Origin of the sequence: Ralstonia edaphi (assembly GCF_958350185.1) — a bacterium.
Lineage (GTDB): Bacteria > Pseudomonadota > Gammaproteobacteria > Burkholderiales > Burkholderiaceae > Ralstonia > Ralstonia edaphi.
This window is the reverse complement of sequence record NZ_CATWHI010000005.1, coordinates 57,672-113,489: the sequence shown is the minus strand read 5'-3', so window position 1 is coordinate 113,489 and position 55,818 is coordinate 57,672. Positions and strand designations below refer to the sequence as shown.

At 63.6% G+C, this 55,818-nt stretch carries 59 protein-coding genes (1 of these 59 cut by a window edge); 17 read left to right on the top strand and 42 right to left on the bottom strand.

The genetic code is table 11. The features are described 5' to 3' along the window. Positions 1-28: 28 nt before the first annotated feature. Positions 29-598, top strand: a complete 570-nt coding sequence (efp, locus tag R2669_RS18050) for an elongation factor P (RefSeq protein ID WP_027677743.1) — start codon at positions 29-31, stop codon at positions 596-598. 75 nt (positions 599-673) lie between these two features. Here efp and nagZ read toward each other — a convergent pair whose 3' ends face one another. From nagZ to R2669_RS17935, 23 genes are all read right to left on the bottom strand, one after another. Further along, the gene (gene nagZ, locus R2669_RS18045; RefSeq protein ID WP_316901590.1) at positions 674-1,723 is read right to left on the bottom strand and encodes a beta-N-acetylhexosaminidase; all 1,050 of its coding nucleotides are present in this window, start codon (positions 1,721-1,723) and stop codon (positions 674-676) included. Further along, complete coding sequence (gene acpS / locus R2669_RS18040) at positions 1,720-2,163, bottom strand: holo-ACP synthase (protein WP_147214234.1); 444 nt, start codon at positions 2,161-2,163, stop codon at positions 1,720-1,722. The genes nagZ and acpS overlap by 4 nt, the downstream gene beginning before the upstream one ends. Next, positions 2,160-2,951: a pyridoxine 5'-phosphate synthase gene (pdxJ, locus tag R2669_RS18035; RefSeq protein WP_012435233.1), complete on the bottom strand. Its 792-nt coding sequence runs from the start codon at positions 2,949-2,951 to the stop codon at positions 2,160-2,162. The genes acpS and pdxJ overlap by 4 nt, the downstream gene beginning before the upstream one ends. Continuing rightward, positions 2,948-3,769 (bottom strand): DNA repair protein RecO, encoded by an 822-nt coding sequence (gene recO, locus R2669_RS18030; protein ID WP_316901588.1) that lies wholly within the window; start codon positions 3,767-3,769, stop codon positions 2,948-2,950. Before recO ends, pdxJ begins: the two co-directional genes overlap by 4 nt. Positions 3,770-3,798: 29 nt before the next feature. Beyond that, complete coding sequence (era, locus tag R2669_RS18025; protein ID WP_004635627.1) at positions 3,799-4,737, bottom strand: GTPase Era; 939 nt, start codon at positions 4,735-4,737, stop codon at positions 3,799-3,801. 8 nt (positions 4,738-4,745) lie between these two features. Continuing rightward, the gene (gene rnc, locus R2669_RS18020) at positions 4,746-5,516 is read right to left on the bottom strand and encodes a ribonuclease III (RefSeq protein ID WP_316901586.1); all 771 of its coding nucleotides are present in this window, start codon (positions 5,514-5,516) and stop codon (positions 4,746-4,748) included. Between the two features lies 1 nt (position 5,517). Next, positions 5,518-5,886 carry a DUF4845 domain-containing protein gene (locus tag R2669_RS18015; RefSeq protein WP_147214232.1) on the bottom strand — a complete coding sequence of 123 codons (369 nt, stop codon included), beginning with the start codon at positions 5,884-5,886 and terminating at the stop codon, positions 5,518-5,520. A gap of 62 nt (positions 5,887-5,948) precedes the next feature. Beyond that, positions 5,949-6,842, bottom strand: a complete 894-nt coding sequence (lepB, locus tag R2669_RS18010; protein WP_316901584.1) for a signal peptidase I — start codon at positions 6,840-6,842, stop codon at positions 5,949-5,951. Positions 6,843-6,872: 30 nt separating this feature from the next. Further along, the gene (gene lepA, locus R2669_RS18005) at positions 6,873-8,672 is read right to left on the bottom strand and encodes a translation elongation factor 4 (RefSeq protein WP_316901582.1); all 1,800 of its coding nucleotides are present in this window, start codon (positions 8,670-8,672) and stop codon (positions 6,873-6,875) included. A gap of 215 nt (positions 8,673-8,887) precedes the next feature. Next, positions 8,888-9,163: a glutaredoxin family protein gene (locus tag R2669_RS18000; protein WP_316888058.1), complete on the bottom strand. Its 276-nt coding sequence runs from the start codon at positions 9,161-9,163 to the stop codon at positions 8,888-8,890. Next, positions 9,160-10,671: a DegQ family serine endoprotease gene (locus tag R2669_RS17995; RefSeq protein WP_316888060.1), complete on the bottom strand. Its 1,512-nt coding sequence runs from the start codon at positions 10,669-10,671 to the stop codon at positions 9,160-9,162. Before R2669_RS17995 ends, R2669_RS18000 begins: the two co-directional genes overlap by 4 nt. A gap of 85 nt (positions 10,672-10,756) precedes the next feature. Continuing rightward, entirely contained in the window at positions 10,757-11,854 is a 1,098-nt protein-coding gene (locus tag R2669_RS17990; protein ID WP_316901580.1) for a MucB/RseB C-terminal domain-containing protein, read from the bottom strand. 11 nt (positions 11,855-11,865) lie between these two features. Beyond that, on the bottom strand, positions 11,866-12,498 hold the full coding sequence (locus tag R2669_RS17985; RefSeq protein ID WP_316888061.1) for a sigma-E factor negative regulatory protein: 633 nt from the start codon (positions 12,496-12,498) through the stop codon (positions 11,866-11,868). A 107-nt stretch (positions 12,499-12,605) separates the two neighbouring features. Beyond that, the gene (rpoE, locus tag R2669_RS17980; protein WP_147214226.1) at positions 12,606-13,205 is read right to left on the bottom strand and encodes an RNA polymerase sigma factor RpoE; all 600 of its coding nucleotides are present in this window, start codon (positions 13,203-13,205) and stop codon (positions 12,606-12,608) included. Between the two features lie 61 nt (positions 13,206-13,266). Beyond that, positions 13,267-13,758, bottom strand: coding sequence for a hypothetical protein (locus tag R2669_RS17975; protein ID WP_261797041.1), 492 nt, complete (start codon positions 13,756-13,758; stop codon positions 13,267-13,269). Between the two features lie 48 nt (positions 13,759-13,806). Next, positions 13,807-15,039 carry a beta-ketoacyl-ACP synthase II gene (fabF, locus tag R2669_RS17970; RefSeq protein WP_147214225.1) on the bottom strand — a complete coding sequence of 411 codons (1,233 nt, stop codon included), beginning with the start codon at positions 15,037-15,039 and terminating at the stop codon, positions 13,807-13,809. A 113-nt stretch (positions 15,040-15,152) separates the two neighbouring features. Further along, positions 15,153-15,392, bottom strand: a complete 240-nt coding sequence (acpP, locus tag R2669_RS17965; protein ID WP_004635650.1) for an acyl carrier protein — start codon at positions 15,390-15,392, stop codon at positions 15,153-15,155. Positions 15,393-15,578: 186 nt separating this feature from the next. After that, positions 15,579-16,328, bottom strand: a complete 750-nt coding sequence (fabG, locus tag R2669_RS17960) for a 3-oxoacyl-ACP reductase FabG (protein ID WP_316874264.1) — start codon at positions 16,326-16,328, stop codon at positions 15,579-15,581. Positions 16,329-16,342: 14 nt separating this feature from the next. Then, positions 16,343-17,272: an ACP S-malonyltransferase gene (fabD, locus tag R2669_RS17955; RefSeq protein WP_316888063.1), complete on the bottom strand. Its 930-nt coding sequence runs from the start codon at positions 17,270-17,272 to the stop codon at positions 16,343-16,345. A gap of 32 nt (positions 17,273-17,304) precedes the next feature. Beyond that, positions 17,305-18,285, bottom strand: a complete 981-nt coding sequence (locus tag R2669_RS17950) for a beta-ketoacyl-ACP synthase III (protein WP_316901578.1) — start codon at positions 18,283-18,285, stop codon at positions 17,305-17,307. A gap of 37 nt (positions 18,286-18,322) precedes the next feature. Beyond that, on the bottom strand, positions 18,323-19,384 hold the full coding sequence (plsX, locus tag R2669_RS17945) for a phosphate acyltransferase PlsX (RefSeq protein WP_316888065.1): 1,062 nt from the start codon (positions 19,382-19,384) through the stop codon (positions 18,323-18,325). 190 nt (positions 19,385-19,574) lie between these two features. Then, a complete protein-coding gene (gene rpmF / locus R2669_RS17940) occupies positions 19,575-19,754 on the bottom strand; it encodes a 50S ribosomal protein L32 (protein WP_003268823.1) in 180 nt (59 codons plus the stop codon). Between the two features lie 115 nt (positions 19,755-19,869). Continuing rightward, positions 19,870-20,406: a YceD family protein gene (locus tag R2669_RS17935; protein ID WP_316901848.1), complete on the bottom strand. Its 537-nt coding sequence runs from the start codon at positions 20,404-20,406 to the stop codon at positions 19,870-19,872. A 194-nt stretch (positions 20,407-20,600) separates the two neighbouring features. Between R2669_RS17935 and R2669_RS17930 the strand changes: the two genes are divergently transcribed. Both R2669_RS17930 and R2669_RS17925 read left to right on the top strand, forming a co-directional pair. Continuing rightward, positions 20,601-21,197, top strand: coding sequence for a Maf-like protein (locus R2669_RS17930; protein WP_316901576.1), 597 nt, complete (start codon positions 20,601-20,603; stop codon positions 21,195-21,197). A gap of 3 nt (positions 21,198-21,200) precedes the next feature. Further along, a complete protein-coding gene (locus R2669_RS17925) occupies positions 21,201-21,932 on the top strand; it encodes an SAM-dependent methyltransferase (protein ID WP_147214218.1) in 732 nt (243 codons plus the stop codon). Between the two features lie 5 nt (positions 21,933-21,937). Here R2669_RS17925 and R2669_RS17920 read toward each other — a convergent pair whose 3' ends face one another. The 4 genes from R2669_RS17920 to R2669_RS17905 are packed head-to-tail and all read right to left on the bottom strand — an operon-like array spanning position 21,938 to position 25,156. After that, on the bottom strand, positions 21,938-23,050 hold the full coding sequence (locus tag R2669_RS17920; protein WP_316901847.1) for a S49 family peptidase: 1,113 nt from the start codon (positions 23,048-23,050) through the stop codon (positions 21,938-21,940). A gap of 37 nt (positions 23,051-23,087) precedes the next feature. Continuing rightward, positions 23,088-23,489 (bottom strand): Rieske (2Fe-2S) protein, encoded by a 402-nt coding sequence (locus R2669_RS17915; RefSeq protein ID WP_316901574.1) that lies wholly within the window; start codon positions 23,487-23,489, stop codon positions 23,088-23,090. Then, entirely contained in the window at positions 23,482-24,141 is a 660-nt protein-coding gene (locus tag R2669_RS17910) for an HAD-IA family hydrolase (protein ID WP_316901572.1), read from the bottom strand. The genes R2669_RS17915 and R2669_RS17910 overlap by 8 nt, the downstream gene beginning before the upstream one ends. Further along, the gene (locus R2669_RS17905; RefSeq protein WP_316901846.1) at positions 24,122-25,156 is read right to left on the bottom strand and encodes an RluA family pseudouridine synthase; all 1,035 of its coding nucleotides are present in this window, start codon (positions 25,154-25,156) and stop codon (positions 24,122-24,124) included. The genes R2669_RS17910 and R2669_RS17905 overlap by 20 nt, the downstream gene beginning before the upstream one ends. Positions 25,157-25,891: 735 nt before the next feature. Here R2669_RS17905 and R2669_RS17900 point away from each other — a divergent pair. The 5 genes from R2669_RS17900 to R2669_RS17880 all read left to right on the top strand — a co-directional run bounded on the left by R2669_RS17900 (position 25,892) and on the right by R2669_RS17880 (position 32,623). Further along, positions 25,892-28,939, top strand: coding sequence for an Rne/Rng family ribonuclease (locus tag R2669_RS17900; RefSeq protein ID WP_147214214.1), 3,048 nt, complete (start codon positions 25,892-25,894; stop codon positions 28,937-28,939). 184 nt (positions 28,940-29,123) lie between these two features. Further along, positions 29,124-30,245: a GTP 3',8-cyclase MoaA gene (gene moaA / locus R2669_RS17895; RefSeq protein ID WP_147214213.1), complete on the top strand. Its 1,122-nt coding sequence runs from the start codon at positions 29,124-29,126 to the stop codon at positions 30,243-30,245. A gap of 20 nt (positions 30,246-30,265) precedes the next feature. Beyond that, positions 30,266-30,880 carry a molybdenum cofactor guanylyltransferase MobA gene (gene mobA, locus R2669_RS17890; protein ID WP_147214212.1) on the top strand — a complete coding sequence of 205 codons (615 nt, stop codon included), beginning with the start codon at positions 30,266-30,268 and terminating at the stop codon, positions 30,878-30,880. Positions 30,881-30,912: 32 nt separating this feature from the next. Further along, positions 30,913-32,193, top strand: coding sequence for a molybdopterin molybdotransferase MoeA (moeA, locus tag R2669_RS17885; protein WP_147214211.1), 1,281 nt, complete (start codon positions 30,913-30,915; stop codon positions 32,191-32,193). Between the two features lie 151 nt (positions 32,194-32,344). Further along, positions 32,345-32,623, top strand: a complete 279-nt coding sequence (locus tag R2669_RS17880; protein WP_004635681.1) for a hypothetical protein — start codon at positions 32,345-32,347, stop codon at positions 32,621-32,623. A gap of 75 nt (positions 32,624-32,698) precedes the next feature. On the opposite strand, the gene R2669_RS17875 is transcribed toward R2669_RS17880, so the two are convergent. The 5 genes from R2669_RS17875 to pncB all read right to left on the bottom strand — a co-directional run bounded on the left by R2669_RS17875 (position 32,699) and on the right by pncB (position 38,744). After that, positions 32,699-34,183: a DNA recombination protein RmuC gene (locus tag R2669_RS17875; RefSeq protein ID WP_316888072.1), complete on the bottom strand. Its 1,485-nt coding sequence runs from the start codon at positions 34,181-34,183 to the stop codon at positions 32,699-32,701. 12 nt (positions 34,184-34,195) lie between these two features. Further along, positions 34,196-35,197: a 2-hydroxyacid dehydrogenase gene (locus R2669_RS17870; protein WP_316888075.1), complete on the bottom strand. Its 1,002-nt coding sequence runs from the start codon at positions 35,195-35,197 to the stop codon at positions 34,196-34,198. Positions 35,198-35,216: 19 nt separating this feature from the next. After that, positions 35,217-36,626 carry a sodium:proton antiporter gene (locus R2669_RS17865; protein ID WP_147214209.1) on the bottom strand — a complete coding sequence of 470 codons (1,410 nt, stop codon included), beginning with the start codon at positions 36,624-36,626 and terminating at the stop codon, positions 35,217-35,219. Positions 36,627-36,765: 139 nt separating this feature from the next. Then, positions 36,766-37,485, bottom strand: coding sequence for a LutC/YkgG family protein (locus R2669_RS17860; protein WP_316901570.1), 720 nt, complete (start codon positions 37,483-37,485; stop codon positions 36,766-36,768). 89 nt (positions 37,486-37,574) lie between these two features. Then, positions 37,575-38,744 carry a nicotinate phosphoribosyltransferase gene (gene pncB, locus R2669_RS17855; protein ID WP_316888078.1) on the bottom strand — a complete coding sequence of 390 codons (1,170 nt, stop codon included), beginning with the start codon at positions 38,742-38,744 and terminating at the stop codon, positions 37,575-37,577. A gap of 181 nt (positions 38,745-38,925) precedes the next feature. On the opposite strand from pncB, the gene prfB reads away from it, so the two are divergent. The 4 genes from prfB to R2669_RS17835 all read left to right on the top strand — a co-directional run bounded on the left by prfB (position 38,926) and on the right by R2669_RS17835 (position 43,377). Continuing rightward, a protein-coding gene (prfB, locus tag R2669_RS17850) for a peptide chain release factor 2 (protein ID WP_102064856.1) occupies positions 38,926-40,030 on the top strand; the annotation gives its coding sequence in 2 pieces (ribosomal slippage) (positions 38,926-39,006 and positions 39,008-40,030; 1,104 coding nt in all). 25 nt (positions 40,031-40,055) lie between these two features. Further along, complete coding sequence (locus R2669_RS17845) at positions 40,056-40,796, top strand: SDR family oxidoreductase (RefSeq protein ID WP_316901568.1); 741 nt, start codon at positions 40,056-40,058, stop codon at positions 40,794-40,796. Between the two features lie 24 nt (positions 40,797-40,820). Beyond that, complete coding sequence (gene lysS / locus R2669_RS17840) at positions 40,821-42,365, top strand: lysine--tRNA ligase (RefSeq protein WP_316901566.1); 1,545 nt, start codon at positions 40,821-40,823, stop codon at positions 42,363-42,365. A 268-nt stretch (positions 42,366-42,633) separates the two neighbouring features. Then, positions 42,634-43,377, top strand: coding sequence for a glycine zipper 2TM domain-containing protein (locus R2669_RS17835; protein ID WP_316888082.1), 744 nt, complete (start codon positions 42,634-42,636; stop codon positions 43,375-43,377). Positions 43,378-43,455: 78 nt separating this feature from the next. Here the strand turns inward: R2669_RS17835 and iscX are convergent, their stop codons facing one another. The 9 genes from iscX to iscR all read right to left on the bottom strand — a co-directional run bounded on the left by iscX (position 43,456) and on the right by iscR (position 49,492). Continuing rightward, positions 43,456-43,650 (bottom strand): Fe-S cluster assembly protein IscX, encoded by a 195-nt coding sequence (gene iscX / locus R2669_RS17830; protein WP_316888083.1) that lies wholly within the window; start codon positions 43,648-43,650, stop codon positions 43,456-43,458. A gap of 31 nt (positions 43,651-43,681) precedes the next feature. Beyond that, positions 43,682-44,020: an ISC system 2Fe-2S type ferredoxin gene (gene fdx, locus R2669_RS17825; protein ID WP_147214203.1), complete on the bottom strand. Its 339-nt coding sequence runs from the start codon at positions 44,018-44,020 to the stop codon at positions 43,682-43,684. A gap of 46 nt (positions 44,021-44,066) precedes the next feature. Further along, complete coding sequence (gene hscA / locus R2669_RS17820; RefSeq protein WP_316901565.1) at positions 44,067-45,932, bottom strand: Fe-S protein assembly chaperone HscA; 1,866 nt, start codon at positions 45,930-45,932, stop codon at positions 44,067-44,069. Between the two features lie 69 nt (positions 45,933-46,001). After that, positions 46,002-46,541: a Fe-S protein assembly co-chaperone HscB gene (hscB, locus tag R2669_RS17815; RefSeq protein ID WP_316901563.1), complete on the bottom strand. Its 540-nt coding sequence runs from the start codon at positions 46,539-46,541 to the stop codon at positions 46,002-46,004. A 44-nt stretch (positions 46,542-46,585) separates the two neighbouring features. After that, a complete protein-coding gene (locus R2669_RS17810) occupies positions 46,586-46,786 on the bottom strand; it encodes a DUF3565 domain-containing protein (protein WP_147214200.1) in 201 nt (66 codons plus the stop codon). 10 nt (positions 46,787-46,796) lie between these two features. Continuing rightward, entirely contained in the window at positions 46,797-47,117 is a 321-nt protein-coding gene (gene iscA / locus R2669_RS17805; RefSeq protein ID WP_027677785.1) for an iron-sulfur cluster assembly protein IscA, read from the bottom strand. Positions 47,118-47,143: 26 nt separating this feature from the next. Next, positions 47,144-47,545 carry a Fe-S cluster assembly scaffold IscU gene (gene iscU / locus R2669_RS17800; protein WP_004635709.1) on the bottom strand — a complete coding sequence of 134 codons (402 nt, stop codon included), beginning with the start codon at positions 47,543-47,545 and terminating at the stop codon, positions 47,144-47,146. A 61-nt stretch (positions 47,546-47,606) separates the two neighbouring features. Beyond that, positions 47,607-48,824 (bottom strand): IscS subfamily cysteine desulfurase, encoded by a 1,218-nt coding sequence (locus R2669_RS17795; RefSeq protein WP_316901561.1) that lies wholly within the window; start codon positions 48,822-48,824, stop codon positions 47,607-47,609. A 74-nt stretch (positions 48,825-48,898) separates the two neighbouring features. Further along, positions 48,899-49,492, bottom strand: a complete 594-nt coding sequence (iscR, locus tag R2669_RS17790; protein ID WP_027677787.1) for a Fe-S cluster assembly transcriptional regulator IscR — start codon at positions 49,490-49,492, stop codon at positions 48,899-48,901. A gap of 423 nt (positions 49,493-49,915) precedes the next feature. On the opposite strand from iscR, the gene R2669_RS17785 reads away from it, so the two are divergent. The 5 genes from R2669_RS17785 to rbsK are packed head-to-tail and all read left to right on the top strand — an operon-like array spanning position 49,916 to position 55,544. Beyond that, positions 49,916-50,875 carry a sugar ABC transporter substrate-binding protein gene (locus R2669_RS17785; protein ID WP_147214198.1) on the top strand — a complete coding sequence of 320 codons (960 nt, stop codon included), beginning with the start codon at positions 49,916-49,918 and terminating at the stop codon, positions 50,873-50,875. Between the two features lie 29 nt (positions 50,876-50,904). Beyond that, complete coding sequence (locus R2669_RS17780; RefSeq protein WP_316901559.1) at positions 50,905-52,485, top strand: sugar ABC transporter ATP-binding protein; 1,581 nt, start codon at positions 50,905-50,907, stop codon at positions 52,483-52,485. Then, positions 52,475-53,482 (top strand): ABC transporter permease, encoded by a 1,008-nt coding sequence (locus R2669_RS17775; protein ID WP_316888092.1) that lies wholly within the window; start codon positions 52,475-52,477, stop codon positions 53,480-53,482. The genes R2669_RS17780 and R2669_RS17775 overlap by 11 nt, the downstream gene beginning before the upstream one ends. Positions 53,483-53,500: 18 nt before the next feature. Beyond that, complete coding sequence (locus tag R2669_RS17770; RefSeq protein WP_147214196.1) at positions 53,501-54,541, top strand: LacI family DNA-binding transcriptional regulator; 1,041 nt, start codon at positions 53,501-53,503, stop codon at positions 54,539-54,541. A 37-nt stretch (positions 54,542-54,578) separates the two neighbouring features. After that, on the top strand, positions 54,579-55,544 hold the full coding sequence (gene rbsK, locus R2669_RS17765) for a ribokinase (protein ID WP_316901557.1): 966 nt from the start codon (positions 54,579-54,581) through the stop codon (positions 55,542-55,544). Here rbsK and R2669_RS17760 read toward each other — a convergent pair. Next, positions 55,541-55,818, bottom strand: the final stretch of a protein-coding gene (locus tag R2669_RS17760) for a site-specific recombinase (protein WP_316901555.1). 1,807 nt of this gene lie beyond the right edge of the window; only the last 278 of its 2,085 coding nucleotides appear in the window; its start codon lies off the right edge, out of view; the stop codon is at positions 55,541-55,543. The genes rbsK and R2669_RS17760 overlap by 4 nt on opposite strands.

Here is a 55,818-nt window from a genome sequence, read left to right as displayed (position 1 = left end):
TCTTACTCTCAGGAACTGTGAAATGGCTTTGAAAATCGCGCAAGAACTCCGCGCTGGCAACGTGTTCATGATCGGCAACGACGCAATGGTCGTGCTCAAGACCGAGTACAGCCGTTCGGGCCGTTCGGGCGCCGTCGTCAAGATGAAGTACAAGAACCTGCTGACGGGCGCAGGCGGCGAGTCGGTGTTCAACGCCGACGACAAGATGGACCAGGTCATCCTGGAGAAGAAGGAAGCCGAGTACTCCTACTTCGACGGCTCGATGTACGTGTTCATGGATCCGGTCACGTACGAACAGTACAACGTTGAGCCCGCCGCCATGGGCAGCGCGCTGAACTACCTGCAAGACGGCATGAAGGTCGAAGTGACGTTCTACAACGAGAACGCCATCTCGGTGGAACTGCCGACCACGGTTGTCCGCGAAATCGTCTACACCGAGCCGGCAGTCAAGGGCGACACGTCGTCGGGTAAGGTGCTGAAGGCAGCTCGCATCAACGACAACGAAGAATTCGTGATCATGGTGCCGCTGTTCTGCAACATCGGCGAGAAGATCGAAATCGACACGCGTACCGACGAGTACCGCAGCCGCGCCAAGTAAGCTGGCGCCGCAGCAAGAAGAAAGGCTCCCTCGGGAGCCTTTTCTTTTACCACCACGCTTTGTGCGTTTCTGGGGCTAAGCGATGAGCTTCGCCTCGCGCAACGTGCGCAGCGCCTGCCTGTAGGCCGATTGCTGCTGCAGCTTCGCCCAGTCCTTCACAGCCCGGCCGCCAAACAGCCGGCGCACGCGCCGCTGCGATGCCTTGCCCATGGGCACGTCCAGCTCGCCGAGCAGTTGATCGGCCTTCTCCGGCGCATTGCAGATCAGCACCATGTCGCAGCCGGCCGTGAGCGCCGCACGCGCCCCGTCGACCACCGTGCCGGCAACGCTCGCGCCTTCCATGCTCAGGTCATCGCTGAAGATCACGCCGTCGAAGTTGAAATGCGCGCGCAGCATGTCCTGCAGCCAGAAGCGAGAGAAGCCCGCCGGGTTCGGATCGACAGCCGAGTAAATCACGTGCGCCGGCATGACGGTTTGCAGGCCGATTCCCATCCAGCCGTAGGGCTGCGCATCGTCTGCAAGAATGGCCTCAAGCGGGCGCTCGTCCACAGGCACAGCAATGTGCGAATCGGCTTGGACGTAGCCGTGACCCGGGAAATGTTTGCCGCAATTGGACATGCCGGCCAGGCGTAGGCCCAGCGTCAGGTGGTTGGCGAGCATCGTGACCACGCGCGGGTCGCGATGGAACGCGCGATCGCCGATCACGCTGCTGCTGCCGTAGTCCAGATCGAGCACGGGCGTGAAGCTGAGGTCGATGTCGCAGGCGCGCAGTTCTGCGGCCAGGACATAGCCGCAAGCCGTGGCGGCGCGCGTCGCGGCCAGCACATCGGTGTCCCACAACTTGCCCAGCGCGCCCATGGCGGGCAGGTGCGTAAAACCGTCGGTCTTGGCACGCTGCACGCGACCGCCTTCGTGGTCGATGCAAATCAGCACGTCGTTGCGAATCGCGCGAATGGCTTGCGTGAGCGCCGTCAACTGCGCGCGCGATTCAAAGTTGCGCGCAAACAGGATCACGCCCCCCGTCAACGGATGGGCAATGCGGCGAACGTCGTCGGGGCCGAGTTTCAGGCCGGCCACATCCAGAACGATCGGGCCGGGGTGCTTCTGTTTTTTGGTTTGGGTCATGCGGAGGATTTCGTTTGCAACTCGGCGACTGCGAAGGCGACTGCGTAGTCGCGCTCGTCCGTCACGCTGATCTGGATATGAAGGCCGTGCTGCGCGATCCAGTCGGCCAGTTCGCCGCTGTAGCGCACCACCGGTTGGCCGGAGGGCAAGTTGAGCGTCTGGACCGCACGCCACGTCATGGGCCAGCGCATTCCCAGGCCGATGGCCTTGGACACAGCTTCCTTGGCGGCAAAGCGCGTGGCAAGAAACGCGAGGCCACGGCGCTCTGAACGCGCCTTGCGGGCATGGTAGACGCGCAGCTCCTCGGGGCCGAGCACCTTTTCGGCGAAGCGGCCATTGGTCCGCTGCATCACGCCTTCGACGCGCTCGATCTGGATGATGTCCGTGCCGATGCCATAAATGGCGCCGGACACCGAGGCGGCTGCGGCCCGTTCGTTCATACAGGCACGCCCGGGTGTGCAGCCGCTGGCGTCGTGGACGACAACCGCGCCGCAACCATGATCGCCTTCATCTCACGCACCGCGTTCTGCCAGCCGGCAAACACCGCATGCGCAACGACGGCGTGGCCGATGTTGAGCTCATGAATGCCGGCGATGGCGGCAATCGGCTGCACGTTCGTGTAGTGAAGGCCGTGGCCTGCGTTCACCCGCACGCCCCAGCGGATGCCCTCTTCCACGGCGGTTTCGATGCGGACGAGTTCTGCCCGCAGCTCGGCATCGTCGGTCGCTTCAGCATAGCGGCCCGTGTGCAGTTCGATGACGGGCGCGCCGGCAGCGGCAGCGGCCTCGATCTGTGCCGCATCCGGATCAATGAACAGCGACACGCGGATGCCCGCATCGGCCAGTTGCTTGCAAGCGGCCTGCACCTTGGCAAAACCACCAACCACGTCCAGCCCGCCTTCGGTCGTCACTTCCTGACGGCGCTCGGGCACGAGGCAAACGTCCTGCGGGCCGATGTCGCATGCGATGTCGAGCATCTCCTGCGTGACGGCGCACTCGAGGTTCATGCGCGTGCGCAGTTGCGGCCGCAGGGCGCGCACATCGGCATCCTTGATGTGGCGGCGATCTTCGCGCAGGTGGAGGGTGATGAGGTCGGCGCCGGCTTCTTCTGCCAGCAGCGCCGCGGCGATCGGGTCCGGGTACGTGGTGCCGCGCGCGTTGCGCAGCGTAGCGACGTGGTCGATGTTGATACCCAGGTCGATGATTCCCGGCGAGGCGTGAAAGATCATAGTTTCTGCAAGTCGATCAGGATCTGGCGCGTCGAAAGCGGCGTGCCATGCAAATGATAATGCAGCAGGAATCGCATCAGGCTGCGGCTTTGCTGCGCGGTCGTGGGGCGTGAGGCGTAATCATCGCGCTCCATGTCGATCAGCGTCTGGCCGCGCAAGACGGGCCACGACGATGGATCGCTGGGCAGCGTGCGCCGGATGCCGCGCTCGGGGTGATAGACGTATTCGGCATCAGCCTGCACGGGTTCGCCGTCGATGCAGCGGTCGAGCTGCGCGGCAAAGCCGGTCTCACGCAGCAGCACACGTTCGAACGCCCGCAGCGTGAAGGCCGCGGGTTCGCCATGGGCAAGCTTGTTGAGCGTTTCGACGTAATGCGCGAACAGGACCGGGTGGCCGTCTTCGCGGGCGACGAACTTGACGAGCAATTCGTTCAGATAGAAGCCGGACAGCAGTCCCTCTCCGGCCAGCGGCAGCATGCCTCCAACCCACTCTGCGCGCGTGAGCGTGCGCACATCACCGCGCCCGCTCCAGGACAGCGACAGCGGCTGGAACGTCTGCAACACCGCGCGCAGCGCCGAATGCGGCCGCTTGGCCCCCTTCGCGACCAGCGCCATGCGCCCGTAGTCCGGCGTGAAGACGTCGATGATGAGGCTGGTTTCCCGATACGGATAACTGTGCAGCACGAAGGCCGGCTGCGCAGCAACACGCGTTTCGGAACGCCCGGCAGGAAAGCTCTTGCGCGGCGCGGCGCCGGCAACGCCTTCCTCGGCAAGCCATTCCGCGGCTTCGTCCGGAATCGGATCGGATCGTCCCGCCATCGAGCGTGTGTAGTGGCGCGGCTAGGTGGTTATTCGTAGCCGTAGGCGCGCAGGCCGGCTTCGTTGTCGGCCCAACCGCTCTTGACCTTGATCCAGACCTCCAGATACACCTTGCCGTCGAACAGTTTTTCCATGTCCATGCGGGCTTCGGTGGAGATCTGCTTGAGCTTGGCGCCCTTCGCACCGATGATCATCGCCTTGTGCGCGTCGCGGTCGACCAGAATGGTCACGAACACGCGGCGCAGGCGGCCTTCGGTCTCGAACTTGTCGACGATGACGGTGCTGGAATACGGCAACTCGTCGCCCGTCCAGCGGAAAACCTTCTCGCGAACGATTTCGGCGGCCAGGAAGCGCTCGCTGCGATCGGTCAGCGCCTCCGGGTCGTACATCGGCTCACCTTCCGGCAGATACGGGCGCACGATGCCGAGCAGCCGATCGATGTCGTCGCGGTTCTTGGCCGACATCGGCACGATTTCGGCAAACGGAAACACCTGCGCCATGTCCTGCAGGAACACCGCGACCATCTCGGCGCGCGTGTACGCATCGAGCCGATCGACCTTGTTGACGATCAGGATCACGGGCGTCTCGCGCGGCAGCAGCGAGAGCACCTTTTCGTCGTCCGGGCCGTAGCGACCGGCTTCGACCACGAACAACACCGCATCCACCGACGTGAGGGTGGACGTAACCGCGCGGTTCAGCGAACGGTTCAGCGCGGTGGCGTGACGGGTCTGAAAGCCTGGCGTATCGACGAAAACGAACTGTGCGTCATCCGTCGTCTGAATGCCCGTGATGCGGTGGCGCGTGGTCTGCGCCTTGCGCGATGTGATGCTGACTTTCTGGCCCACGAGGGCGTTCATCAGCGTGGATTTGCCGACGTTCGGCCGCCCGACAATGGCGACCATGCCGCAGCGGAACCCCTCCGGCACGCCAGATTCTGGCTGCGGAGGCTGCAATGGGGTGTCGCTCATTTACCTGATTATTCCTTCAACCGGAGAGACAACTGCGGATCGGGCGGCGTGGCCTGCTTGCGCGTCTTGCCGGTGCGCTCGGCGCGGCTGCGCTTGACGAGCTGCGGCACCAGGCGATGCGCTTCTTCCAAGGCCAGCTTGGCCGCCGATTGTTCGGCCGCGCGCCGCGATGCCCCGCTGCCGGAGACGCGAATCTCCAGCTTCGGGATCGAGCACTCGACCTCGAATTGCTGATTATGCGCCGCGCCGTGGGTAGCCACCACCGTGTACAGCGGCAACGCAATCTTGTGACCTTGGAGGTACTCCTGCAACAGCGTCTTGGCGTCCTTGCCAAGCGTGCGCGGATCGACCTGTTCAAGGATCGGGATATAGAGCTTGCGGATCAGCGTGCGGGCGGCATCGAAGCCGCCGTCGAGGAACACTGCCCCGAAAATCGCTTCCAGCGCATCGGCCAGGATAGATGGACGGCGGAAACCGCCGCTCTTCAACTCACCTTCGCCCAAACGCAGGGCATCGGGCAACTGCAACATTTGCGCGATCTCGTACAACGTCTGTTGCTTGACCAGATTGGCCCGCACCCGCGAAAGATCGCCCTCATCCAGCTTGCCGAACATGCCGTAGAGCATGTCGGCGACGGCGCAGTTCAGGATCGAATCACCAAGAAATTCCAGGCGCTCGTTGTGCATCGCGCTGTGACTGCGATGGGTGAGCGCCTGCTGCAGCAACTCCGGTTTGCTGAAGCGGTAGCCAAGACGTTGCTGTAGCGCATCCAGACTCATGTCAACGCTGGGTCCCCGAATAGGTGATCACCAGACCGATGGGGCCATACAGCGGCACTTCGCGCTTGTACGAGAAACGCACCGCCTGAATGGAGCCCCCGCCGTCCAGCACTTCCAGATCTTCGCCCTTGATCGACGTGATGTCGTCGATCGCGGCCTGCTTGTCAAAGGCGGAGGCCACCTCTTCGCGCGTGCTTGCACGCTCGCGCGCCTGTTTCACAGCGCGCGTAATGGCCTGGTATTCCATCAGGCTCGGCACAGACCGAATGGCCGGCAGCACAAACGTAATCAGCACGATGATGCCGATCAGGATGCCAAACATCGTAATCCCGCGCGACGGGCGTTTGAGACCGGTCTGACGAATCCGCATTGCATTTCCCCCGTTTTGCAATTGCCGAGTTTTATTAAGATATCTTTGCGTCACTTATTGGATCAGTGAAAAGCACCGATCCGCTTCAGGTCACCCAGATTCATCCAGATGAAGAAGGCCTTCCCGACGATGTTCTTGTCCGGCACGAAGCCCCAGTAACGAGAATCGGCGCTGTTGTCGCGATTATCGCCCATCATGAAATAGTGACCTGCGGGTACCTTGCAAGTGAAGCCGGTCTGATTGTATGTGCAGTTCTCGCGAAACGGAAAATCGTCCGGGCCGGAGACATAGGCGGGGCGGTCTGCGTCGTTCAGGATGTTGTGCGTCACGTTGCCCAACGTCTCCTGGTACTGCTTCGAGTAGGTCAGACGCTCGCCATCGAGGTAGTCGGACTGCGGCGCGTAGGTCGCCGGCTGGCCGTTCACCGTCAGACGCTTGTTGTCGTACTTCACCACGTCACCCGGCACACCGATCACGCGCTTGATGTAGTCCATCGACTCGTCTTTCGGGTAGCGGAAGACCATCACGTCGCCGCGCTGCGGCTGGTTCAGCTCCACGATCTTCTTGTTCACGATCGGCAAGCGAATGCCATACGTGTACTTGTTGACGAGGATGAAATCGCCGATCTGCAGCGTCGGAATCATCGAGCCCGACGGAATCTTGAACGGCTCGATCACGAACGAGCGCAGCAGGAACACCGCCGCAATGACCGGGAAGAAGCTGGCGGTGTATTCCAGCCACCAGGGCTGGCGCAACTTATCTTCGGCCAATTGCAAACGGGCGGCACCGATGTCGCCAGCGCCACCGTACTGCGCCTGCACCTGCGCGCGCGCATCAAATTCAGCGAGTGCCGCGGCTGCGGCCGCCTGACGCTGGCGCTGAAACACCAGCTTGTCGGCCACCCACGCAATACCGGTGAGGACGACGAGAACAAACAGAATCAGGGCGAAGTTCATGGATGAGAGATCGTCCGAGCGATGTCTGGATTATTTTTCTTCGACGCGCAGGATGGCCAGGAAAGCCTCTTGCGGAATTTCAACGGTGCCAACCTGCTTCATGCGCTTCTTGCCCTCTTTCTGCTTTTCGAGGAGCTTCTTCTTGCGCGAAATATCACCGCCGTAGCACTTGGCCAGCACGTTCTTGCGCAGCGCCTTGACGTTCTCACGCGCGATCACGTTCGCGCCAATGGCAGCTTGGATCGCCACGTCGTACATCTGGCGCGGAATGATCTCGCGCATCTTGGCGGCCACTTCGCGACCACGGTACGTGCTGTTCGAACGGTGGACGATGATGGACAGCGCATCGACCTTGTCGCCGTTGATCAGGATGTCGACCTTGACCACGTCCGACACGCGGTATTCCTTGAACTCGTAATCCATCGACGCATAACCGCGCGAAACGGATTTCAGCCGATCGAAGAAGTCCAGCACGATCTCGCCCATCGGGATTTCGTACGTCAGCTGGACTTGGCGGCCGTGGTAGCTCATGTTGATCTGCGAGCCACGCTTCTGCTCGCACAGCGTGATCACCGCGCCCACATAGTCCTGCGGCATGTACAGATTGACCGTAACGATCGGCTCGAGAATCGCCTCGATCTTGCTCGGGTCGGCCGGCATCTTGGCCGGGTTTTCCACCTGCACCATCGTGCCGTCGCGCAGCTGCACCTGATAGACCACCGTCGGCGCGGTGGTGATCAGATCCATGTCGAACTCGCGTTCCAGGCGCTCCTGCACGATCTCCATGTGCAGCAAGCCGAGGAAGCCGCAGCGAAAGCCGAAGCCGAGCGCCTGCGACACTTCCGGCTCGTACTGCAACGATGCGTCGTTGAGCTTGAGCTTTTCGAGCGATTCACGCAGCGCTTCGTATTGATTGGCTTCCACCGGATACAGGCCGGCAAACACCTGCGGCTTGACTTCCTTGAAACCCGGCAGCGGGGCTTCGGCCTTGCGCGGCGCCACGTGCGTGATGGTGTCACCCACCTTGGCGGCCTTCAGTTCCTTGATACCGGCGATGACGAAACCGACCTGGCCCGCCGACAACGATTCACGCGGTACCGACTTCGGCGAAAACACGCCCACCTGCTCCACCAAATGCTGGGCACCGGTTGCCATCAGCAGGACCTTGTCCTTGGCCCGCAGCGTGCCGTTCACCACGCGCACCAGCATCACCACGCCGACGTAGTTGTCGAACCACGAGTCGATGATCAGCGCTTGCAGCGGCGCAGCCGGGTCGCCCTTGGGCGCCGGCACTTTGGCGATCAGCGCTTCGAGCACGTCCCCCACGCCCACGCCGGTCTTGGCGGAGCAACGCGTCGCGTCGGTGGCGTCGATGCCGATGACGTCTTCGATTTCCTGGATCGCGTTGTCCGGATCGGCCGCAGGCAAGTCGATTTTGTTGAGCACCGGCACGACTTCCACGCCCAGCTCGATGGCGGTGTAACAGTTGGCGACGGTCTGCGCTTCCACACCTTGGGAAGCATCGACCACCAGCAGAGCCCCTTCGCATGCGGACAATGAGCGGCTGACTTCGTAGCTGAAGTCGACGTGTCCGGGGGTGTCGATCAGATTGAGGTTATAGACCTTGCCGTCGCGCGCCTTGTAAGACAGCGCGGCTGTCTGCGCCTTGATGGTGATGCCGCGCTCCTTCTCGATGTCCATCGAGTCCAGCACCTGGGCTTCCATCTCGCGGTCGGAGAGCCCGCCACACAACTGGATGATGCGATCTGCCAGCGTCGATTTGCCGTGGTCGATGTGGGCGATGATCGAGAAATTGCGGATATTGTCCATCGAATGCGTCAAAAAGCGCCCATCCCGGGCGCGTCTGCCGGAGCGCGAGGCGGTCCCGGCATGGCCGGCGCGCATGTGCTGCGTCGGCGGGAGGTATTGGGTTCAAAGCCAAAATTGCGGCACAACAATCGTGCAGTGCAAAAATCGGCGCTAACAGGCGATTTTACCGGATTTCAGAGGGCTTCCCGCGCCTCTTTTGCGGCAGCGGCGTTGCCTCAGTTGTGCGCGCTTTGTGCAGTGAGCCACGCCTGCACAGCTTGCACATCCAGAAAGTAGTGGCACAGCTCACGCGCATCTTCAGGTGGAGTTGCCGGTGCCCCTGTCATGAGCACGGGCACCAACTCGTCAAACCGCGCCTCCAGCGCCGGATCGCTATCGACGTCCACTTCGTGGAGCACAAAAGAAAAACCGCGCCGGAGTGGCTCCAGCGCGTTCTTCATGTCATCGCACAAATGGCAGTACGTGCGGCCGTAGAGCGTAAGCTCGATCACTGGCCGCTACCCGACCGGGCTGCGCTCGGGCGCAACGTCACTACCTGGGTGGCATCACCTCGACGCACAAACACGGCCACCATGCGGTTCTTGTCAAGCTTGGCGACCACCTCGTTGAACTGCTTGGCGTTGGTGACATCGGTATCGCCCACACGCAGAATCAGGTCGCCCGGTCGAATGCCGACGCGCGCCGCTGGCCCTTCAGACACCTGCACTTCAACGCCGCTCTTGGTCTTGAACTCGCGACGAGCGCCGTCGGACAGGTCTGCCACCACCAGCCCCAGCGCGTTCGGCTTGCCCGGGCCCTGCTGGCTGTTGTCAGGCTGTGCACCCTTCGTGCGCTGCGCCACCTTCGTGTCGGCCTGCAACTCAGCGACCGTCACAGTCAGATCGCGCGTTGCACCCTTACGCCAGACCTGCACGGTGGCGCGCGTCCCCGGCTTCGTCTCGCCGACTTGGCGCTGCAGGTCGCCCGCCTTCTCGACATCGCGGCCGTTGTACTTAAGAACAATGTCACCGGCCTCGATGCCTGCCTTGTCGGCCGGACCGCCCGACTCGACGTTGCCGACATAGGCGCCGCGCGCGCGGCCCAGACCCAGCGACTCCGCTGCGTCTTTCGGCACGTTATCGATCGCCACGCCGATGCGGCCGCGTGTCACGCGCCCCGTCGCCTTCAACTGCTCAGCCACACGCATCGCCTCGTCGATCGGGATCGAGAACGAGATGCCCATGTAGCCGCCGCTTTGGCTATAGATCTGGTTGTTGATGCCGATCACCTCGCCGCGCAGGTTGATCAGCGGGCCGCCGGAGTTGCCTGGGTTGACGGCCACGTCGGACTGGATGAATGGCAGGTAGTCGCCCGTATCGCGACCCTTGGCCGACACGATGCCTGCAGTCACCGTATTGTCCAGGCCAAACGGAGAACCGATTGCGAGCACCCACTCGCCCACGCGCACCTTGTCGGAATCGCCTAGCTTCAAGCTCGGCAGGGCACTGGCCTCGACCTTGACGAGCGCCACGTCGGTACGCTTGTCCAGGCCGATCAGCTTGGCCTTGTATTCGCGCTTGTCGATCAGCGTGACATAGATGGTTTCTGCGCCTTCCACCACATGCGCGTTGGTCAGGATGTAACCATCACCGGAGATGATGAAGCCGGAACCGACACCGCGGCTCTGCTCTTCTTCCTGCTGCGGCGGCGCGTTGCGGCGCTTCTGACCCTGCCCCGGCATGCCCGGCATCGGCACTCCGAAGAAGCGGCGGAAAAACTCCGCCATGTCGTCATCATTCGGACCACCCTGCTGCATACGGACCTTCTCGGTCGTGCGGATGTTCACGACGGCAGGACTTACCTTCTCGACCAAGTCGGCAAAATCGGGCAGGCCATACGTGCCCGTAGCCACACTACCCGTGGCGTTCTGTGCGTGGGCCGGCGCCAATGCGCTCCCGACCGCCACGACAGCGGCAACGCACAGCAGACGCAAGGCATGAACGGATCGAGCGGTACGCATGAAAGCTCCCCGGAACAAAGACAGATAGAGAAATGGTACTGAGCGCATCCACGCCGCGCACCCCAGGCAGGTGCAGGCTTTGTGGCTACTGCGGCGCGCTGGCCGGCTTATTGCTCAGGTTGGCGGACACCGGCTTGTAGTCGACTGCGGCGCCAAACTGCTTGATGGTAGCAAACGGGACTTCGCCCACAACCGTCAGCCAGAAATCGGCAACGCGTCGCACCATCACATGCGTGGCGCCTTGCGAGATAAAGCCTTCACGGCGCGTACGCTTTTCCGATACCGGCTCGATAAAGAGCGACAGCCCTGCCAAGCCATCACTGAAGACGACCTGCTGGACCTCGAAACCGGAAGTGTTCTTGCCCGCCGGCGCAATATCGCCCAGCGGACGACGCACCTCGCGGATCTTCTGGAAACCCTTGACGGGATTGCCGATCGTCCAACCTTGTTCTGCCAGATTGGTCGGCTGCGTCACGATCTCGTACTGATTCCAGCCGTTCAGGTTCTTGAACGCAGCGACGATCTTCTGCTTTTCCGACGGCACACCCAGCTCGACTTGCGAAAAGGCGACCTGCTCCAGCACCTTGCCGTCTTCACCAATGGTCTGGGCGCGCATGAGCAAGCCACTGTTTCGCTCGGCCCAGATACGGTAGGCATAGCGGTAGCCGTCCTTCGGATCAAGCTGAAAGACCTCGCAGTCCATGCCCGCGACGCGCTCGGCCGGGAGGTGGCGCATGTCGTACTGATCGAGCACATCGCCATTGGTGGTGGCAAGCAGCGCGGGGAAGCTGTCCTTGTGCTCCTGCTTCTCCGTCACAACGAGTTTGACGTCGTAAATCAGGTTCCGCACGACATCATTCTGGCGCAGCATTTCGCGCTGCTTGCCGTCCAGCGCTTCGACGCGCTCGTACTCGTTGTTGAAGAGATCAGCGTAGTGCTGGATACGGGTGGAGTGCATGCCGGTGCCACGCTGGTATGTGAGCGTGCCGACATAGTTCTGCTTGAGTGCCGCGCGATGGATCTTGGCCAACCAAGAGGCGGCCTCCTTGCGCGGCATGGGATCGGGCTGCGGCTGAGCAGCCGTCGCCAGCGCCGAAACACACAGAAGAAGAAAAACCGACCGACGAACGGCCTGCAGCTTGCGGGCGCCTGCCCCGGCAACGGGGTGCCACACCTTCGACATGGATGCCCGCATTATTCCTGATTGGAGTCCTGGGTGTTCGCCACCCCGTTGGCCACTGCACGCAGATACGGAACTACCATACCGTTGGTCGCCGATTGACGATGGGCGCTCAGGTATTCGTCCAGACGGGCGTCGCGGATCATCGGCGTATTGTCAGTTGCCGCCACGGTCAGCGCCTGCGCACCAGCAGCTTGGGTCGCCTTGGCGACCAGTGCGGGAGAACCGTCCGCGCCATCAGTAGGACCGCGCAGTTGCGGCACGACGACCCAGCTAACGGCCGCCACCGCCGCCGCCACGGCAGTCGTGGGCATGATCCGTCGGACCCAAGCGGGACTGACCAGGAATCGGTGCCTTTCCTGGGTTTTCGCACGCTGCGCTACAGCCGGCACCAACAGATGGGGCTCAGCGTCGAGCTTCGCCGAGAACCGGCTGACGAAATCTTCGGAAGAACGCGTGTTTAGCAGATCCTCCGAGCGGAGCACGTCGCCGATCAGCTGATATTCGCGCCAATGCGCCGCGCCCTCGCCATCCTTGGCGAGCTCCACCGCAGACAACACCTCGTGCGCCGCGATTTCACCGTCCATCAAGGCAGAGATGCGTTGTGCGAACTCCACTTCTGCCGTTTGCAATTGAGCCTGACCCATTTCCCGACCCCAAAAACTCCAACGTCCAATCAACGATCCGAGAGAAGACTTCCCGAGGTTTCACCGTTTGCAGCCGCATGCGGCCGCCGGCTTGTCATATCGGCTGGCTACCACCGTTTGCCCTCCACTGTTCCCAGCAGGGGGCGCAATTTCTCGGCAATCGCCTCGCGCGCCCGGAAAATGCGGGACCGGACCGTGCCGATCGGGCATTCCATCGCTTCAGCGATTTCCTCATAACTCAGACCCTCGATCTCCCGAAGTGTGATTGCGGTACGCAACTCTTCGGGCAGTGCTTCCATTGCACGGTTGACCGTTTCGGCCACCTGCTTGGTATGCAGCATGGAGTCCGGCGTATTGATATCCCTTAGTAGCTCACCGTCGGCAAAAGTTTCAGCCTCTTCGGTATCGATGTCGGTGGACGATTCCGGGCGCCGGCCCTGAGTCGCCAGGTAATTCTTGGCCGTGTTGACGGCGATGCGATACAGCCACGTATAGAACGCGGATTCTCCCCGGAACTGGGGCAACGCACGGTAGGCCTTGATAAAGGCATCCTGTGCCACATCCTCGACTTCGGCTGGGTCACGGATCAGGCGCGAGACGAGCCGAATGATCTTCCGGTGGTACTTGACCACCAGCAGCTCAAACGCTCGCTTATCGCCTTGCTGGACGCGCTCGACGAGGATCTGGTCGGCTTCGCGTTCGCTCACGGATTCTTCACCTGCAGTGTATCGCCTTGAATTTTTGTGACTTGGAAACGTTGTATTTTACCTACGACACACCAGGCGCCTGGGACACCACCCGCGGCGGCCCCAAGCGCAACAGACTTCGCATACGACGTAGCGTCCCGGCAGAAAACCACGGCGGCATCAGCACGAAAATCTGCGGACACCACCCATGACGCGCGACTCCAAGGACCAAGACGCGCTCACCGAGCGGCCATGACCATAACAAAGGCGCATTTTGGACCGCTTGTGGCGCCTTCAATCGGATCTGCCACACAGCGCGACCCGGCTCCCCGTCTTGTTTGAGACGAACGCGCCACATCAGTTCCATTGCGAGCGGCGAACGGTTCACCATCAAAGGAACGGTGGCAGCAAATGTCAGCGCGCTGATGACTGCCCAACTGATCGGCGGCAAGGCAGCGCCCCACGTTTCGATTGCCCAGAACACCACCGAGCAGACAAGCGCCGCCATCCCGAAACGGCCGATCGCGCACAACCGCCGATACGACGCTGGAAAAACAATGTGCTGGAAAATCAAGGCAAAAAACGAAGCGGCACGCGCTGCGAGGCTGCGTACCGCTTTGCCTTATGGACGCTTGAACACCAGCGTGCCGTTGGTCCCACCGAAGCCAAAGTTGTTCTTCACGGCCACGTCGATCTTCATGTCCCGCGCGGTGTTGGCGCAGTAATCGAGATCGCACTCGGGATCCTGATTGAAGATGTTGATGGTCGGTGGCGACACCTGATTGTGCAGCGCCAGCACCGTGAACACCGACTCCAACCCGCCCGCGCCGCCCAGCAAGTGGCCGGTCATGGACTTGGTCGAGTTCACAACAACCTTGCTCGCATGGTCGCCAAAAGCGGCCTTGATGGCTTCCGATTCGTTCTTGTCGCCCAGCGGCGTAGACGTGCCGTGCGCATTCAGGTAATGGACCTGATCCGCATTCATGCCCGCATCGCGCAGTGCGTTCAGCATGCAACGGCGCGGGCCGTCCATGTTCGGCGCCGTCATGTGGAACGCATCGCCGCTCATGCCGAAGCCTGCGACTTCCGCATAGATCGTGGCGCCGCGCGCCTTGGCCGACTCGTATTCTTCCAACACCATCACGCCGGCACCCTCGCCCAGCACGAAGCCGTCGCGGTCCTTGTCCCAGGGGCGCGATGCGGTGGCTGGATCCTCGTTACGCGTGGACAGCGCGCGGGCGGCGGCGAACCCGCCGATGCCCAGCGGAGACACCGTCGATTCGGCGCCGCCGGCAACCATGGCGTCAGCATCACCGGCCTGGATTAGACGGGCGGCCAGACCAATGCTGTGCAGACCCGTGGTGCAAGCCGTGACAGCTGCCAGATTCGGGCCCTTCAGGCCGAACATGATGCTCAGGTGACCGGAGATCATGTTGATGATCGAGCCCGGCACGAAGAACGGCGAAATCCGGCGCGGGCCGCGATCGACATAGGTCTGGTGCGTGTCTTCGATCATCGGCAGACCGCCGATACCGGAACCGACCAGCACGCCGATACGCTCGGCATTGGCCTCGGTCACTTCCAGCCCGCTGTCTTTCAGCGCTTGCACGCCGGCAGCAATGCCGTAATGGATGAAGGTATCCATGTTGCGGGCTTCCTTCGCCGGGATGTAATCCTCGGCGTTGAAACCCTTGACCTCGCCCGCGAAATGCACGGCCAGGTTCGACGGATCGAATTTGGTGATGGTGGCGATCCCGGACTTGCCGGCGACCAGATTGGCCCACCCCTCGGCGACCGAGTTCCCTACCGGAGAGACCAGCCCCAGGCCGGTTACGACTACGCGACGACGGCTCACTATGCTTTCCTGCAACTCTGTATCAGCGACAAAGGCCACAGAAAACGCGCCACCCGGTCAAGCCGGACAACCGCCCTTTCTGTGGCCCGCGATGTCAAGAGATCGATTGACGCTTACGCCTTGACGTGGGCGGTCGCGTAATCGATGGCTTGTTGCACCGTGGTGATCTTCTCGGCTTCTTCGTCCGGAATTTCCATACCGAACTCGTCTTCCAGAGCCATCACCAGCTCAACCGTATCGAGCGAATCCGCGCCCAGATCGTTCACGAACGACGATTCGTTCTTGATGTCCGCTTCGGCCACGCCGAGTTGCTCAGCAACGATCTTCTTAACGCGTGCGTCGATGTTGTCCATTTAACCCTCCAGGGAAGTATTCGACAAAAAGTGCGCGCATTCTAGCAGGTTTGAGCGGCGAAAAACCGCGCCGGAATCCATGCAAAAAATGCGCTCAACATGATGCTAAAAGCCAGTTAAATCGGCGATCGCACTGGATTTTGCGCATGCGCAAAGCCCCGCACACCCGCCGCCGGGACGGCTTCCTTATCCCATGTACATGCCGCCGTTGACGTGCAGGGTCGAGCCCGTAATGTAGCCGGCCGCCGGTGACGCCAGGAAGGCAACCGCGCTGGCGATGTCCTCGGGCGCGCCCAGGCGCCCCAACGGAATCTGCGCCTTCAGCGCGGTATGTTGCTCTTCCGACAGGACCTTGGTCATGTCGGTATCGATAAAGCCCGGTGCGATGCAGTTGACCGTAATGTTACGGCTGCCGATCTCGCGGGCCAGCGCGCGGGCCATACCCTCCACACCAGCCTTGGCCGCAGCGTAGTTCGCCTGACCCGGGTTGCCAGCGGAGCCCACGACCGACGTGATGTTGATGATGCGGCCGCCGCGCGCCTTCATCATCGGGCGCAGCACGGCACGCGACAGGCGGAACACGGCGGAAAGGTTGGTATCGATGACCGACACCCACTCTTCGTCCTTCATGCGCATCGCCAGGTTGTCCTGTGTAATGCCGGCATTGTTGACGAGGATGTTCAGGCCGCCGTGCGTCTTGATGGTCTCGTCGATGACGGCTTCACAGCGTGCGGCGTCATTCACGTTAAGCACCACGCCAGCGCCCTTCACGCCGGCTTCAGCAAAGTAAGCCGTGATGGCTTGCGCGCCAGCTTCCGACGTGGCCGTACCGACCACCGTGGCTCCCTGACGCGCCAGTTCCAGCGCGATGGCGCGGCCAATACCTCGCGAGGCACCGGTAACGAGTGCAACCTGATTGTTCAATGCTTGGGTCATACGAATCCCGTTGATTATTTGAGTTGGCCCAGCACGGCTTCCAGCGACGCCGGATCAAAAATCGCATCGCCGACAATCTCGCCATCGATACGCTTGACCAGACCGGCCAGCACCTTACCCGGCCCGCACTCGACCACGCGGGTCACGCCGTCGGCCTTCATCTTCTGGACCGTCTCGACCCAGCGCACCGGCGCGGCTGCCTGGCGCACCAGCGCATCCTTGATGGCAGCAGGGTCGCTCACGACAGCAACGTCCACGTTATTGATGACGGGAATCACCGGGGTGGTAACGGTCACGTTGGCGAGATACTCGCGCAGACGGTCCGACGCCGGCTTGAGCAGCGACGAGTGAAAAGGTGCCGAAACCGGCAGGGGCAGCGCGCGCTTGGCACCCTTGGCCTTGGCGATTTCGCAAGCCTTCTCGACAGCCGCCTTGGCGCCGGCGATCACCACCTGGGCCGGCGCGTTGAAGTTGACGGCTTCGACCACGCCCGCCCCCGAAGCTTCGGCGCATGCGGCCCGCACGTCGTCATCCGACAGGCCGAGGATCGCCGCCATGCCGCCCTCGCCCACCGGCACGGCTTCCTGCATCGCCTTGGCGCGGAAACGCACCAGCGGCACAGCGTCCTTGAATGCGATGGCCCCCGCGGCAACCAGCGCCGAATACTCGCCAAGGCTATGACCGGCCACGACGGTCGGCGTCGGGCCGCCGGCAGCTTGCCATGCGCGATAGACGGCAACTGCCGCCGTCAGCATGACGGGCTGCGTGTTGGTGGTGAGGTTCAGCTCCTCAGCCGGGCCTTCGGCAATCAGCTTGCCGATGTCCTGGCCCAGCGCGTCGGACGCCTCGGCCAGCGTGGCCGCCACAGCCGGATGATCGGCAAACGCGTTGAGCATGCCGACCGATTGCGAACCCTGGCCGGGGAAGACGAAAGCGAATGTCATGGCTCGTATTGTTCGTTCTGGAAATTCGTCGATCAGAAGCGCAGCAGCGCGGCGCCCCAGGTGAAGCCACCGCCCACGCCTTCGAGCATCACGTGCTGGCCGCGCTGGATGCGGCCGTCGCGCACAGCAACGTCGAGTGCCAGGGGAATCGAAGCAGCCGACGTGTTGCCGTGCTCATCGACGGTCACGATCAGGCGCTCGTTCGAAAGGCCCAGCTTCTTGGTGGTGCCTTGCATGATGCGGATGTTCGCCTGATGCGGAATCAACCAGTCAACTTGCGAGGCGTCAAGCTCGGCGGCCGCCAATGCTTCACGGGCGACCTTGTCGAGCACCGTGACGGCCAGCTTGAAGACGGCTTGGCCATCCATGTACAGGAAGGCGCTACCTTGGATTGCGCCTGCCGCCACGTTACCCGGCACACACAGGATGTTGGCGTGGCTGCCGTCCGCATGCAGCGCAGTCGACAGGATGCCGGGCTCGTCAGAGGCTTGCAGCACCACAGCACCCGCGCCGTCGCCAAATAGCACGCACGTGGTGCGATCGTTGAAATCGATGATGCGCGAGAAGACTTCCGAGCCAATCACGAGCACGTTGCGGTACGCACCCGAGCGGATGAATTTGTCGGCGGTCGCAAGCGCGTAGACAAAGCCGGAACATACGGCCTGCACGTCGAATGCTGGGCAGCCGTTGGTGATGCCGAGCTTTTGCTGCACCAGGCACGCCGTACTCGGAAACACGAAATCCGGCGTGGACGTTGCCACCAGGATCAGGTCGAGTTCAGAGCGATCGATGCCGGCGGCTTCGATCGCACGCTCGGCCGCCTTTACTGCGAGGTCGCTGCACGTAACATCCGGCTCGGCGAAATGACGCGCCCGGATGCCGCTGCGCGAGACGATCCAATCGTCGCTCGTCTCGATACCCTTTTCGGCCAGCTGGGCCGCCAGTTCGTCATTGGTGACCCGCTTGGGCGGCAGGTAGCTGCCCGTACCGATGATCCTTGCGAAACGTGTCATGTGCGGTGGGGTGAAATCTGACTCGGGAGCGACGTGTTCAAGCTGCGTCGGCGGCCGGAGTGGAAGTGGAGACCGGCGCAGCGCCCGCTGCGTCATGGTGCGATTCGAACGCCTGCGCAATGCGGGCGATCACGCCGTTGGCCGCGGCGTCGTAGGCACGCTTGATGGCCCATTCGAACGCGTAGGCATCCGCCGAGCCGTGGCTCTTGATGACGAGGCCACGCAGACCGAGCAGCGCGGCGCCATTGTAGCGCCGATGATCGACACGCCGTTTGAACCGCGTCAACACCGGCAGCGCCACGACGGCGAGCAGTTTGGTGAACCACGAGCGACTGAATTCCTGGCGCAGCATCTCGCCGATCATCTTGGCCAGGCCCTCGGTGCTCTTGAGCGCCACATTACCGACAAAGCCATCGCAGACAACGATGTCGGTCGTGCCCTTGAAGATGTCGTTGCCCTCAACGTTGCCGAAGAAATTGAGATCGGAGGCGCGCAGCAGCTCACCTGCGTGCTTGACGACCTCGTTGCCCTTGATGACCTCTTCGCCGATGTTGAGCAAGCCGACCGTCGGCCGAGGCTTCTGCTCGACCACCGACACCATCGCCGAGGCCATCTGCGCAAACTGCAGCAGATGCTCGGGCTCGCAGTCAGCGTTGGCACCCAGGTCCAGCACGGTGGTGCCGGCGCCCTTCTCGTTCGGGATGGCAGTGGCGATGGCCGGGCGATCAATGCCGTCCAGCGTCTTGAGCACGTAACGCGACACGGCCATCAACGCGCCGGTGTTGCCGGCGGAAACGCACGCCTGAGCGGCGCCTTCCTTGAGCTGATTGATGGCCACGCGCATCGAAGAATCTTTCTTCTTGCGCAGCGCGACCTCGACCGGATCGTCCATCGACACCACCTCAGAGGCGGGGACGACGTGGACACGCGGGTTCGCGGTGGCGTGAAGTCGCTTGAGCTGCGCCGCGATGGCATCGGGCTGCCCGACGAGCAGCATTTCGACGTCTTCGTGTGCGGCGAGAAAATGGATCGCTGCGGGGATTGTCACGCCAACGCCGTGATCACCACCCATGCAGTCGATGGCAAGCTTGATGGTCATGCGAGTCTGAGTTGCGGTTTCACGTGCGGCTCCGGCCGTTGGCGCGCGTATGGTACACAAACCCGTACACGCATTGCCGAATTTCGCTCAACAAAAAAGCGGCAAATTGGCTTGCCGCTTTTTCGCTTGCATCATGAACCTGTGCGTTCAGACCAACCCAACACGCTTGCCAGAAAACTGGCAAATCGCATCAGTCGTTCTTGGTCTTCACAACCTTGCGGCCGCGATAGTAGCCATTCGGGCTCACGTGGTGACGCAGGTGCACTTCGCCGGTGGTCGGCTCGACAGCGATCGGGGCCGTCGTCAGGAAATCGTGCGAACGATGCATGCCGCGCTTGGACGGCGACTTCTTGTTTTGTTGAACAGCCATGACTGACTCCTAAGCAATTTGATCGATTTTATCACATCACACGGAGCCGGAGCGTAGCCATTCCGGTAGGCGTGTGAAACGTACTGCCATCAGCGCGCGCAATACTCGCGCACGCCTAATGTTTGGTCTTCAGGTTAGCCAGCACCGCGAACGGCGACGGCTTCTTTTCAGCTTCAGCCTCTTCCGGCAACACCTCATCCGGGCAGACTGCATGACGCGGCGACACCGGCAACGCCAGCAACAGCTCATCTTCGATCTGCGTGATCAGATCGAAGCTGCGCGAGCCAACGATGACATCGGCTTCATCGTCGTCCAGCGGCGCAGCGTCGGCCTCGGCTTCCGAGCGCATGACTTCCAGGCGCGTGCGCACCGGCAGCGGTTGCTCATACGCCTTGAGGCATCGCTGGCATTGCAGCCAGACCGCACCGTCCACTTCCAGATCGATGAAGAGACGCTGACGCGGCAACTGACCGGCGGTAGCCTCTTCACGCACCAGACCCTGCAGTTGCCAACGGAACTCCGTGTTGGCGTCAGCTGGTGCATCGGCGGCCTGCTCGGCCAGCAGGCGCGGCATATCGGTCAGCTGGACCGTGCCGCTTGCCGGCTCGCTCGCGCGAATGAACGCGAAAAGATCGAATGCACGAAAATCCACGAATCGAACCTGCTGAACGCGTTGCTGTGTTGGTGCGCGAACCGGATCGACCGCCCTGCAGCGCCTGACACCTTGCGCCTGGGCGCCCGGTTTGCGACACTGCGCGGCCAAACCGCGAAACGCGGGATTATAGCGGGCAGAAACCTCTGAAGTCAAAAGGTTTTGCTCAAAATCCACTGCATCTTCAAGCACTTATGACTTCTGCATCGCGTCCGCCGCTAATTCTCGCCTCCAGCTCGCCATATCGGCGGGAATTGCTCGAACGCTTGCGCCTGCCGTTTGAGATCGTGGTACCGAACATCGACGAGACCCCCGCCCCGGATGAGTCGCCCGACCAGACCGCTCTGCGCCTGGCTCGGCAGAAGGCGGAGAAGGTTGCAGCAGACTATCCCGGCGCGCTCGTCATCGGCTCCGATCAGGTCGCCACACTCGACGGCAAGCAGGTCGGCAAGCCCGGCGACCACGCCCGCGCCCTGGCGCAACTGCACTGGATGCGTGGACGCACCGTCACATTTCATTCGGCGTTGTGCCTGTACGACGGCCGGACAGGGCAACACCAGAGCCAGGATATTCGCACCCTGGCGACGTTCCGCAATCTTTCCGATGAGGAATTGGACGCCTACTTGCACCTGGAACATCCGTACGACGTTGCGGGGAGCGCCAAATCGGAGGGGCTGGGCATCGCCCTGCTTGAGCGAGTGGAATCGTCGGATCCGACCGCGCTGGTGGGTCTGCCGCTGATCGCATTGACCAGCATGCTGCGCAACGTTCACTACCCGCTCTTCGCCTGAACCATGGCCGGTACGCTTTACCTCATTCCAAATACGCTGGGGTCGCGCGATGCGGCCGACCCGCTGCCCGATGTGATTCCGGCGGGCGTGCAGCAGATCACCGCACAACTCGACTATTTCGTCGCCGAACACGCCAAGACGGCGCGTGCGCTGCTCAAAAAGCTGGCCGAGACGACACCGCTGGCACGTCCGCTGCAGGAAATCACCATTCGCGAACTGAACGTCAAAACGCCGGAATCGGAACTGGAAGCGCTGCTGGCGCCAGTGGTTGCCGGGCAAGACGCGGGGCTGATGTCGGAAGCCGGCGTGCCGGCGGTGGCCGATCCGGGCGCGAATCTCGTCCGTCTCGCGCACCGACGTGGCGTGCGCGTAAAACCGCTGGTGGGACCGAGTTCGATTCTGCTGGCGGTGATGGCGTCCGGTCTGAACGGCCAGAGCTTTGCGTTCAACGGCTATCTGCCGGTCGACGCGACTGAGCGCAAGACGAAGCTGCGCGCATTGGAACAACTTTCACGCTCCGCCGCCCAAACTCAGGTCTTCATCGAAACGCCCTACCGCAATGGCGCGTTGCTCGAGGCCATCCAGGCTGGCTGCGCGCCGAGTACGCTGCTGTCGATCGCAGTGGACCTGACGCTGCCGAGCGAGCAGGTCGTCACGCTTCCGGTGAGCGACTGGCGGGCCGACCGCATGAACTTGCACAAACGGCCGGCGATCTTCTCGCTGCTGGCGCGATAGCGCGCTTATTCCTTCATCAAGAGCTTGAGCTGGCCCGTCGCGGCCAGCGCTTTCACGGCACCCGCGCCCATCGCCGTGCCGAGCTTGCGTGCCACGCGCGAGGCGAAGTTTTCCTTGACCGTGTAGTCGACCACGTCCGGCGCCTTGATGACACTGCGCGCGACAAAGTCCGAGCTGCCGATCGCGTCGGCCAAGCCAAGATCCACGGCCTTGGCACCCGTCCAGAACAGCCCGGTGAACAGCGTCGGATCGTCCTTCAGTCGGTTGCCGCGCCCTTGCTTGACCACATCGATGAACTGCTGGTGCACCTGGTCCAGCATCTCCTGCGCGTATTGCTTCTGCTGCGGCGACACGGGCGAGAACGGATCAAGCATCCCCTTGTTCGAACCAGCCGTGAGCAAGCGGCGCTCCACGCCCACCTTGTCCATCAGACCGGTGAAGCCGAAGCCGTCCATCAGCACACCGATGGAGCCGACGATGCTGGCTTTGTCGACGTAAATCTTGTCTGCAGCGGCGGCCACGTAATAGCCGCCCGACGCGCACATCTCCTCCACCACCACGTACAACGGAATCTTCTTGTACTTGGCACGCAGACGGCGAATTTCATCGTTGATCATGCCGGCCTGCACCGGCGAGCCGCCCGGCGAGTTGATCTTCAGGATCACGCCAACCGTGTTGTCGTCCGCAAACGCGGCTTGCAACGACGCATTGATGTTTTCAGCGCTGGCATTCGTGTTGGCCGCAATTTCGCCGTCAAGGGTGACAACGGCCGTGTGACGGCCCGTGCTGACGGTTTCGCCTTCCAGGCTGGCAAACGCATAAATGAGGATCCCGATCAGGCCGAGCGTCACGAAGCGGAAAAAGATGCGCCAGCGGCGCGCCGCCCGCTGCTCGCGGACGGTCGCCAACAATACCTTTTCGAGTACCTCACGCTCCCAGCCGCTGGCTTGCGCGGACGCTGCTGGCGCAGATGCCGACGCGGGCTTGCCTGCTGCCGGGTTGCGCAATTCGGCTTCGAGCGGATGATCCGCGTGCTGGGTGACCTCCAGCCCTTCTGGTTTGCCTGCACCCTCGTTGGGCGCGTCTTCGGGGCCTTTCGGCGGAATCGAGTCGGTCATAGACAAGAAAAAACGATCGAGATGAAGAACTGCGCGACTAGGCAGACGGCGTTGGCGCTGGCGCGGGAGCCGGTGCGCGGAATAACGCATCCGGCTGCCACCAGACCGCCCCGTCTCGCTCGGCAATCTCCAGCTTGGATAAATGCGAACCTCGGCACGGCCCGCCGACGCATCGGCCAGTATCCGGCTCGTAAATGGCGCCATGCGTCGCGCACATCAGGTACAGGCCGGAGCTTTCAAAAAACTGGCCTTCCTGCCAGTCCATTTCCATCGGCACATGCGCGCACTGGTTCAGATAACCATGGACCTCGCCCGCGTAGCGGACGACGAACGCGCTGACGAGGCGGCCCCGCACCTCCACCTGAAACCGGACACCCAAGCCGCCATCTTCCAACGCAGCACTCTCGCACACACGAATCTGTTCAGGCATGTCAGGCATGCTGCGTCAGCCAATTGTGCAAATCAGGAACGGACTTCGCGGAATACAGCGGCGTCAGCGAGTCCAGCACATCGGCCGGATGCGCACCGTACGTAACAGCCACACCAGCGGCACCCGCATTGGCGGCCATCTGCAGATCGTGCGTCGTGTCGCCGATCATCAGCGTGCGCTCGACTTCCATGCCGAGATCGCGCGTCAGTTCGAGCAGCATCGCGGGGTGCGGCTTGGAGAACGTCTCATCGGCGCAGCGGGTGTTATCGAACACGCCCGTCAGGTTGGTCGCCTCCATCGCACGTTGCAGGCCGACGCGAGACTTGCCCGTCGCCACAGCCAGCAGATAGTTCTGGCGGCGCAGCGCTTCCAGCATTTCGCGTACACCCGGAAACAGGACGAGGTGCGCGTCGCGGCTCAGGTAATGGAAGCGATACCGGTCAGCCAGCTTGCCGTAATCGGCCGGATCGAGCGTCGGAACGGCATATTCGAGGGCATCCCTCAGTCCCAGGCCGATCACATGGCTGGCGCGCGCATCGTCGGGCACCGGCAGGTCAAGATCCCGGCAGGCAAGCTGGATTGATCGGGTGATGGCCGACGTCGAATCCATCAACGTGCCATCCCAATCGAAGACGATCAGATCAAAGCGTTGCTGCGGCATCGGAATCGGGGCTCTGGAAAGCGTTGAGGAAATCGGCACACTCAGCAGGCAACGGGGCGTTAAACGTCACCGTTTCACCGCTTTGCGGGTGGGTCAGCTGCAGACGATGGGAGTGCAGGAACATCCGCGCCAGTCGGGGCGAAGCCTTCGCGCGGGACAGCGCCTTGTTCAGGGCGAAATCGCCGTACTTGTCGTCGCCCAGGATCGGAAAGCCGGCGTGCGCCAAGTGCACCCGAATCTGGTGCGTGCGCCCCGTTTTCAGTTCGGCCTCCAGCAATGTGTAGGGGCCAAACACGCCGACCTTGTTGAAGATCGTGTGCGACGCCTGCCCGTCGGCCTGCACGCGCACGCGACGCTCGCCTTCCGGCGTGGTGTATTTGTGTAGCGGCGACTTGATGTGTTGTCGCTTGTGCGGCCAGACGCCCTTCACAGCCGCAAAATACCGCTTGTCCAACTGGCCTTCGCGGATCTGTTCATGCAGCGCTACCAGCGCAGAGCGCTTTTTGGCAAGCAGCAGCACGCCCGACGTTTCGCGGTCGAGGCGATGCACCAGCTCCAGGAACTTGGCCTCCGGACGCGACTGGCGCAATTGCTCAATCACCCCGAACGCCACCCCCGAGCCGCCGTGCACGGCGACCCCGGCGGGCTTATCGATCACCAACAGATGTGTATCTTCGTGAAGGATCGTGAATTCCGCCGCCGGAACCACGCGCGCAGCTTCAGCCTGCTGCGCGATCCGAAGTGGCGGGATACGGACCAGATCGCCCAGTTTCAGGCGATATTCCGCGTCGATGCGACCCTTGTTCACCCGCACCTCGCCGGAACGCAGGATGCGATAGATATGGCTTTTGGGCACGCCCTTGGCCACGCGCATCAGGAAATTGTCGATGCGTTGCCCTTCGGCGTCTTCACCGATTTCAACATAGGCGACTGACTTGCCGTCGAGGGCATCGCCCAGGGTGCCACGTCCGGCCTGTTGAATGCGGCCATCAAATGGATGGCGTAACTCATTCATTTTCAATATAATTTTCTCGCTGGACAGTCGTTTAGGTGCCAGCAACAGCCGGTCGAAACGAAACAACAGGTATTGTACACAGCCACCGTTTCGGACCGGAACGTGCTGATCTCTCGCCCACTTGTGTTACAAAGCTAATCACGTGGCCGACTAATCGGCACGAAAGCAGCACGCACCGCTGTCCCATCGCGCAGGACGTGAACCAAAGATCACGTCGGCAACGTCGGCCAGCGTAGAACGAGCAGCTGGTAGAACAGAATTCAAAGGCGGGCGCCACATGGTCATCCATACGGCGCCCGCTTGGTGAAAGAAGCCCTTGCCGCACCAGACTGGTGCCGGCCGGCTGAACATCCGGTTACCGCGTTGCCATGGCGGTCCGGCGGCAAAACTCCAAAAAGCAGCACGCCGCCCGATTTGCCCCGCCGCGGGTTTCGTCCGGATAGGCCGTCCGTCAATTCGCTCTTTGTGGTCGCTTCACGCGACTCGCCGCCGCCGGCCCGCCTGCAAATGGATCGGGTCCGTGGCACGAGTGACAGGACGCGCAACTGACGCCAACGGCGTCCGCAGACTCCGCCCTGCCATCCATGATGACGCGTGGAATGCCCTCATTTCTTTCGCCCGTGCCCCGTCGCGCCTTTTTTGCTGGCCGACACACCGGCAATTCGTTGACCACCCGCTCCGCCTTTGCGTGCTCCATGAAGCGCCGTGCTCGCACGGCATTGGAGTGAGGTTGCAATGAAACGCATGTTGTTCAATGCGACGCAGCAAGAGGAATTGCGCGTCGCCATCGTCGATGGTCAGAAACTGATCGACATCGACATCGAAACTGCCGGGCGCGAACAGCGCAAAGGCAATATCTACAAGGGTGTCATCACCCGCATCGAACCGTCGCTGGAAGCGTGCTTCGTCAATTACGGCGAAGAGCGGCACGGTTTCCTGCCCTTCAAGGAAGTCGCCCGCGCCTATTTCAAGGACGGGGTGGACGTGCGCGGCGCACGCATCCAGGACGCCCTGTCTGAGGGCCAGGAACTGATCGTCCAGGTTGAAAAGGAAGAACGCGGCAACAAGGGCGCAGCCCTGACCACGTTCATCTCGCTGGCCGGCCGCTACTTGGTGCTGATGCCCAACAACCCGCGTGGCGGCGGTGTGTCGCGCCGCATCGAGGGCGAAGACCGACAGGAACTGCGCGAGACGATGGCGCAACTGCAAGTGCCGGACGGCATGAGCATCATCGCCCGCACCGCCGGCATCGGCCGTTCCGCTGAAGAGCTGCAGTGGGACTTGAACTACCTGATGCAGTTGTGGAAGGCCGTTGACGGCGCTGCCGTCGACAACAAGGCCCCGCTGCTGATCTATCTCGAATCCAGCCTGGTGATCCGGGCGATTCGCGATTACTTCCAGCCGGATATCGGTGAAATCCTGATCGATACGGACGATATCTACGATCAGGCCCGCGCTTTCATGAGCGTGGTGATGCCCGACAACATGAATCGGGTGAAGAAGTACCGCGACGACGTTCCCCTGTTCTCGCGCTTCCAGATCGAACACCAGATCGAATCGGCGTATTCGCGCATGGTCATGCTGCCGTCGGGTGGCGCCATCGTGATCGACCACACCGAGGCACTCGTCGCCATTGACGTGAACTCGGCGCGCGCCACCAAGGGCGCAGATATCGAGGAAACCGCTGCGCGCACGAACCTCGAAGCCGCCGACGAAATCGCCCGCCAGCTGCGCCTGCGCGACTTGGGCGGCCTGATCGTGATCGACTTCATCGACATGGAGTCGAGCAAGGCGCAGAAAGACGTCGAAACCCGCCTCAAAGACGCACTGCGCCACGACCGCGCCCGCGTTCAGATGGGCAAGATCAGCCGTTTCGGCCTGATGGAACTGTCGCGCCAACGCCTGCGTCCGTCGCTGTCGGAAGGCTCGCACGTCACTTGCCCGCGCTGTAACGGCACGGGTCACATCCGCGATACCGAATCGTCCGCCCTGCAGGTGCTGCGCATCATCCAGGAAGAGGCGATGAAGGAAAACACCGCCGCGATCCACTGCCAGGTGCCGGTGGAAGTGGCCGCGTTCCTGCTCAACGAGAAGCGCCCGGACATCAACCTGATCGAGACGCGCTTCAAGGTCAACGTGCTCCTGATCCCGAACAAGCATCTGGAGACGCCGCACTACAAGCTCGAGCGCCTGCGCCACGACGATCCGCGTCTGGACGACGACAAGGCCAGCTACAAGATGGCCGAAGAGGCCGCCAAGGAACTGGAAGCCGACACCGCGTACAGCACCCGCAAGGAAGCCGCCAAGCCGCGCCAGGAAGCCGCCGTCAAGGGCATCACGCCGGACCAACCGGCGCCCGTGTCGGTGCCGCGCGCCGAGCGTCCGGCTCGTACGGAAGCCGCTCCCGCACCGCAGGCGCCGGCTCCGGTGCCTGCCCAGGGTGGTTTCGTTTCGTGGCTGAAATCGCTGTTTGGCGCAAAGCCGGCCGAGCCGGTGGTGGCCGCGCCCGTCGAAACGCCGAAGCAACGTGCTGAAGAAGGCAACCGCCAAGGCCGTGGCAATCGCCAGGACCGTGGTGGCCGTGGCCAGCGCGGCGAACGTGGCGAGCGCCAAGGTCAGGGCCAGAACGGCCGTGACGGCAACCGCCAGGGCCGTGAGCGCAACGAAGCTCGCGAAGGTCAGCAACAGGGCCAGCGCGAAGGTCAGCAACAGGGCCAGCGCGAAGGTCAACGTGACGGCCAGCGCGGCAACCGTGATCGCAACCGCCAGCCGGCCCAGGTCGAGGGCGCTGTTCGCGAGACGGCTGAAGCTCGTCAGCCGCAACAAGGTCAAGAGGTTCGCGCCGAGGGCCAGAATCAAGGCCAAGGCCGCCGCGAGCGCAATCAGGAACGTCGCGAGCGCCAACCGCGTGAGGGCCGTGAAGCCCGCGAGGGTCGCGAGCCGCGTGAGCCACGTGAAAACCGCGAACCACGCGAAAACCGTGGCGAACGCGATCAACAGGCCAAGGAAGCCGCAGCCGTGGCCGCCGAAGCCCTGATCGATCAGACCGCTGCGTCGCAAGTGCCGCAACCGCTGCTCGACACCGCTGCTCCGGCAGAAAGCATCGCCGGCGAAGGCGTGACGCCGGGCGCGGAAGGCAACGGTGAAGGTGAAGAGCGCCGTCGCCGTGGTCGTCGTGGCCGTAACCGTTATCGCCGTGACCGCGAGGGCGCGGAAGGCGTCCGCGCCGAAGGTGAAGGCGAGAACGAAAACGCCGAAACCGCCGACGAAGCCGTCGCCGAAATGCATGCCGAGCCGGTGCTGCCGGCAACCGTGACGGAACCTGTGCAGACGACGTCGTTTGCCCCGGTCGAGAATCCGGCTCCGGTGGTGCAAGAGCCGGTGCATGGGGCGGAAGCCGTGGCGCCTGTGTCGGCCCTGCCGCAAGTGCAGCCGACGGAGCCCGCAATGGCAACGGCTACCGCAGCGCCCGCGCCGGAAGCGGCAGTGGCAGCGCCTCAAGAAACCATCGTGACGGCCTTTGCAGAAGTGCCGGCTCCGGTCAGCACGATTGCGAAGGCTTCGCCGCTGCCGATCGAGACGCTGCAGAGCGTGCTCGACAACGCCGGCATGACGTGGGTCCATACCGACAGCCAGAAGCTGCGTGCATCGCAGGAAGAAGCTGCGCGCACTGTCGCAGCCCCGCGTGTGCCCCGCGAGCGCAAACCGCTGCCGCCGATCCAGCACGGCCCGATGATCCTGGTTGAAACCAACCGCCCGGCGGGTGGCGCAGACCAGCAATAAGCAACACACCGGCGGGCGACCGCCGGGGGCGAATGCGTGAGGGCGGCTTCGGCCGCCCTTTTTTCTGTGCGCGATATATCGAGTATGAAACCCCACCGCTCGCGCGGGACAGGGGCTGCGCTACACTCGAAGTTGTATCGAGTGCAACACTCCCGCTTCGTGGATTGACGCACCGCACCACACCATGACCGAAACCGTCATCCCCCTCTACGATTTGCGCGATGGTCAGCACCATCGCGCCACGGTACCCAGCGTGCCGAACGTGCTCGTCCCCGCAGAGGGCACGCTGACAGACACGCGCGGCCGCAGGCTGCACGATCTGCGCATCTCGGTGACGGACCGCTGCAATTTCCGCTGCGTGTACTGCATGCCGAAGGACGTCTTCGACAAGGATTACCGCTTTCTGCGGCATTCCGAGCTGCTGTCGTTCGAAGAGATCGAGCGCATGGCGCGGCTGTTTATCGAGCATGGTGTCGAAAAGATCCGCCTGACGGGTGGCGAGCCGTTGCTGCGCAAGAACATCGAACGATTGGTCGAAATGCTCGCGCGCCTCACCACCGCCGAAGGCAAGCCGCTGGACCTCACGCTCACGACCAACGGCGCCCTGCTCGCCCGCAAGGCGCAATCGCTCAAGGACGCGGGCCTGAGCCGCGTGACCGTCAGCCTGGACGGCATCGACGATGTCACTTTCCGCCGTATGAACGATGTCGACTTCGCTGTGAGCGAGGTGCTGCACGGTATCGAAGTCGCGCAGAACGTGGGCCTGGCGCCGCTGAAGGTCAACATGGTCGTCAAGAAAGGCGACAACGACGATCAGATCGTGCCGATGGCGCGCCACTTCCGGGGCAGCGGCATCATCGTGCGCTTTATCGAATACATGGACGTCGGCACGACCAACCACTGGGAAATGCGCTCTGTCGTGCCCTCGTCGCAGGTCGTCGAGCGTTTGTCTGCAGAATTTGCGATCGAGCCCGTATCGGCCAACTACAGCGGCGAAACCGCCGAGCGTTGGCGCTACACCGATGGTGCGGGCGAAATCGGCGTGATCTCCAGCGTGACGCAAGCGTTCTGCCACGCGTGCACGCGTGCCCGGTTGTCGACCGAAGGCAAGCTGTATCTCTGCCTGTTCGCCACCGAAGGTTTCGACCTGCGCGCGCTATTGCGCGGCGGCGCAACCGACCTCGAAATCTCCAACGCGATCCGCTCTGTCTGGCAGGGCCGCGCCGACCGCTATTCCGAATTGCGTGCGAGCGGCAAGGCCCAGCCGGCCGGCCGGCGCATCGAAATGTCCTACATCGGCGGGTGAATCCGCCAGCGTTCAACGACATGATTCCGACATCCGACATCACCGGCCTGATCCTGGCCGGCGGCCGGGGCAGCCGCATGGGCGGCGTTGACAAGGGCCTGCAGACATTTCGCGGCGCGCCGATGGCGATGCACACGCTGATGCGCCTGTCGCCGCAGGTAGGCCACATGCTGATCAACGCCAATCGCAACCTCGCTGCGTACGAATCGTTTGGCGTGCCGGTGGTGGCGGATCCGGTGCCGGACTTTGCCGGCCCCTTGGCGGGCATCCTGGCCGGGCTGGAGCAATGCCAGACGCGTTACCTGCTGACCGCGCCGTGCGATTCGCCTTTCGTGCCGACCGACCTGGCCGCCAAGCTCTCGCACGCAATGGAAGAAGCCAATGCGCGCATCGCCATGCCGGTGACGATGGAGCCGGATGCGCAAGGGGTACCGCGCCGGCAGGTGCAGCCGGTCTTCTGTCTGATCGATGCGCTGCTGGCTGACGACCTGATCGTCTATCTGCAAGGCGGGGGCCGCAAGATCGAAACCTGGACGGCACGTCATCCGACGGTCGACGTCGTGTTCGACGACAGCGCCGCCTTCGCCAACATCAACACGCTGGAAGAACTGCACCAGCTGGCCGAGCGCCGCTAGAGCGCCAACGCCACCGATTCCTCATCGACGTCATGACCACCCTCGCCTCCGTCGTTTCGTGTCTGTCCGATTACGATCCGAACGCCCTGCCCGTCGCGCAGGCGCAAGCCATCATGCGCGACTTCGTGCAGCCCGTGACGGGCGTCGCCCGCGTGCCCATTCGCAGCGCGCTGGACCGCGTGCTCGCCGAAGACGTGCTGTCGTCCATCGACGTGCCTTCGCACGACAACTCGGCAATGGACGGCTTTGCCTTTGCCAGCGCGGAACTGGGCGGCGGCGCAGGAGAAGTCTCATTGCGCGTGATCGGCACGGCGTATGCGGGTGTCGCCTTTGACGGCGCGCCCAGCGCGGGCGAAGCCGTGCGCGTCATGACCGGCGCCGTCATGCCGGCGGGCTGCGATACGGTCATCCCGCAGGAATTCACGCAAGGCGATGCCAACACCGTCCGCTTTGCCCGCGATGCCGTGCGTGCCGGCGACAACCGTCGTCTGCGTGGCGAAGATCTCGCGCGTGGCAGCGCCGCGCTGTCCGCCGGCCGTACGCTGCGCCCGGCCGATATCGGTCTGCTGGCCTCGCTCGGCATCGCCGAAGTGTCGGTGCGCCGCAAGCTGCGCGTGGCGTTCTTCTCCACCGGCGACGAGTTGCGCTCCATTGGTGAACCGCTCGACGCCGGCTGTGTGTATGACTCCAACCGCTACACGCTGCACGGCATGCTTTCGCGCCTGGGTGTGGAATTGCTCGACATGGGCGTCGTGCGCGACGACCCGGAGGCGCTTGAAACCGCCTTCCGCACCGCCGCCGAAAACGCCGATGCGATCATCACTTCGGGCGGGGTCTCCGTCGGCGAAGCGGACTTCACCAAACAGATGATGGCCAAGCTGGGCGACGTGACGTTCTGGAAGATCGCCATGCGCCCGGGCCGCCCGATGGCGTTCGGACGCATCGCGTCAAATGGCCACAGCGCATTCCTCTTTGGCTTGCCCGGCAACCCGGTGGCGGTGATGGTGACGTTCTATCACTTCGTGCGCGGCGCGCTGCTGCGCATGATGGGCGCCGCCGACGCCGGCGCACCGCTGGTGCCGGCCGTGAGCGCCGCCCCGATCCGCAAGCGGCCCGGGCGCACGGAATATCAGCGCGCAATCGCCGCCCTGAACGATCGCGGCCAGCTCGAAGTCCGCCTGACCGGCCAGCAGGGTTCCGGCGTGCTGCGCTCCATGAGTGAAGCCAATTGCTTCGTTGTGCTAGCCCACGAACAGGGCCAGGTCAACGCTGGCGACGCCGTGCAGGTCCTGCTGTTCGACGGTCTCGTCTAAGCGGCGTGGCGACGGCGGCTCTTGCGCCGCCAGCAACACCGCAGGCTGTCGGTTTTTTGCGTCACCTCCGGGCTGCGGGTATCGGTGCACCGGTCGATTCGCTACACTCTGCGCCAGTTTGATTGTTTCGGATTTGAGCCTGAGCACTGCCATGATGACCAAGGAGATTGCGTATCTTCACCCGGCCCATACCGCCCGCGCGCTGGTACTGGTGTATCTCTGTTTCTCGCTGCCGGTCGTGGGGCTGTTCTTCTTCGTCGGCTTTGTCCGCTACGGTGAACTGCCGACGATCGTCGTGCTCAGCGGCCTGATTCTCAATGCCCTGGTGGGTTTTGGCGCGCTGTGGCTCGCCTGCCATGCCTACAACTGGGTCGCCGAGCGCTTTGGCGGCATCGAGATCCTGCTGCGCGACGTGCCGGAAGAAGCCTGATCGCTTCCTCGGTGCAAGAAGAAGGGGCGGAATATCCGCCCCTTTTCTTTTGCTGATGGCCCGGTCAGACCGGTCTTAATCGGCCTCGATTTCCTCATCCGGCGGCACGGCGGTTTCCAGCCCCAGCACGCTCTGCGCGGAATCACTCGGCAATGCCTCCACGGCCTTGAGCTTGCGATTCATCTGCCGCGTACGCACCTCGGCCTGCTCGATGTTGCTGACGGCGCGCTCCAGCGTTTTCTTCGTCGCGGCCAGCACGTCGCCAAACTTTCCGAACTCGCTCTTTACGGCGCCGAGCACCTGCCAGACTTCGCTGGAGCGCTTTTCCAGCGCCAGCGTTCGGAAGCCCATCTGCAGACTGTTGAGGATCGCGGTGAGCGTGGTCGGCCCCGCCACCGTCACGCGGAACTTGCGCTGCAGCTCATCCGTCAGGCCGGGGCGGCGCAGCACTTCAGCGTAAAGACCTTCCGTCGGCAGAAACAGGATGGCGAAGTCGGTCGTGGCCGGCGGCGCGATGTACTTCTCGTGGATGGTCTGCGCCTCCTTGCGCACCGCGACTTCCAGCTCGCGGCTCGCGCCGGCAGCGGCTTCGGCATCGGCACGTTCCTGTGCGTCGAGCAGGCGTTCGTACTGCTCTTTCGGGAACTTGGCATCGATCGGCAGCCAGACGGTGGCATCGTGATCGGCATCGGTCTTGCCGGGCAGGCGGATGGCAAACTCCACGCGCGCACCCGTACCGTGCACGGTCTCGACGTTCTTGTCGTACTGCTCGGGCGTCAGCATCTGCTCCAGCAGCATCTCAAGCTGGACCTCGCCCCAGGTGCCGCGCGTCTTCACGTTGGTCAACACCTTCTTCAGGTCGCCCACGCCCTGGGCCAGTGCCTGCATTTCGCCCAGGCCGCGATGTACCTGCTCAAGCCGATCCGACACCAGCTTGAACGATTCACCCAGACGCTGCTCCAGCGTGGCGTGCAGCTTTTCGTCGACGGTGCGGCGCATCTCGTCGAGCTTGGTCGCGTTGTTCGCCTCGATGTCCTTGAGCTTCTGCTCCAGCGTGGCGCGTACCTCGGCCAGACGACGCTCGTTGCCCTCCCCCAATTGCGCGAGCTGCTGCTGCATCGTTTCGCCAAATCGGCGCAGCGCGTTGCCCTGCTCTTCGCGTGCCTGCTGCGCTTGCTGCTGCAGGTTCTGACGCACCGCCTCGAGCTGCTGCGTGTTGGTCTCGGTCAGCTTGGTCAGCTGCTGCGCGAACGTGTCGATCTGGTTGTTCTGCAGCGTGGCGACGCTGGTGAGCTGCGTGGCCAGCACCTGCTGAAATTGCCCCAGTTGTTGCGTGACGTCGCTGCGGCCGATGCGGGCCGTCTCGGCAATTTCGCCGCGCAGTTCTCGCTCGATGCGTTCGTTGCCGCGCGTGAGTTCGCGCATGAGCCCATCTTGCAGCGCCGCAAGCGTCGGCGATACATCGTTTTCGGCCGGGCGAGACACACCACGCCAGATCAGCACACACAGCACGGCCACCACGGCCACGCCCAGCAACGTCAGTAAAGCCAACCAGTCCATATCAGCGTTCGGTCAGGAGGATGCGCGCTGCGTCAGCGCATCCGGGTTCAACAAGTTGGGCGGCTGCCCCGCGCGCGGGCCGAAGCCCAGCGCCGCGATGAGGTTGTCGGCCGCCAGGTTGGCCATGCCGAGGCGCGTGCCCAAGGTGGCACTGGCAATGTGCGGCGTGAGCGCAACGTGCTCGGCGTCCAGCAACGCCGGATGGACCTTCGGCTCACCTTCGTAGACATCCAGGCCGGCGGCAAAGATGCGCTTGTCCGCCAGCGCCTGCGCCAATGCGGCGTCATCCACGATGCCGCCGCGCGCGAGGTTGACCAGCGTGGCGGTCGGCTTCATCTGCGCCAGCTCCGCCGCACCGATGGCGTGGTGGCTTTCCTTGGAATACGGCAGTACCAGCACGAGGTGATCCGCCTCCTTCAGCAGATCCTCCTTGCTGACATACGTGGCGCGCGTGTCCTGCTCGACTTCGGGCGAAAGCCGGCTGCGGTTGTGATAGATCACGCGCATCGAGAAACCGCTCGCGCGTCGTGCCAGCGCCTGGCCGATGCGACCCATGCCGAGAATGCCCAGCGTGCTGCCATACACCTCGGCGCCCAGAAACATGTCATAAGTCCACCGCTTCCATTGTCCCGAACGCAGCCAGCGCTCTGACTCGGAGACGCGGCGTGCGGCGGCCATCAGGAGAGCCCAGCCGAAATCAGCGGTGGTCTCGGTCAGGATGTCCGGCGTGTTGGTCGCCAGGATGCCTGCACGCGTCATCGCGGCAAGATCGAAGTTGTTGTAGCCGACCGCCATGTTGCACACCGCGCGCAGCGTCGGCACGCGGCTGATCAGCTCGGCGTTGATCGTGTCGGCGGCGTTGGACAGCAGGCCTACGCGGCCTTGCAGCCGCTCGGCCAGCGCTTCGGGCGGATACTCGATGTCCGCCTGGTTGTCGATCACGTCGAAGGTCTCACGCAAGCGCTCGAGCACTTCGGGAAACATCGCGCGGGTGACAAGGATTCCGGGTTTCATACGTTCAGCACACGTTCGGTTAGCGGAAGAAGACGAAGGTCATCAGAACGAAAATCGGCACGAGAATGCACACAGACCACAGCATGTAGCCAAAGAAGCTCGGCATCTGCAGACCGCGGCTTTCGGCAATGGCCTTGACCATCAGGTTCGGGGCGTTGCCGATGTAGGTGTTGGCCCCCATGAACACGGCCGCGGCGGAAATGGCGGCCAGCGTGGAGGCGCCCTCGCTCATCAGCATGCGCGCGTCGCCGCCGGCGGTGTTGAAGAACACCAGATACGTCGGCGCATTGTCGAGGAACGACGACAAGAACCCCGTCGCCCAGAAGTACATCGCGTTGTTCGGCTGGCCCGCGCTGTCGTTGACGAGATGGACGATGCCCGCGAACGGGCCATCCACGCCGGCCTTGAGCATGGCAATTACCGGGCCGATCGTGATGAAGATGCCGGCAAACAGCTTGGCGACTTCCAGGATGGGCTCCCAGTTGAACTCGTTGCCGGCGCGCGCGCTCGCCGGGGTGAGCCACAACGACAGCAGCGCGATGGCGACGAGCCCGATGTCGCGCACAACGTTCTGCAGCATCACTTCGGTGCCCATGACGTAGAAGACGATGCCGGGCTTCCACAGCCCGCTCATCAGGACGAGGCCGAGAATGCCTGCCAGCAGCACGAAGTTGACGTTACCCTCGAAGCGCAGCGGGCCTGCATCGTCCGGCGTGGCGTCGGTGATGTTGGGCAGCTCTTCCTTGCCCGTGTGATAGAGGTAGCTATCGATCAGGAAGAAGATCGCCAGCAGCAGCACCCACATCGTCAGCGTCTGGCGCCACAGATGCTGCGTGGTCCAGAAGAAATCGACACCTTGCAGGAAGCCGAGGAACAGCGGCGGATCGCCCAGCGGCGTGAGCGCGCCACCGGCATTGGCCACCAGGAAGATGAAGAACACGACGACGTGCGCCCGATGCCGGCGTGCCTCATTGGCGCGCAGCAAAGGCCGGATCAGCAGCATCGCAGCACCGGTCGTCCCCATGATGCTGGCCAGCGCCGTGCCAAGCGCGATCAAGCCCGTATTGAGCTTTGGCGTGCCATGCAGATTGCCGCGAATGCAGATACCGCCCGCGACAACGTACAGAGCGGCGATCAGCGCGATGAAGGGAATGTATTCAGCAAGGGCCGCGTGATTGACGGAAGCGATGGCCGCCTCCGTGCCAAACGCGATCCCGAACGGCACCAGAAGCGCCAGCGCCCAGGCCGCCGCGATCTTGCCGTAATGGTCGTGCCACAGCTTGGGCACCATGAGCGGGGCAATGGCAATCGAAAGCAGGATGCCCGCAAAGGGCACACCCCACAACAGATGCAATTCCGCGCCGTTCACATCAGCGGCGCGCGCCAGGCCACAGACAAACAGGAAGACAAGGGGCCAGAGGCGTTTCACGTCGGCGTTCTCCTAAGCGTAGGCGCACGGCAAACACCGCCGCGCCACCCAAACAAAGACGCCAGTGTAAACGCCTGAGGTCTGTCGCCTCCTGAACGTCCACAGATATTTGATGGGGCAATGCGCCCCGGACGCCGCCTCAGGCGGCCGTCACCACGATCACGTGCACGCGATACGGGCCATGTGCACCGAGCACGATGGTCTGCTCGATATCGCCCGTGCGCGACGGCCCGCTGATGACGTTGGTGGCGCGCGGCAGCTCGCCCCGCTCTGCGCGCATCAGCGCATAGGCGTCTTCCAGCGTGGCGACGATGCGCGACTGCGGAACCACGGCGATATGCGTCTCGGGCAGCAGCGCCGTGGAGGCGACATTCTCCGGCCCCGACAGCAGCATCAGCGAGCCCGTCTCGGCAATTGCGCAAAAGCAGCCCGTAATGCCGACGAGATCGCCGTGTTCCTGATCGGCTTGGGCCTCACGCACGGGCGGACGGAATTCGATGCCGATTCCGGCAGCCGCCCAGTCCAGCGATTGCAATGTCGTCCAGGCCACGGCCTGCGGCCGAAGGTTCAGCCCAGACAGGTAACTTGCCACCGCTGCCGGCACGTCGGCTAGCGCCTCCACCGACTCCAGCGTGGAGGCCATCTTCAGCGCCTGCTCGGCAAAATGCGCGGCCAGGTTTTCGGGCACCGGCGGGCGCGGGCCGGCGGGATGGCGCGCGAGGTAATCCGCCACGGCGTCGCGCTCACCCTGCGTCGGTTTCGCGGGACGATGCTGCGCGTTGCGGATGCGCGCAAAGATGGCGTCGCGTGCGCGGCTGGTGTCGAGCGGGTCGACGGGGGTGTCCGGTTGTGATTCCATGGCGGCTCCGAAAGATCGGTCGATTATACGAGCCGCTTCGAGCACGATCCGCCAACGCCGTTGAAACTTATTCGGCGCTGGCGTGAGCCTTATTGCACGCCAAAAACTTGTTTCAGATACGTCAGGTAGGCCGGATCGTCGCACATGGTCTTCTCAGGCGCATCCGACAGCTTGGCCACCGGTTGGCCGTTGCAGCGGACCATCTTGATGACGATCTGCAGCGGCGTGTAGCCCAGGTCGTTGGTCAGATTGGTCCCCACGCCAAACGCCAGCTTGCAGCGGCCATGAAAGCGCTCATACAGGCCGATGACCTTTGGCATGTCGAGGCTGTCGGAGAAGATCAGCGCCTTGGACTTCGGCTCGGCGCGCATGTCGTCGTAATGTTTGAGCATGCGCTCGCCCCACTCGAACGGGTCACCGGAATCATGGCGCACGCCATCGAAGAGCTTGCAGAAAAACATGTCGAAATCGCGCAGGAAGGCGTCAAAGCCGTAGGTATCCGACAGCGCGATGCCGAGATCGCCGCGGTATTCCTTGGCCCACGTTTCCAGCGCGAAGGTCTGGGAATCGCGCAAGCGCGGACCCAGTGCCTGGCAGGCCTGCAGATACTCATGCGCCATCGTGCCGAGCGGCGTCATGCCGTGCTTCATGGCGAAGTGGACATTGCTCGTGCCGGCGTACTGCGCGCCCAACTGCGCACGCGTCTCCAGCAGCACATGCTCGTGCCAGGTATGCGAAAAGCGGCGGCGCGTGCCGTAGTCGGCAATGCGGCAGTCTTCCAGGCCGGGGCGCTTGAGCGACGCCAGCTTGTCGGTCAGGCGGCGTTTGCCCTCCTCCCACTGCGGGTGCGTCTGCGTGCGGCTGAAGAACACCTCGTTGACGATGGCCAGAACCGGCACCTCAAACATGATCGTGTGCAGCCACGGCCCCGCGATGACGATCTCGATCTGCCCGTCGTTGCTCGGTGCGGGGCGCACGTCGATGTACTTCTCGTTGAGATGGAACAGGCCGAGAAAATCGACGAAATCGCTCTTGATGAAGCGCATGCCGCGCAGGTAATCCAGCTCCGGATCGGTAAAGCGCAGGGTGCAAAGGTGGCGGATCTCGGCGCGGATCTCTTCGATGAACGGCACCAGATCGACGCCCGCGTTGCGGCACTTGAAGCGGTATTCAACGTGCGCACCGGGAAAGTGATGCAGCACCACCTGCATCATGGTGAACTTGTACAGATCGGTATCAAGCAGCGAGCGGATGATCATCGGACAGCGCCAAAAGCCATGTGGACTGGTCGCCATGCTAACCGAAGCGAGGCGGGACGCCTGTGGCCGCTACAGAAATCCCGGCGCGCCCCTCCGGAAAATGGCGGTTTTGACGGTCTACGCGGACGGAAAACCCCTTGATTCCGCTATAATTTCCGGTTTCCGACCGGATTTTTGCACCATGGAAGCAGAACGCCTCAATGCCATCCAGAACACGTTGGCCGACCTGAAGTCGCGCGCCGACGACCTTCGGAGGTATCTTTGACTACGACGTCAAATCTGAACGTCTAGTTGAAGTCGATAAAGAACTCGAAAACCCCGAGGTCTGGAACGATCCCAAACGCGCCCAGGAACTGGGCCGCGAGAAAAAGTCGCTTGAAACCGTCGTGCTGGCACTGACCAAGCTCGACGAAGACCTCACCGGCGGCGCCGAGCTGTTCGAGCTGGCCCGCGAAGAGGGCGACGACGACACCATCGAAGCCATCGAGGCCGATACCGCTGGCATGCGCGCCATTGTCGAAGACATGGAATTCCGCCGCATGTTCTCGGGCCCGATGGACGCTGCCAACTGCTTCATCGACATCCAGGCCGGCGCCGGCGGCACCGAAGCGTGCGACTGGGCGTCGATGCTGCTGCGCCAATACCTGAAGTACTGCGAGCGCAAGGGCTTCAAGACCGAAGTGCTGGAAGAGTCCGAAGGGGACGTGGCCGGCATCAAGAGCGCGTCGATCAAGGTCGAAGGAGAATACGCCTTTGGCTTCCTGCGCACCGAGACCGGCGTGCACCGCCTGGTGCGCAAGTCGCCGTTCGACTCGGCGGGCGGGCGCCACACGTCGTTCTCGTCGATCTTCGTGTATCCGGAAGTCGATGATTCGATCGAAATCGAGGTCAACCCGGCGGACCTGCGCGTTGACACCTATCGCGCTTCCGGCGCGGGCGGTCAGCACATCAACAAGACCGATTCGGCCGTGCGGATTACGCACATCCCGACCGGCATCGTCGTGCAATGCCAGAACGACCGCTCGCAGCACCGCAACCGCGCCGAAGCGATGACCATGCTGAAGTCGCGTCTGTATGAGCACGAACTGCGCAAGCGCCAGGCTGCTGCCGACGCGCAGGAAGCCGCCAAGACCGACGTGGGCTGGGGCCATCAGATCCGCTCGTACGTGCTGGACCAAAGCCGCATCAAGGACCTGCGCACCAACGTGGAAATCTCCAACACGCAGAAGGTGCTGGACGGCGATCTGGATCCGTTTATCCAGGCCAGCCTGAAACAGGGCGTCTAATCCGCGCCCAATCTGAGCGACTGCCATGTCTGACACGTCCCTGTTCATATTGACCGGCGCCTCGCGCGGCCTGGGCGCCGCGCTGGCCCAGGCGCTCATGCAGCCCGGTCACCGCCTCATCTGCGTGGCACGCGGCGATAACGCCGAATTGCGCGCGCAGGCGGCAGCCGCCGGCGTGACGCTCGACTGGCACCAGGTCGACCTGTCCGACGCGCATGCCGCCGAGGCCTGGATGACCAAGACGCTTGCCGCCCTGCCCGCTTTTGCCAACGTAACGCTGGTGCTCAACGCCGGCGCGGTCGAGCCGATCGGCACCATCGATACGCTGCGCGCCGATACGCTGCTGCCGCACCTGCAGCTGAACCTGGCCGGCCCGATGGCGCTGACCGCTGCCCTGCTGCGCGGCACCGCCGCGTGGAACGCGCAGCGCCGTGTGCTGGCCATCTCGTCGGGCGCAGCGCGCCGGCCGATCGCCGGCTGGGCAGCGTATTGCGCCGGCAAGGCGGGGCTGGACATGTTCGTGCGCGCCATCAACGCCGATGGCGACGCCAGCGTGCGCGCCGTGGCGCTGGCCCCCGGCGTGATCGACACCGACATGCAACGCACCATCCGTGGCGCCAACTTTGCCGGCGTGCAGCGCTTCCGCGATCTGCACGCGCATGGCGAGCTGGTCTCGCCGCAAGACGCCGCCGCGCGCATCGCCGCCTACCTCGTCCGCCCCGACTTTGGCGCGACCGAGCTGGACGACCTGCGCAACATCGCCTGAACCGACATTCCTCTCATCACCATCATGACCGAACAGAACAACCCGGCCGAATCGAATACCGCGGCCGCCGTGCCGGCGCAGGACGACAACAAGATCATCGCCGAGCGCCGCGAGAAGCTGGCCGAGATCCGCCAGCAAGGCGTCGCGTTCCCGAACGATTTCCGCCCGACGCACCATGCCGGTGATCTGCAAGCCAAGTACCGCGAGCTGGAACAGGCCGCCCTGGAAGCCGAACCGGTGCAGGTGGCCATTGCCGGCCGCATGATGCTCAAGCGCGTGATGGGCAAGGCCAGCTTTGCCACCGTGCAGGACAGCACCGACCGCATCCAGTTCTACATCAGCCGCGACGCCGTGGGCGAAGACGTCTACGCCAGCTTCAAGAAGTGGGACTTGGGCGATATCGTGGCCGCACGCGGCACGCTGATGAAGACGAAGACCGGCGAACTGTCGGTGGCAGTGACGGAGCTGCGCCTGCTCTCGAAGAGCCTGCGCCCGCTGCCGGGCGACTACTACGGCCTGGCCGACCAGGAACAGAAGTACCGCCAGCGCTACGTCGACCTGATCGTCTCGAAGGAAACGCGCGACACGTTCCGCGCCCGTACCAAGGCGATGGCCTCGCTGCGCAACTTCATGGCCGGCAACGGTTTCATGGAGGTCGAGACGCCGATGCTGCACCCGATTCCGGGCGGCGCGGCAGCCAAGCCGTTCATCACGCATCACAACGCGCTGGACATGCAGATGTTCCTGCGCATCGCGCCCGAGCTGTACCTCAAGCGCCTGATCGTCGGCGGCTTCGAGCGCGTCTACGAGATCAACCGCAACTTCCGTAACGAGGGCGTGTCGCCGCGACACAACCCTGAGTTCACGATGATGGAGTTCTACGCGGCCTACACGGACTACCGCTGGCTGATGGACTTCACCGAGCAGCTGATCCGCCAGGCGGCCATCGACGCCTCGGGCACCGCCACGCTCACTTACCAGGGCCGCGAGCTGGATCTGGCCAAGCCGTTCCATCGCCTGACCATCTGCCAGGCAATCCAGAAGTACGCGCCGCAATACACCGACGCGCAACTGGCGGATGTCGACTTCCTCCGCACTGAGCTGAAGAAGTTCAAGATCGACACCAACGCGCCGCAATTCCTGAACGCCGGGGTGGGCACGCTGCAGCTTGTGCTGTTTGAAGAAACCGCCGAATCGCAACTGTGGGAGCCGACGTTCATCATCGACTACCCGGTCGAAGTGTCGCCGCTGGCACGCGGCTCCGACACGCTGCCCGGTATCACCGAGCGCTTCGAGCTGTTCATCACCGGCCGCGAAATCGCCAACGGCTTCTCCGAGCTGAATGACCCGGAAGACCAGGCTGAGCGCTTCCGCAAGCAGGTCGAACAGAAAGACGCCGGCGACGAAGAAGCCATGTTCTATGACGCCGACTACATCCGCGCCTTGGAATACGGCATGCCTCCGACCGGCGGCTGCGGCATCGGCATCGACCGTCTGGTGATGCTGCTCACCGACAGCCCGAACATCCGCGACGTGATTCTTTTCCCGCATCTGCGCCGCGAAGACTGATCGGTTCGGTCGATCGCCTTCGAAAGACGCCCCTTCGGGGGCGTTTTTTGTTGCCTGCGCAGCCGCAAAACCCGCGCCCACCCCGCTATTTGTAACATCGCGCCGTTTCCACAATATGTATCAAACCGCACCAAATACTTGATTTTTAAAGGAAAAACCTCGGTACAGATGCTTACAAATTAAAACGGCATCCGTTTGGGCGATGAACCACACTGTGATCATCGAAAGGCCGAATCACGAACCAATCACGGGCCGCAGGAGAACGAAGATGAACAACAACATCCAATCGAACCAAGGTCAGCAATACGGTGGCACGTCGCCGGGTCAAGTCCCGTCGTCGTCGCGACGCATGCATCCGTTGATGACGACGGCCGCTGTCGCCGTGATCATCGCCAGCCTGACGGCAGTGGCCGCCATTACCGGCGTGCTGCCCACCTCGAAGGCGACGCAGGGCAGCACGGACCCGAATGTGGCAGCCCAGTCGGCAGCGGCCATGCCGGGCGCTTCGGCGCCGATGGCGCTGGCGGCGCCGGGCCAGACGACGCAACCGAACCAGGCTGCTCCGTATCCGGCACAAAACGTGGCGCCCGCTCCAGCGCGCGCCCGTGAGCCGTCGTACGCTGAACGCGCGTCGTCGAACAATCCGAGCTATGCGCAAACGCAACCGCGCCAGTCGGCCAGCCCGTATGCCGGCCGTGTGACGTCGGTCACGCCGATCACCACGCAAGGCAAGGAAACGGGCCTCGGCATGATCGGGGGCGCGGTGGTGGGCGGGCTGCTGGGTAACCAGATCGGCCGCGGCAATGGCCGTACGCTGGCGACGGTCGGCGGCGCAGTGGCAGGCGGCTACGGCGGCCATGTGGCCGAAAACTACTACAGCCGCGACACCCAATACCGCGTGAACGTCCGCATGGATAACGGCACGACGCGCAGCTTCATGTACAAGGCTGCCCCGGGCTTCCAGGCAGGCGAACGCGTGCATGTCGAGAACGGGACGCTGGTGGCCGGTTAATCCGGCGTCGCCTTCGCCCCAAAGAAAAACCGGCCTTCGGGCCGGTTTTTTCATGCGCATGCGTTTGAGGCTACGCGCTTATTCCGCTTCGCCGATCCAGGCTTGCTGGATGGCTTCGAGGAACTTCTCGCCGCCACGCTTGTGGTCATCATCAAAGCCTTCCAGCGTGACGACCTTGTTGTGCAGGTCGACAAAGTTCAGGCGCGTGGGATCGACGTCAGGGTATTTGTCGTACAGCGCTTCGGCAATCTGCTGGATATCGTTCCATTTCATGATGGCTTCCCTCCTCCGCTGGCCGCTCGGCTCAGTGGTTTTCCTTGGCGTGGTTGATCGTGTACTTCGGAATCTCGACGGTCAGGTCCGTCTCCGCCACCTTAGCCTGGCAGGACAGGCGCGAGTTCGGCTCCAGGCCCCAGGCCTTGTCGAGCAGATCCTCTTCCTTCTCGGTCGCCTCATCCAGGGAATTGAAGCCCTCGCGCACGATCACGTGGCAGGTCGTGCAGGCGCACGACTTCTCGCATGCATGCTCGATCTCGATGTCAGCGCCCAACAGCGCATCGCAGATGGTCGTGCCGGGCTTGGCTTCGATCACGGCCCCTTCGGGGCAGTATTCGACGTGAGGAAGGACGACGATTTGTGGCATGAAGAAACTCGTTCGATAAGTGTGTTTTGGGAGATGCAATCGGCGATCAGCCGAGCTCCTCAATGCGTTTGCCGGCGAGCGCCTTGCGAATACCGCGGTCCATGCGGCGTGCGGCGAATTCGTCGGTGCCATGCGAGAGGGCATCCACGGCGTCCTTGATGGCGCGGTGGTCTTCGCCCTGCATGGTGGTGCGCAGCGCGGCGATTTCGGCGTCGATGGCGGCGCGCTCTTCGGGCGACAGCAGATCGCCGTCGGCGGCCAGCGCCTGCGACAGCGCCTCCAGCAGGCGCTCGCCTTCAACGCGCTCTTCTGCCAGCGCACGACGCCGCATGTCGTCTTCGGCGGACTGGAAACCTTCCTGCAGCATGCGCGCGACATCGTCATCGGCCAGACCGTACGACGGCTTCACAGCGATCGACGCTTCCACGCCCGACACCGTTTCGCGTGCGGACACCGAGAGCAGGCCATCGGCATCCACCTGATACGTCACGCGGATGCGCGCGGCGCCGGCCACCATTGCCGGGATACCGCGCAACTCGAAACGCGCCAGCGACCGGCAATCGCTCGCGAGTTCGCGCTCGCCTTGCAGCACGTGGATCGCCATCGCCGTCTGGCCGTCCTTGAACGTGGTGAATTCCTGCGCGCGCGCGACGGGAATCGTGCTGTTGCGCGGGATGATCTTTTCAACCAGGCCACCCATCGTCTCGACGCCGAGCGACAGCGGGATCACGTCGAGCAACAGCCAGTCTTCACCGGGCGCACGGTTGCCGGCCAGCAGGTTGGCCTGCATGGCAGCACCAATGGCGACCACTTGGTCCGGATCGAGGTTCGTGAGCGGCGTGCGGCCAAACAGCTGCCCCACGGCACGACGGATGATCGGCATACGCGTGGCGCCGCCCACCAGCACGACGCCCTTCACGTCTTCCACTGTCACGCCTGCATCGCGCAACGCGCGGCGCACCGGCGACAGCGTCTTTTGCACGAGGTTGGCCGTCAGTTCGGCGAAGGTCTCGGCGGTCAGCACGAGGTGCACGGTCTCGCCGGTGGAGAGCATCGCGTCAATCTCGGTGCTGTCAGCGGTGGAGAGCCATTCCTTGGCGGCGCGCGCCTTGTTCAGCAGCAGGCGCGTGTCTTCGGCCGAGAGCGGTTGCAGGCCGGCTTGCTCGACGATCCAGCACACGACGCGCTGGTCGAAATCGTCACCGCCGAGCGCGGAGTCGCCGCCCGTCGACATCACCTCGAACACGCCCTTGGTGAGCTTGAGCACCGAGATGTCGAACGTCCCGCCCCCCAGGTCATAGACGGCGTAAATGCCTTCGGCGGCGTTGTCTAGGCCGTAGGCGATGGCGGCCGCGGTCGGCTCATTCAGCAGACGCAGCACGTTCAGACCGGCCAGCTTGGCGGCGTCCTTGGTGGCTTGGCGCTGCGCATCGTCAAAGTATGCCGGCACGGTGATGACGGCGCCGACAAGCTCATCGCCGAGCGTATCTTCCGCGCGCTGCCGCAGCGTGGCGAGAATCTCGGCCGACACCTCCACCGGGCTTTTCACGCCGGCCACGGTCTTCAACTGCACCATGCCGGGCGCGTCGACGAAGTCGTACGGCGTGTTCTCGATGTGGGCAACATCCTTCAGGCCGCGCCCCATGAAACGCTTGACCGAGATGATGGTGTTTTTCGGGTCGCGCACGGCTTCGGCCTGCGCCTTGTAGCCGATGTGGGCGCCGCCCGAGGGCAGATAGCGCACCACGGAGGGCAACAGCGGGCGCCCCTGATCGTCGGGCAACACTTCCGGCACGCTGCTGCGCACGGAGGCTACCAGCGAGTTGGTCGTGCCCAGGTCGATACCGACCGCCAGACGGCGCTGGTGCGGTGCGGGCGATTCGCCGGGTTCGGAAATCTGCAGTAAAGCCATGGGGATGTCTCGATTGCGCGGGTGGGCTGCCTGCCGGGGCAAACCAAACATTGTCGCAAATTCTGGGTTCTAGTCGTCCAGCCGGTTGATAGCCTCGGCGGTGTCGCGTTCGATCTTTTCGATGAACATCAGTTGGCGCACGGCATCGGCTGCCGCCGCGGTGTTGCCATCGCCACCGAGCAGGCCGGACAGCGCCTGATAGCGCGTACGTTTTTCCTTGCGCAGCATGGTCAGCAAATCGTCGAGCGCATCAACGTTGCGCTCGGCCTTGGCGTCGCCGAGCGTTTCGCGCCATTCCATTTGCTGCATCAGAAACGCGGGCGGCATGGCCGTGTTGTTCTCGGCCTGCACGTCGATACCCCGCAGGTGCAGCAGATACGTCGCCCGTTTGAGCGGATCACGCAACGTCTGATAGGCCTCGTTGGCGCGCGTGGCCCATTGCATGGCAACGCGGCGTTCGGCGTCACCTGCATGGGCGTAACGATCGGGATGCGCCTGCGACTGCACGGTGCGATAGGCAGCGTTCAGCGCGTCGTCGTCGACCTCGAAGTGCTCGGGCAGGCCGAAGAGGGAAAAATGCGTCGTGTTTGCGGACAAACCGGAATTCATGAATAAAAAAAGCGGCCGCGCCGCCTCGTGTTCCTTCGTGTTCCTTATTCGACCGGTTCACCCCGATCGCACTTCAGGCATTCCACAACCACGCCGATCTTGCTGGCGCGCCCGGCTTCGGTTTCTGTCCAGGGCCGCAGCTGCCAAGGCGGATCGTGGCGCATGTGCTGCCCGTGCCCACACGCGAGACGGGCGACCCAGTGGCCCTCCTCGTCCCGCTCGAAACCGACAATCGCTTGCTTCAATGTGCCCCGCTCACACGCGGAACGACTCGCCGCAACCGCATTCGTCCTTAACGTTCGGGTTGTTGAAGCGGAAACCTTCGTTCAGCCCTTCACGTGCGTAGTCCAGCTCGGTGCCGTCGATGTACGGCAGGCTCTTCGGATCGACGATCACCTTGACGCCGTTGGATTCGAAGACCTGGTCTTCGGCGGCAATCTCATCTGCGTATTCGAGCTTGTAGGCGAGGCCCGAACAGCCCGTGGTCTTCACGCCCACGCGCAGGCCCACGCCTTTGCCACGGCGGGTCAGGTAGCGGGAAACGTGCTGCGCGGCCTTGTCGGTCAGGGTGATCATGCTGCGTCCTTTCTATCCAAACGGGCTCAGGCAGCCTTCTGCTCGGCCGAACCGTGCTTTTCCTTGTAGTCGGCCACGGCCGCCTTGATGGCGTCTTCAGCCAGGATCGAGCAGTGGATCTTCACCGGCGGCAGGGCCAGCTCTTCAGCGATGGCGGTGTTGCGGATTTCCAGCGCCTGGTCCAGCGTCTTGCCCTTCACCCATTCGGTTACCAGCGACGACGAAGCGATGGCCGAACCGCAGCCGTAGGTCTTGAACTTTGCGTCTTCGATCACGCCTTGCTCGTTGACCTTGATCTGCAGCTTCATCACGTCGCCGCAAGCCGGCGCGCCGACCATGCCGGTACCGACCGTATCGTCGCCCTTCTCGAACGAACCGACGTTGCGCGGGTTTTCGTAATGGTCCAGAACCTGGTTGCTGTAAGACATTTCACACCTCTTTCAATCGTTGGCTGGCGCGGGGGCGCCTGTTATCCGTCAAACGCCGCGCTCAGTGCGCCGCCCATTGAATGCTGTTCAGATCCACGCCGTCCTTGTACATCTCCCACAGCGGAGACAGGTCGCGCAACTTGCCGATCTTGCTCTTGAGCAGTTCGACCACGTAATCGACTTCTTCTTCGGTCGTGAAGCGGCCCACCGTGAAGCGGATCGAGCTGTGTGCCAGTTCGTCGTTGCGGCCCAGGGCGCGCAGCACGTACGACGGCTCCAGCGAGGCCGACGTGCAAGCCGAGCCCGACGACACGGCGACGTCCTTGATCGCCATGATCAGCGACTCGCCTTCCACAAAGTTGAAGCTGATGTTGAGGTTGTGCGGCACACGGGCTTCCATGTCGCCGTTCACGTAGACCTCTTCCATCGTGTTCAGGCCGCGGTACAGGCGGTCGCGAAGCATGCGGATGCGCTCGTTTTCGGTCGCCATTTCTTCCTTGGCGATGCGGAAAGCCTCACCCATGCCGACGATCTGATGCGTGGCCAGCGTGCCCGAACGCATGCCGCGCTCGTGGCCGCCGCCGTGCATCTGCGCTTCGATGCGGATACGCGGCTTGCGTCGCACGTACAGCGCACCGATACCCTTCGGCCCATACGTCTTGTGCGCCGAGAACGACATCAGATCGACCTTCAGCTTCTGCAGGTCGATTTCCACCTTGCCCGTCGCCTGCGCAGCATCGACGTGGAAGATCACGCCCTTCTCGCGGCAGATTTCGCCCAGCGTTTCGATGTCTTGAATGACGCCGATTTCGTTGTTCACCATCATCACCGAGGCGAGGATGGTGTCGGGGCGAATGGCTTGCTTGAAGACGTCGGTATCGATCAGGCCGTTGTCCTTCACGTCCAGGTACGTCACTTCAAAGCCCTGGCGCTCCAGCTCACGCGTCGTGTCCAGCACAGCCTTGTGCTCGGTCTTGACGGTGATGATGTGCTTGCCCTTGCTGCTGTAGAAGTTGGCGGCGCCCTTGATGGCAAGGTTGTCGGACTCGGTGGCGCCGGACGTCCACACGATTTCGCGCGGGTCGGCATTCACCAGCGCGGCAACCTGCTCGCGCGCGGTCTCGACGGCCTTCTCGGCTTCCCACCCAAACGGGTGGCTGCGCGAAGCCGGATTGCCGAAGCTCTCGCGCAGGTACGGAATCATCTTGTCGACCACGCGCGGGTCCACCGGCGTCGTCGCGGAATAGTCCATGTAGATGGGAAGCTGCAGGGTGCTCATATCTTGTCTGCCTTGTGTGGGGGGCGATGTTCTTGTCTGACGCCGGCGTCGTGGCCGGCCTCACGCTGGCGCAATTACGACTGCGCCAGACTGAAAACGGAGTTCACCAGGGGGGCGCGCTTGACCGGCTCGGCGGCGACCGACGTGGCCGCCGGGGCGTCGACGGTGCGCGCGCGTGCCGGGGCACGTTCGCGGCGCGCCGGACGCGCTTCACGCATGTCCTGAATCACTTCGGGCTGACGCTCGCGTTGCTGATCGACCAGGTTCTGCAGCGACACCGAATCGAGATACTCGACCATCTTCTGATTGAGCGTGGCCCACAGATCGTGCGTCATGCAGCGCCCCGTGTGACCGCCGACATGCTCTTCCCCGCCGCAGTTGCCCTTGCCGCCGCATTGGGTGGCATCGAGTGGCTCATCCACGGCAATGATGATGTCGGCAACGGTCACGTCGTCGGCACGGCGCGCGAGGCTGTAGCCGCCGCCCGGACCGCGCACGCTTTCCACGATTTCGTGGCGGCGCAGTTTGCCGAACAGCTGCTCCAGATACGACAGCGAAATCTTCTGACGCTGGCTGATGCCAGCCAGCGTGACCGGGCCCTGCTCTTGGCGTAGCGCCAAGTCAATCATGGCGGTGACCGCGAAGCGGCCTTTGGTGGTCAATCTCATGGCGTCGGGGAAATACCTGATCGTTTTGCTCAAGTATAAAGGAACCCGACAAAATCGGTCAACTAAGGCGTCGGGGGATTCCGCGTCGCAGCAAGGGGATTTGCAAAGCCCGAAAAACGGGATGGCCACGCGGCAGGCCGTATTGTGGACCAAAACAATCAACCACGTTCGATAGGGCTATCACGCCACTTGCGCAGCGCAACTTGCGCGCCATGCCAGACGCGACGTCACTGCGGGTTTTTCCTTATGCGGTGAAAAGCGCAATTTCATTGACTTCTATTACGCGGTAGCCGAGACTGTCATGTACGCAAACGTTTGCGAAGCGCGAGGCGCGATTGCCCTTAGGAATGCCTTACGGCGTGACCTGGCAACGACGCCCCGCACTCACCCGCCCCAGATAGGACTCTTCCTGGAGGAGACACCATGGATATCCGCCGTCGCCGCGCCCTGCAACTTGGCGCGGGCTCTGCCGTAGCTGCTGCCCTGCCGTTCCCGTTTTCGCTCGCGTACGCCGCCAATCAGCCGCCCAAGGTGGCGCTGGTCATGAAATCGCTCGCCAACGAGTTCTTCCTGACCATGGAGAACGGCGCGCGCAAGCATCAGAAGGACCATGCGTCTGAGTACACGCTGCTGACCAACGGCATTCGCGACGAAACCGACACCGCCGGGCAGATCCGCCTGGTTGAGCAGATGCTCGTCGCGCGTGTTGACGCGCTGGTGCTGGCGCCGGCCGACTCCAAGGCGTTGGTGCCGGTCGTCAAGAAGGCCGTGGACGCGGGCATTCTCGTCATCAACATCGATAACCGGCTGGACCCGGCGGCGCTCAAGGAAAAGGGCCTTAACGTGCCTTTCGTGGGGCCGGACAACCGCAAGGGCGCGCGACTGGTGGGCGACTTCGTTGCCAAGTCGCTCAAGCCGGGCGACGCCGTGGGCATCATCGAAGGCATTCCGACCACCACGAACGCCCAGCAGCGCACCGCTGGTTTCAAGGACGCGGCCGAAGCTGCCAAGCTGAAGATCGTCGGCGTGCAATCGGGCGAATGGGAAATCGACAAGGGCAACAAGGTGGCGGCTGCCATGCTGCGCTCCGAGCCCGACTTGAAGGCTCTGCTGTGCGGCAACGACAATATGGCGATCGGCGCCGTATCGGCAGTGCGCGCCGCAGGCAAGCTGGGCAAGGTGTTGATTGGCGGCTATGACAACATCGAAGCCATCAAGGCCATGCTGGCAGATGGCCGTGTCGTTGCAACGGCTGATCAGCACGCCGATCAGCAAGCCGTCTACGGCATCGAGACCGCACTGAAGGCGCTGGCCTCCAAGACGCCGCAGGCGAAGCTGTCCGGTGTCGTCGAGACGCCGGTCAACCTCGTCACGCGTTCCTGACCTTACAGACCGGCCAGCCGCCGCCAGCCATGTCTGCCGCTTACGAACCGCGCCCACCGCTGCTGCGTGTTTCGGCCGTCAGCAAGCACTACGCCGCCCCCGTGCTGCGAGAGATCGATCTCGACGTGCATGCGGGCGAGGTGCTTGCGCTCACGGGAGAAAACGGTGCCGGCAAGAGCACGCTGTCCAAGATCCTCTGCGGGCTCGAGACTGCGACCTCTGGGTCGATGACGCTGGCCGGCACGCTGTACGCACCCGATTCACGCAACGCAGCCGAAGCGCTGGGCGTGCGCATGGTGCTGCAGGAACTGAGCATGGTGCCGACGCTGACGGTGGCCGAAAACCTGTTCCTGGGCGACCTGCCCCGGCGGCTCGGTTTTGTGGATCGCTCCGCGTTGCGTCATCGGGCCGAACAGGCGCTCGCGCGCGTGGGCCTTGACCTCGACCCGTGGACGCCCGTCCAGACGCTGGGCATCGGCCACCGGCAGATGATCGAGATTGCCCGCGCGCTGGCCAGCGCATGCCGTGTGCTGATCCTCGACGAGCCGACGGCAATGCTGAGCGCGCACGAGAGCGCCACGCTGTTCGAGCGCATCGACGCGCTGCGCCGCGAAGGCGTGGCCATCGTCTACATCTCGCACCGCCTGGACGAACTCGCGCGCATTGCCGATCGCATCGTCGTGCTGCGTGACGGCAAGCTTGTGACCGATGCGCCGGCTGCGACAGTCTCGCAGGATGCGCTGATCCAGGCGATGGTCGGCCGCGACGTGGCCGCCTCGTCCGAAACGCAGCGGGCTGCGCGCGAACCATGGCTCGGCGACACCTCACCTGCGCTGCGGGTGACCGGCCTCACGCGTGCTCCGGCCGTGCTGGACGTGAGCTTCGACGTGGCGCCCGGAGAGATCTTCGGCATCGCGGGGCTGGTCGGCGCGGGGCGCACGGAATTGCTGCGGCTGATCTTCGGTGCGGACCGCGCGGATGCGGGCACCGTCGAGGTCGGCTCGCCCCTGGCGCCTGCGCGCATCCGCTCGCCAGGCGATGCAGTACGCCACGGCATCAGCCTGCTCACCGAAGACCGCAAGGACGAAGGCCTGATGCTGAGCCTGCCCATCGCCACAAACATCGCGCTGGGCAACATGCCGGGCGTCACGAAGCGCGGCTGGCTGCAACCCGCGCAAGAGCGTGCGCTGGCGCAGCGGCACATCGGCGCCCTGCGGGTCCGGTGCGCGGGTCCGGAGCAGCCGGTGGGTGAACTGTCCGGCGGCAATCAGCAGAAGGTGGCCATCGCCCGCTGGCTGGAGCGCGACACGCCCGTGCTGCTGTTCGATGAGCCCACGCGAGGTGTGGACGTGGGCGCCAAGTTCGACATCTACACGCTGCTCGAGGCGCTGGCGGCGCGAGGCAAGGCGCTGGTCGTGGTGTCGAGCGATCTGCGCGAACTCATGCAGTTGTGTGACCGCATCGGCGTCATGCGCGCCGGGCGGCTCACGCACATCTTCCAACGCGGTGGCTGGAGCCAGGACGCCCTACTCGCCGCCGCCTTTGGTGAATCGGGCGAATCCGATTCACCAGCACCTCAATCCCCCTCGGAGACCGCTGATGCGCTCTGATTCCACCCTGCCCCCGACGCCGCCCGCAGCAGGCACCGGCACGCGCGCGGCGCTGGGCATGTCGCTTGGCACGATCGGCGGATTGCTCGCCGCGCTGATCGCCATGCTGGCGCTGTTCGGCACGCTGTCTCCGACGTTCTTCTCGCTGCCCACGTTCACAACCATCGCCAATGAGATCCCCGACTTGCTGGTGATGGCGGTGGGCATGACGTTCATCCTGATGATCGGCGGCATTGATTTGTCGGTCGGCTCGGTGCTGGCGCTGTCGGCGTCGGTGCTGTCCGTCGCCATGACCAAGTTGGGCTGGGGCCTGTTGCCCGCGGCGCTGGCGGGCGTGGCGCTGGCCACGGCGGCCGGCATGCTGACCGGCGCGGTCACGGTGCACTGGGGCATTCCGTCGTTCATCGTGTCGCTGGGTGTGCTGGAAATGGCGCGCGGCCTCGCCTACAGCCTCACCGATTCGCGCACCGTGTACATCGGCAGCGCGGTCGACTGGCTGGCCAACCCCATCGCGCTGGGCATTGCGCCGTCGTTCCTGATTGCGATTGCCATCACGGTGGTTGGCCAGATCGTGCTGGTGCGCACGGTGTTCGGCCGCTACCTCGTGGCCATCGGCACCAATGAAGAAGCCGTGCGGCTGGCGGGAGTGAACCCCCGCCCCTACAAGATTGCGGTGTTCGCGCTGATGGGGCTGCTCTCGGGCATGGCTGCGCTGTTCCAGGTGTCGCGCCTGGAAGCCGCCGACCCGAATGCCGGCGTGGGCATGGAGCTGCAGGTGATCGCGGCCGTGGTGATCGGCGGCACGAGCCTGATGGGTGGGCGCGGCTCGGTCGTGCGCACGCTGTTCGGCGTGCTGATCATCTCGGTGCTCGAATCGGGCCTTGCGCAGATCGGCGCCTCCGAGCCCACCAAACGCATTATCACGGGCGCGGTCATCGTCGCGGCCGTTGTCATGGATACCTATCGCAGCAAGCGCAACCGCAGCAAGCACCATTAAGAGACAGAGGAGATCGACATGGCAACCATCAAGGACGTGGCCGCATTGGCCGGAGTTTCGTTCACCACCGTCTCGCACGTCATCAACAACACAAGGCCGGTCAACGCCGAGACCCGCAAGCGCGTGGAAGAAGCCATCCGGGCCACGCGCTATGTGCCCAGCGCCGTGGCGCGCTCGCTCAAGCACCGCACCACGCGCACCATCGGCGTGCTCGTGCCCACCGCCACCAACCCGTACTTTGCGGAGCTGGCGCGGGGCATTGAAGATGTGTGCGCTGCCGCCGGCTACAGCGTCATCCTCTGCAACTCCGACGACGACCCGCGCAAGCAGCGCGACTACCTGCGCGTGCTGATGGAAAAACGCGTCGACGGCATCATCGTGAGCAGCGCCGGGCCGGATACGGCATTGGTGGAAGCGCTTGGTGAATCCGCCCTGCCCATCGTGATGGTCGACCGCCCGACCGAAGGCATCCAGGCCGATCAGGTGCAGGTGGATCACGAAGAAGGCGCGTACATGGCGACCAAGCATCTGCTGGAACTCGGCCACCGCCGCATCGCCTGCATCAGTGGGCCGTCGGCGCTGAGCGTGACGGCAGAGCGCCTGGCCGGTTTCCACCGCGCGCTGCGCGAAGCCGGCGTACCGGAAGCCTCTGCCCGCATTGCCGAAGGCGATTTCACGAGCCCCGGCGGCTACCGCGCCGCGCGCCAGCTGCTGACCGAAGGCGAGATGCCCACCGCCATCTTTGCCGGCAATGACCTGATGGGCATCGGTGCGCTGCGGGCTGCGGCCGAGCTTGGCATTCCCGTGCCGAAGGCGCTTTCCGTGATGGGCTTTGACGATATCGAGCTCAGCCGCTACGTCTATCCGGCGCTGTCCACTGTCGGCCAATCGATTCGCCAGCTGGGCGAGACCACCGCGCAGACGCTGCTCGAGCACCTCGGCGACAACGCCCTGCGGCACCCCGTGGAAGAGCCGCGTGCGCGCCGCATCGTGCTGCCGCCGCGCCTGTCTCTGCGGGAGTCGACCGCCGAACCCGAGCGCCCGGCACGCGCCGCCTGATTCCGCATTCCTTTCACGCTTTCAACGTAGTCCCGCCATGGTGGCCAAGCGCCCTTCCGCCTCTTCCGCGCACCCCGCTGCCGACGTGCTGATCGTCGGCAGCTTGAACATGGATCTCGTGATCCGCACGCCCCGCTTGCCGCGTCCCGGGCAAACGGTTGCAGCCCCTGCGCTGGAAACCATCCCCGGCGGCAAGGGCGCCAATCAGGCTGTGGCAGCCGCCCGCCTGGGGGCCCGCGTCGCCATGCTCGGCTGCGTCGGTGATGACGCATACGGCACTGCGTTACGCGACGGCCTGCGCCGCGAAGGCGTGGAGACATCGATGGTCTCGGTGCACGCCGGAGCGGCCACCGGCATCGCGTGCGTGACCGTGGCCAACAGCGGTCAGAACACCATCGTCATCGTGGCCGGCGCCAACGAATTGCTGACGCCCGCCATGATCGAAGCGCAGCGTGCCGCATTCGAACGCGCGCGCGTGATCGTCTGTCAGTTGGAATCGCCCCCGGATGCGGTGGAATGCGCGCTGAAGCTGGGCCAGCGGCTTGACAAGACGGTCATCCTGAACCCGGCGCCTGCAATCGGCCCACTGCCTACCCCGTGGCTGGCCGCCTGCGATTACCTGATCCCGAACGAAACAGAGGCCGCGCTGCTGACGGCCCGGCCCGTCGATTCGCCCGAAGCTGCGCTGGATGCCGCTGCTGATCTCCACGCGCAAGGCGCGCGGCACGTGATTGTCACGCTGGGCGCGCGCGGCGTTGCCTATGTGGATGCACACTCGCGCGTGCTGATGCCGGCCCCCACAGCGCACGCCATCGATACCACAGCGGCCGGCGATACGTTCGTTGGCGCACTGGCTGCGGCGCTCGCGGAAGATGCGGCCCCCGCTGCGGCCATCGAGTTTGGGCAGGCCGCGGCGGCCGTGTCGGTCACGCGGCTTGGCGCGCAGCCATCGATTCCGTTCCGCAGCGAGTTGGGCGCACCTGTCGCGCCCGCACCCCACTAGACCGGTGTGCTGGTGCTGGGCGGCGTGCTCGCAGTCGGGGCACGTGGGACCAACAGGCACAGCGGATCCCGCAAGATGCGCCGCCACACGGCGCCCGTCACGCGCTTGCGATCGACGCCGCGAAGGTTGCGCGAGCGCATCGCCATGTTGAAGGCCAACGCAAACGACACCAGAACGTTCAGCACGCCCATCAGCGCAATGCCGGCCACGGCAAGCCAGAACGGCGCGGTGTGCATGACGCTGGGGCCAAGCACGCCCACGGCCGTCGCCACCG

Excerpts from the sequence above, each read along its gene's own strand:
- nagZ (WP_316901590.1), bottom strand. The coding sequence starts at position 1,723 with ATGACCCAAACCAAAAAACAGAAGCACCCCGGCCCGATCGTTCTGGAT.
- acpS (WP_147214234.1), bottom strand. The coding sequence starts at position 2,163 with ATGAACGAACGGGCCGCAGCCGCCTCGGTGTCCGGCGCCATTTATGGC.
- pdxJ (WP_012435233.1), bottom strand. The coding sequence starts at position 2,951 with ATGATCTTTCACGCCTCGCCGGGAATCATCGACCTGGGTATCAACATC.
- recO (WP_316901588.1), bottom strand. The coding sequence starts at position 3,769 with ATGGCGGGACGATCCGATCCGATTCCGGACGAAGCCGCGGAATGGCTT.
- era (WP_004635627.1), bottom strand. The coding sequence starts at position 4,737 with ATGAGCGACACCCCATTGCAGCCTCCGCAGCCAGAATCTGGCGTGCCG.
- rnc (WP_316901586.1), bottom strand. The coding sequence starts at position 5,516 with ATGAGTCTGGATGCGCTACAGCAACGTCTTGGCTACCGCTTCAGCAAA.
- R2669_RS18015 (WP_147214232.1), bottom strand. The coding sequence starts at position 5,886 with ATGCGGATTCGTCAGACCGGTCTCAAACGCCCGTCGCGCGGGATTACG.
- lepB (WP_316901584.1), bottom strand. The coding sequence starts at position 6,842 with ATGAACTTCGCCCTGATTCTGTTTGTTCTCGTCGTCCTCACCGGTATT.
- lepA (WP_316901582.1), bottom strand. The coding sequence starts at position 8,672 with ATGGACAATATCCGCAATTTCTCGATCATCGCCCACATCGACCACGGC.
- R2669_RS17995 (WP_316888060.1), bottom strand. The coding sequence starts at position 10,671 with ATGCGTACCGCTCGATCCGTTCATGCCTTGCGTCTGCTGTGCGTTGCC.
- R2669_RS17990 (WP_316901580.1), bottom strand. The coding sequence starts at position 11,854 with ATGTCGAAGGTGTGGCACCCCGTTGCCGGGGCAGGCGCCCGCAAGCTG.
- R2669_RS17985 (WP_316888061.1), bottom strand. The coding sequence starts at position 12,498 with ATGGGTCAGGCTCAATTGCAAACGGCAGAAGTGGAGTTCGCACAACGC.
- acpP (WP_004635650.1), bottom strand. The coding sequence starts at position 15,392 with ATGGACAACATCGACGCACGCGTTAAGAAGATCGTTGCTGAGCAACTC.
- fabG (WP_316874264.1), bottom strand. The coding sequence starts at position 16,328 with ATGACCCAAGCATTGAACAATCAGGTTGCACTCGTTACCGGTGCCTCG.
- fabD (WP_316888063.1), bottom strand. The coding sequence starts at position 17,272 with ATGACATTCGCTTTCGTCTTCCCCGGCCAGGGTTCGCAATCGGTCGGC.
- R2669_RS17950 (WP_316901578.1), bottom strand. The coding sequence starts at position 18,285 with ATGACACGTTTCGCAAGGATCATCGGTACGGGCAGCTACCTGCCGCCC.
- plsX (WP_316888065.1), bottom strand. The coding sequence starts at position 19,384 with ATGACCATCAAGCTTGCCATCGACTGCATGGGTGGTGATCACGGCGTT.
- rpmF (WP_003268823.1), bottom strand. The coding sequence starts at position 19,754 with ATGGCTGTTCAACAAAACAAGAAGTCGCCGTCCAAGCGCGGCATGCAT.
- R2669_RS17930 (WP_316901576.1), top strand. The coding sequence starts at position 20,601 with ATGACTTCTGCATCGCGTCCGCCGCTAATTCTCGCCTCCAGCTCGCCA.
- R2669_RS17925 (WP_147214218.1), top strand. The coding sequence starts at position 21,201 with ATGGCCGGTACGCTTTACCTCATTCCAAATACGCTGGGGTCGCGCGAT.
- R2669_RS17920 (WP_316901847.1), bottom strand. The coding sequence starts at position 23,050 with ATGACCGACTCGATTCCGCCGAAAGGCCCCGAAGACGCGCCCAACGAG.
- R2669_RS17915 (WP_316901574.1), bottom strand. The coding sequence starts at position 23,489 with ATGCCTGACATGCCTGAACAGATTCGTGTGTGCGAGAGTGCTGCGTTG.
- R2669_RS17910 (WP_316901572.1), bottom strand. The coding sequence starts at position 24,141 with ATGCCGCAGCAACGCTTTGATCTGATCGTCTTCGATTGGGATGGCACG.
- R2669_RS17905 (WP_316901846.1), bottom strand. The coding sequence starts at position 25,156 with ATGAATGAGTTACGCCATCCATTTGATGGCCGCATTCAACAGGCCGGA.
- R2669_RS17900 (WP_147214214.1), top strand. The coding sequence starts at position 25,892 with ATGAAACGCATGTTGTTCAATGCGACGCAGCAAGAGGAATTGCGCGTC.
- moaA (WP_147214213.1), top strand. The coding sequence starts at position 29,124 with ATGACCGAAACCGTCATCCCCCTCTACGATTTGCGCGATGGTCAGCAC.
- mobA (WP_147214212.1), top strand. The coding sequence starts at position 30,266 with ATGATTCCGACATCCGACATCACCGGCCTGATCCTGGCCGGCGGCCGG.
- moeA (WP_147214211.1), top strand. The coding sequence starts at position 30,913 with ATGACCACCCTCGCCTCCGTCGTTTCGTGTCTGTCCGATTACGATCCG.
- R2669_RS17880 (WP_004635681.1), top strand. The coding sequence starts at position 32,345 with ATGATGACCAAGGAGATTGCGTATCTTCACCCGGCCCATACCGCCCGC.
- R2669_RS17875 (WP_316888072.1), bottom strand. The coding sequence starts at position 34,183 with ATGGACTGGTTGGCTTTACTGACGTTGCTGGGCGTGGCCGTGGTGGCC.
- R2669_RS17870 (WP_316888075.1), bottom strand. The coding sequence starts at position 35,197 with ATGAAACCCGGAATCCTTGTCACCCGCGCGATGTTTCCCGAAGTGCTC.
- R2669_RS17860 (WP_316901570.1), bottom strand. The coding sequence starts at position 37,485 with ATGGAATCACAACCGGACACCCCCGTCGACCCGCTCGACACCAGCCGC.
- pncB (WP_316888078.1), bottom strand. The coding sequence starts at position 38,744 with ATGATCATCCGCTCGCTGCTTGATACCGATCTGTACAAGTTCACCATG.
- R2669_RS17845 (WP_316901568.1), top strand. The coding sequence starts at position 40,056 with ATGTCTGACACGTCCCTGTTCATATTGACCGGCGCCTCGCGCGGCCTG.
- lysS (WP_316901566.1), top strand. The coding sequence starts at position 40,821 with ATGACCGAACAGAACAACCCGGCCGAATCGAATACCGCGGCCGCCGTG.
- R2669_RS17835 (WP_316888082.1), top strand. The coding sequence starts at position 42,634 with ATGAACAACAACATCCAATCGAACCAAGGTCAGCAATACGGTGGCACG.
- iscX (WP_316888083.1), bottom strand. The coding sequence starts at position 43,650 with ATGAAATGGAACGATATCCAGCAGATTGCCGAAGCGCTGTACGACAAA.
- fdx (WP_147214203.1), bottom strand. The coding sequence starts at position 44,020 with ATGCCACAAATCGTCGTCCTTCCTCACGTCGAATACTGCCCCGAAGGG.
- hscA (WP_316901565.1), bottom strand. The coding sequence starts at position 45,932 with ATGGCTTTACTGCAGATTTCCGAACCCGGCGAATCGCCCGCACCGCAC.
- hscB (WP_316901563.1), bottom strand. The coding sequence starts at position 46,541 with ATGAATTCCGGTTTGTCCGCAAACACGACGCATTTTTCCCTCTTCGGC.
- iscA (WP_027677785.1), bottom strand. The coding sequence starts at position 47,117 with ATGATCACCCTGACCGACAAGGCCGCGCAGCACGTTTCCCGCTACCTG.
- iscU (WP_004635709.1), bottom strand. The coding sequence starts at position 47,545 with ATGTCTTACAGCAACCAGGTTCTGGACCATTACGAAAACCCGCGCAAC.
- R2669_RS17795 (WP_316901561.1), bottom strand. The coding sequence starts at position 48,824 with ATGAGCACCCTGCAGCTTCCCATCTACATGGACTATTCCGCGACGACG.
- iscR (WP_027677787.1), bottom strand. The coding sequence starts at position 49,492 with ATGAGATTGACCACCAAAGGCCGCTTCGCGGTCACCGCCATGATTGAC.
- R2669_RS17785 (WP_147214198.1), top strand. The coding sequence starts at position 49,916 with ATGGATATCCGCCGTCGCCGCGCCCTGCAACTTGGCGCGGGCTCTGCC.
- R2669_RS17780 (WP_316901559.1), top strand. The coding sequence starts at position 50,905 with ATGTCTGCCGCTTACGAACCGCGCCCACCGCTGCTGCGTGTTTCGGCC.
- R2669_RS17775 (WP_316888092.1), top strand. The coding sequence starts at position 52,475 with ATGCGCTCTGATTCCACCCTGCCCCCGACGCCGCCCGCAGCAGGCACC.
- R2669_RS17770 (WP_147214196.1), top strand. The coding sequence starts at position 53,501 with ATGGCAACCATCAAGGACGTGGCCGCATTGGCCGGAGTTTCGTTCACC.
- rbsK (WP_316901557.1), top strand. The coding sequence starts at position 54,579 with ATGGTGGCCAAGCGCCCTTCCGCCTCTTCCGCGCACCCCGCTGCCGAC.